46 protein-coding genes (1 of these 46 running past the window's edge) are annotated in these 57,671 nt (G+C 71.1%); 17 read left to right on the top strand and 29 right to left on the bottom strand.

What is annotated here, in order from left to right; translation table 11 throughout:
- The 3 genes from AB0I18_RS26550 to AB0I18_RS26540 form a co-directional block, all read right to left on the bottom strand.
- A protein-coding gene (locus tag AB0I18_RS26550; RefSeq protein ID WP_363108079.1) for a Zn-dependent alcohol dehydrogenase crosses the window boundary here: on the bottom strand, positions 1-692 show its 5' portion. 373 nt of this gene lie to the left of the window's left edge; 692 of the gene's 1,065 nt are visible here — the first part of the coding sequence; it begins with the start codon at positions 690-692; its stop codon lies beyond the left edge, outside the window.
- A 10-nt stretch (positions 693-702) separates the two neighbouring features.
- Complete coding sequence (locus tag AB0I18_RS26545) at positions 703-1,851, bottom strand: acyl-CoA dehydrogenase family protein (protein WP_363108078.1); 1,149 nt, start codon at positions 1,849-1,851, stop codon at positions 703-705.
- Between the two features lie 170 nt (positions 1,852-2,021).
- Positions 2,022-2,930 carry an SDR family oxidoreductase gene (locus AB0I18_RS26540; RefSeq protein ID WP_363108077.1) on the bottom strand — a complete coding sequence of 303 codons (909 nt, stop codon included), beginning with the start codon at positions 2,928-2,930 and terminating at the stop codon, positions 2,022-2,024.
- 96 nt (positions 2,931-3,026) lie between these two features.
- Between AB0I18_RS26540 and AB0I18_RS26535 the strand changes: the two genes are divergently transcribed.
- The gene (locus AB0I18_RS26535) at positions 3,027-3,962 is read left to right on the top strand and encodes a cyclase family protein (RefSeq protein WP_363108076.1); all 936 of its coding nucleotides are present in this window, start codon (positions 3,027-3,029) and stop codon (positions 3,960-3,962) included.
- A gap of 418 nt (positions 3,963-4,380) precedes the next feature.
- Here AB0I18_RS26535 and AB0I18_RS26530 read toward each other — a convergent pair whose 3' ends face one another.
- From AB0I18_RS26530 to AB0I18_RS26515, 4 genes are all read right to left on the bottom strand, one after another.
- On the bottom strand, positions 4,381-4,983 hold the full coding sequence (locus tag AB0I18_RS26530) for an ATP-binding protein (protein WP_363108075.1): 603 nt from the start codon (positions 4,981-4,983) through the stop codon (positions 4,381-4,383).
- Between the two features lie 479 nt (positions 4,984-5,462).
- Positions 5,463-6,362 carry an acyl-CoA dehydrogenase family protein gene (locus AB0I18_RS26525; RefSeq protein WP_363108074.1) on the bottom strand — a complete coding sequence of 300 codons (900 nt, stop codon included), beginning with the start codon at positions 6,360-6,362 and terminating at the stop codon, positions 5,463-5,465.
- Positions 6,363-6,372: 10 nt separating this feature from the next.
- Positions 6,373-7,527: an acyl-CoA dehydrogenase family protein gene (locus tag AB0I18_RS26520; protein WP_363108073.1), complete on the bottom strand. Its 1,155-nt coding sequence runs from the start codon at positions 7,525-7,527 to the stop codon at positions 6,373-6,375.
- Positions 7,528-7,538: 11 nt separating this feature from the next.
- The gene (locus AB0I18_RS26515) at positions 7,539-8,732 is read right to left on the bottom strand and encodes an amidohydrolase family protein (protein ID WP_363108072.1); all 1,194 of its coding nucleotides are present in this window, start codon (positions 8,730-8,732) and stop codon (positions 7,539-7,541) included.
- 276 nt (positions 8,733-9,008) lie between these two features.
- Here AB0I18_RS26515 and AB0I18_RS26510 point away from each other — a divergent pair, with 276 nt between their 5' ends.
- Positions 9,009-10,517: an AMP-binding protein gene (locus tag AB0I18_RS26510; RefSeq protein ID WP_363108071.1), complete on the top strand. Its 1,509-nt coding sequence runs from the start codon at positions 9,009-9,011 to the stop codon at positions 10,515-10,517.
- Here AB0I18_RS26510 and AB0I18_RS26505 read toward each other — a convergent pair.
- Entirely contained in the window at positions 10,496-11,008 is a 513-nt protein-coding gene (locus AB0I18_RS26505; RefSeq protein WP_363108070.1) for an EF-hand domain-containing protein, read from the bottom strand. The genes AB0I18_RS26510 and AB0I18_RS26505 overlap by 22 nt on opposite strands.
- 163 nt (positions 11,009-11,171) lie before the next feature.
- On the bottom strand, positions 11,172-11,546 hold the full coding sequence (locus tag AB0I18_RS26500; RefSeq protein WP_363108069.1) for an STAS domain-containing protein: 375 nt from the start codon (positions 11,544-11,546) through the stop codon (positions 11,172-11,174).
- Between the two features lie 427 nt (positions 11,547-11,973).
- On the opposite strand from AB0I18_RS26500, the gene AB0I18_RS26495 reads away from it, so the two are divergent.
- Positions 11,974-12,552, top strand: a complete 579-nt coding sequence (locus tag AB0I18_RS26495) for a sigma-70 family RNA polymerase sigma factor (protein WP_363108068.1) — start codon at positions 11,974-11,976, stop codon at positions 12,550-12,552.
- Entirely contained in the window at positions 12,549-13,916 is a 1,368-nt protein-coding gene (locus tag AB0I18_RS26490) for a maleylpyruvate isomerase N-terminal domain-containing protein (protein WP_363108067.1), read from the top strand. The genes AB0I18_RS26495 and AB0I18_RS26490 overlap by 4 nt, the downstream gene beginning before the upstream one ends.
- Positions 13,917-14,148: 232 nt before the next feature.
- Here the strand turns inward: AB0I18_RS26490 and purU are convergent, their stop codons facing one another.
- Positions 14,149-15,018 carry a formyltetrahydrofolate deformylase gene (purU, locus tag AB0I18_RS26485; RefSeq protein ID WP_363108066.1) on the bottom strand — a complete coding sequence of 290 codons (870 nt, stop codon included), beginning with the start codon at positions 15,016-15,018 and terminating at the stop codon, positions 14,149-14,151.
- A 106-nt stretch (positions 15,019-15,124) separates the two neighbouring features.
- Entirely contained in the window at positions 15,125-15,625 is a 501-nt protein-coding gene (locus AB0I18_RS26480) for a hypothetical protein (protein ID WP_363108065.1), read from the bottom strand.
- A 117-nt stretch (positions 15,626-15,742) separates the two neighbouring features.
- On the opposite strand from AB0I18_RS26480, the gene AB0I18_RS26475 reads away from it, so the two are divergent.
- Positions 15,743-17,047: an ABC transporter substrate-binding protein gene (locus tag AB0I18_RS26475; RefSeq protein WP_363108064.1), complete on the top strand. Its 1,305-nt coding sequence runs from the start codon at positions 15,743-15,745 to the stop codon at positions 17,045-17,047.
- 91 nt (positions 17,048-17,138) lie between these two features.
- Here the strand turns inward: AB0I18_RS26475 and AB0I18_RS26470 are convergent, their stop codons facing one another.
- Both AB0I18_RS26470 and AB0I18_RS26465 read right to left on the bottom strand, forming a co-directional pair.
- A complete protein-coding gene (locus AB0I18_RS26470) occupies positions 17,139-19,259 on the bottom strand; it encodes a hypothetical protein (protein WP_363108063.1) in 2,121 nt (706 codons plus the stop codon).
- Positions 19,260-19,479: 220 nt separating this feature from the next.
- Positions 19,480-20,865, bottom strand: a complete 1,386-nt coding sequence (locus AB0I18_RS26465) for a transcriptional regulator (protein WP_363108062.1) — start codon at positions 20,863-20,865, stop codon at positions 19,480-19,482.
- A 322-nt stretch (positions 20,866-21,187) separates the two neighbouring features.
- Here AB0I18_RS26465 and AB0I18_RS26460 point away from each other — a divergent pair, with 322 nt between their 5' ends.
- The 3 genes from AB0I18_RS26460 (at position 21,188) to AB0I18_RS26450 (ending at position 24,399) form a co-directional block, all read left to right on the top strand.
- A complete protein-coding gene (locus AB0I18_RS26460; protein ID WP_363108061.1) occupies positions 21,188-21,847 on the top strand; it encodes a bifunctional DNA primase/polymerase in 660 nt (219 codons plus the stop codon).
- Positions 21,848-21,973: 126 nt separating this feature from the next.
- A complete protein-coding gene (locus AB0I18_RS26455; RefSeq protein ID WP_363108060.1) occupies positions 21,974-22,765 on the top strand; it encodes an ABC transporter ATP-binding protein in 792 nt (263 codons plus the stop codon).
- A complete protein-coding gene (locus AB0I18_RS26450) occupies positions 22,762-24,399 on the top strand; it encodes a transporter (RefSeq protein ID WP_363108059.1) in 1,638 nt (545 codons plus the stop codon). Before AB0I18_RS26455 ends, AB0I18_RS26450 begins: the two co-directional genes overlap by 4 nt.
- A 67-nt stretch (positions 24,400-24,466) precedes the next feature.
- Here AB0I18_RS26450 and AB0I18_RS26445 read toward each other — a convergent pair whose 3' ends face one another.
- Together AB0I18_RS26445 and AB0I18_RS26440 are read right to left on the bottom strand one after the other, a co-directional pair.
- Complete coding sequence (locus AB0I18_RS26445) at positions 24,467-25,333, bottom strand: alpha/beta hydrolase (protein ID WP_363108058.1); 867 nt, start codon at positions 25,331-25,333, stop codon at positions 24,467-24,469.
- Between the two features lie 590 nt (positions 25,334-25,923).
- A complete protein-coding gene (locus AB0I18_RS26440) occupies positions 25,924-26,616 on the bottom strand; it encodes a metal-dependent transcriptional regulator (RefSeq protein ID WP_363108057.1) in 693 nt (230 codons plus the stop codon).
- Positions 26,617-26,898: 282 nt separating this feature from the next.
- Between AB0I18_RS26440 and AB0I18_RS26435 the strand changes: the two genes are divergently transcribed.
- On the top strand, positions 26,899-27,654 hold the full coding sequence (locus tag AB0I18_RS26435) for an SIS domain-containing protein (RefSeq protein ID WP_363108056.1): 756 nt from the start codon (positions 26,899-26,901) through the stop codon (positions 27,652-27,654).
- Between the two features lie 121 nt (positions 27,655-27,775).
- Here AB0I18_RS26435 and AB0I18_RS26430 read toward each other — a convergent pair whose 3' ends face one another.
- Positions 27,776-29,170: a PAS domain-containing protein gene (locus AB0I18_RS26430; protein WP_363108055.1), complete on the bottom strand. Its 1,395-nt coding sequence runs from the start codon at positions 29,168-29,170 to the stop codon at positions 27,776-27,778.
- Positions 29,171-29,388: 218 nt separating this feature from the next.
- Positions 29,389-30,210, bottom strand: a complete 822-nt coding sequence (locus AB0I18_RS26425) for an endonuclease/exonuclease/phosphatase family protein (protein ID WP_363108054.1) — start codon at positions 30,208-30,210, stop codon at positions 29,389-29,391.
- A 428-nt stretch (positions 30,211-30,638) separates the two neighbouring features.
- Between AB0I18_RS26425 and iscB the strand changes: the two genes are divergently transcribed.
- Positions 30,639-32,318, top strand: coding sequence for an RNA-guided endonuclease IscB (gene iscB / locus AB0I18_RS26420; protein WP_363108053.1), 1,680 nt, complete (start codon positions 30,639-30,641; stop codon positions 32,316-32,318).
- A 239-nt stretch (positions 32,319-32,557) separates the two neighbouring features.
- On the opposite strand, the gene AB0I18_RS26415 is transcribed toward iscB, so the two are convergent.
- Positions 32,558-33,658, bottom strand: a complete 1,101-nt coding sequence (locus AB0I18_RS26415) for a citrate synthase 2 (protein ID WP_363108052.1) — start codon at positions 33,656-33,658, stop codon at positions 32,558-32,560.
- Positions 33,659-33,979: 321 nt separating this feature from the next.
- On the opposite strand from AB0I18_RS26415, the gene pdxH reads away from it, so the two are divergent.
- Positions 33,980-34,654 carry a pyridoxamine 5'-phosphate oxidase gene (pdxH, locus tag AB0I18_RS26410; RefSeq protein WP_363108051.1) on the top strand — a complete coding sequence of 225 codons (675 nt, stop codon included), beginning with the start codon at positions 33,980-33,982 and terminating at the stop codon, positions 34,652-34,654.
- Between the two features lie 55 nt (positions 34,655-34,709).
- Here the strand turns inward: pdxH and AB0I18_RS26405 are convergent, their stop codons facing one another.
- From AB0I18_RS26405 to AB0I18_RS26370, 8 genes are all read right to left on the bottom strand, one after another.
- Positions 34,710-35,348 (bottom strand): TetR/AcrR family transcriptional regulator, encoded by a 639-nt coding sequence (locus AB0I18_RS26405; protein ID WP_363108050.1) that lies wholly within the window; start codon positions 35,346-35,348, stop codon positions 34,710-34,712.
- Positions 35,336-36,070: an enoyl-CoA hydratase family protein gene (locus AB0I18_RS26400; protein ID WP_363108049.1), complete on the bottom strand. Its 735-nt coding sequence runs from the start codon at positions 36,068-36,070 to the stop codon at positions 35,336-35,338. Before AB0I18_RS26400 ends, AB0I18_RS26405 begins: the two co-directional genes overlap by 13 nt.
- Entirely contained in the window at positions 36,067-37,650 is a 1,584-nt protein-coding gene (locus AB0I18_RS26395; protein WP_363108104.1) for a 4-coumarate--CoA ligase family protein, read from the bottom strand. The genes AB0I18_RS26400 and AB0I18_RS26395 overlap by 4 nt, the downstream gene beginning before the upstream one ends.
- Before the next feature lie 107 nt (positions 37,651-37,757).
- Positions 37,758-38,936 (bottom strand): acyl-CoA dehydrogenase family protein, encoded by a 1,179-nt coding sequence (locus AB0I18_RS26390; protein ID WP_363108048.1) that lies wholly within the window; start codon positions 38,934-38,936, stop codon positions 37,758-37,760.
- Positions 38,937-39,016: 80 nt separating this feature from the next.
- Positions 39,017-40,882 (bottom strand): biotin carboxylase N-terminal domain-containing protein, encoded by a 1,866-nt coding sequence (locus tag AB0I18_RS26385; protein WP_363108103.1) that lies wholly within the window; start codon positions 40,880-40,882, stop codon positions 39,017-39,019.
- A gap of 37 nt (positions 40,883-40,919) precedes the next feature.
- A complete protein-coding gene (locus AB0I18_RS26380) occupies positions 40,920-42,527 on the bottom strand; it encodes a carboxyl transferase domain-containing protein (protein WP_363108047.1) in 1,608 nt (535 codons plus the stop codon).
- The gene (locus AB0I18_RS26375) at positions 42,524-44,293 is read right to left on the bottom strand and encodes an acyclic terpene utilization AtuA family protein (protein ID WP_363108102.1); all 1,770 of its coding nucleotides are present in this window, start codon (positions 44,291-44,293) and stop codon (positions 42,524-42,526) included. Before AB0I18_RS26375 ends, AB0I18_RS26380 begins: the two co-directional genes overlap by 4 nt.
- A 56-nt stretch (positions 44,294-44,349) precedes the next feature.
- Positions 44,350-45,147, bottom strand: coding sequence for a TIGR03084 family metal-binding protein (locus tag AB0I18_RS26370; protein WP_363108046.1), 798 nt, complete (start codon positions 45,145-45,147; stop codon positions 44,350-44,352).
- A 205-nt stretch (positions 45,148-45,352) separates the two neighbouring features.
- Between AB0I18_RS26370 and AB0I18_RS26365 the strand changes: the two genes are divergently transcribed.
- Positions 45,353-46,135, top strand: coding sequence for an NAD(P)H-binding protein (locus tag AB0I18_RS26365; RefSeq protein ID WP_363108045.1), 783 nt, complete (start codon positions 45,353-45,355; stop codon positions 46,133-46,135).
- 274 nt (positions 46,136-46,409) lie between these two features.
- Here AB0I18_RS26365 and AB0I18_RS26360 read toward each other — a convergent pair whose 3' ends face one another.
- Together AB0I18_RS26360 and AB0I18_RS26355 are read right to left on the bottom strand one after the other, a co-directional pair.
- Positions 46,410-47,321: an EamA family transporter gene (locus AB0I18_RS26360; RefSeq protein WP_363108101.1), complete on the bottom strand. Its 912-nt coding sequence runs from the start codon at positions 47,319-47,321 to the stop codon at positions 46,410-46,412.
- Positions 47,322-47,548: 227 nt separating this feature from the next.
- Positions 47,549-50,473 (bottom strand): FAD-binding and (Fe-S)-binding domain-containing protein, encoded by a 2,925-nt coding sequence (locus tag AB0I18_RS26355; protein WP_363108100.1) that lies wholly within the window; start codon positions 50,471-50,473, stop codon positions 47,549-47,551.
- Positions 50,474-50,719: 246 nt separating this feature from the next.
- On the opposite strand from AB0I18_RS26355, the gene AB0I18_RS26350 reads away from it, so the two are divergent.
- The 5 genes from AB0I18_RS26350 (at position 50,720) to serC (ending at position 55,751) form a co-directional block, all read left to right on the top strand.
- A complete protein-coding gene (locus tag AB0I18_RS26350) occupies positions 50,720-52,414 on the top strand; it encodes an ATP-binding protein (protein ID WP_363108044.1) in 1,695 nt (564 codons plus the stop codon).
- Positions 52,411-52,884 (top strand): roadblock/LC7 domain-containing protein, encoded by a 474-nt coding sequence (locus AB0I18_RS26345; protein ID WP_363108043.1) that lies wholly within the window; start codon positions 52,411-52,413, stop codon positions 52,882-52,884. The genes AB0I18_RS26350 and AB0I18_RS26345 overlap by 4 nt, the downstream gene beginning before the upstream one ends.
- Positions 52,881-53,237, top strand: a complete 357-nt coding sequence (locus AB0I18_RS26340; protein WP_363108042.1) for a DUF742 domain-containing protein — start codon at positions 52,881-52,883, stop codon at positions 53,235-53,237. Before AB0I18_RS26345 ends, AB0I18_RS26340 begins: the two co-directional genes overlap by 4 nt.
- A gap of 28 nt (positions 53,238-53,265) precedes the next feature.
- Positions 53,266-54,522 carry a cytochrome P450 gene (locus AB0I18_RS26335; RefSeq protein WP_363108099.1) on the top strand — a complete coding sequence of 419 codons (1,257 nt, stop codon included), beginning with the start codon at positions 53,266-53,268 and terminating at the stop codon, positions 54,520-54,522.
- Positions 54,523-54,632: 110 nt separating this feature from the next.
- Positions 54,633-55,751: a phosphoserine transaminase gene (gene serC, locus AB0I18_RS26330; protein WP_363108041.1), complete on the top strand. Its 1,119-nt coding sequence runs from the start codon at positions 54,633-54,635 to the stop codon at positions 55,749-55,751.
- Positions 55,752-55,830: 79 nt separating this feature from the next.
- Here the strand turns inward: serC and AB0I18_RS26325 are convergent, their stop codons facing one another.
- A complete protein-coding gene (locus AB0I18_RS26325; protein WP_363108040.1) occupies positions 55,831-57,456 on the bottom strand; it encodes an alpha/beta hydrolase in 1,626 nt (541 codons plus the stop codon).
- Between the last annotated feature and the right edge of the window lie 215 nt (positions 57,457-57,671).

Genomic DNA, 57,671 nt, shown 5'->3' with positions numbered 1-57,671 from the left:
GAGGGCAGGAAGTGCGTCGCCCCGAACTGCCGCGCCACCGCCTCCTTCGCCGGATTGGCATCCACCGCGACGATCGTCAGCGCACCGGCGATCCGCGCGCCCTGGATGACGTTGAGCCCGATCCCACCGGTACCGATGACGACCACACTCTCGCCGCGGTCCACGCGCGCGCGGTTGAGCACGGCCCCGACCCCCGTCAGCACCCCGCACCCGATCAGCGCGGCCGACGGCATCGGAATGTCCTTCGGGATACGGACCGCCTGTACGGCCTTCACCAACGTCCGTTCCGCGAAAGCCGAGTTGGATGCGAACTGGTACACCGGCCGGCCGTCCCGCGAGAACGGCTGCCCGGGCCTGCCGATCGCCTTTCGGCACATCGTCGGCCGCCCCCGGTCGCACTGCGCGCACGCACCGCAGTTCGCGAGTGTGGACAGCGAGACGTGATCACCGGGCTGAACGTGGCTGACGCCCGCGCCGACCGCCTCCACCACCCCCGCCCCCTCATGGCCCAGGACCACAGGAACCGGAAAAGGTATGGTCCCGTCCACCACCGACAGGTCGCTGTGGCACAGCCCGGCCGCCGATATCGCGACCAGCACCTCGCCGGGCCCCGGATCCCGTATCTCCAGATCGTCCACAACCTGGGCCTGCTCCCCGTCGAAGACCACCCCTCGGAAGCCCACACCTGGCATCGCGCCCACCTCAGCCCTTCGGTTCCCTGGGAAGGCCGAGCACACGCTCGGCGATGATCGTGCGCTGGATCTCGTCCGAGCCCCCATAAATCGTGTCGGCCCGGCTGAACAGGAACAGGTGCTGCAGTGCGTCCAGTTCGTACGGCGCCGAGGCCGTCCAGTCCATCGGCCCCACCGCCGCGCCCGCGCCCCGCACCTGCATCGCGAGCTCACCGAGCCGCTGGTGCCATCGCCCCCACAGCAGCTTGGCCACACTGGGGGCACCCTGGTCCGTCGAACTCCCCAGCGTCCGCAGGGCGTTCCACCGCATGGCGCGCAGCTCGGCCCACTGGCGTACGAGGCGGTCGCGTACGACGGGATCGTCCACCGCGCCCGTAGCGCGGGCGACGGCCAGCACCCGCCCCAACTCCTCCGCGAAGCCGACTTGTTGGGCCAGGGTGGAGACCCCCCGCTCGAATCCGAGCAGCCCCATCGCCACCCGCCACCCGTTCCCCTCGCCCCCGACGACGTGCTCCACGCGCGCGTGCGCCCCGTCGAAGAAGACCTCGTTGAACTCACTCGTCCCCGTCATCTGGCGGATCGGCCGGACCTCGATCCGCCCCGGCTGGTCCATCGGGACCAGCAGAAAGCTCAGCCCGTGGTGCCGCCGCGACCCGGCCTCCGTACGGGCCAGCACGAAACACCACTCCGACTCATGGGCGAGCGAGGTCCAGATCTTCTGCCCGGTGATCCGGTACGTCCCCGCGTCCCCGTCCCGCACCGCCGCCGTACGCACCCCCGCGAGGTCGGACCCGGCGCCCGGTTCGCTGTACCCCTGGCACCAGAGCTCCTCCCCACGAGCGATCGGGGGCAGAAACCGCTTCTTCTGCTCGTCACTGCCATGGGCGATGAGGGTGGGAGCGAGCAGATTCTCCCCGACATGCCCGGACCGGGCGGGAGCCCGCGACCGGGCATACTCCTCCGCCCACACAACCTGCTGAACAAGCCCAACCCGCCGATTCCCGTACCCCTCCTCCCCCCAGCCCAGCCCGATCCACCCACCACCACCGAGCATCCGTTCCCACGCCCGACGATCCGAGACATCCGAGACATGCTCCGCAAGCCACGCCCGCGCCTCCACACGAAACGCCTCGTCCGACGATGTAAACCCGAACTCCATGCCACCCTCCACCCACCAGTGCCCTGATAGGGGCGCAGCCCCTAAGGGGCGCGAGGAACTGCGCGACCAGCCACAACCAACCCGCAGCCTCAAACCGACCCATTGAGGGGCGCGGGGAACTGCGCGACCAGCCACAGCCGACCCGCACCCACCAACCGCCCGCCCAACCCCTACGTCGCCCCCTTCGCGGAGCGCGCCGCCCGAGCCATCTCCTCCACCCGCTCAAGCAACGGCATCGGATCCACCCCCACCGTCCCCGGCAAAAAGTCCGCGATCCTCTCCGGCGTCCAAGACCCTTCGGCATACCCGGCCCGAAGCTCCCGCGGCTGCGCCCACACCGCGATCTTCGGCCCGGCGATCGTGTAGACCTGCCCGGTGATCCGCTCCTCACGGGCCCGCTCCGACAGCAGATAGACCACCAGCGCCGCAACATCCTCGGGCTCGCCGATCTCCTTCAACTCCATCGGCACGTTCGCGGACATCCGCGTACGGGCAACGGGCGCAACCGCGTTCGCGGTGACCCCGTACTTGTGCAAGCCGAGCGCGGCACTCCGGACGAGCGAGATGATCCCGCCCTTCGCCGCGCTGTAGTTGGCCTGCGAGACGGACCCCTGGTGGTTGCCGCTGGTGAACCCGATCAGCGTCCCGGCCCCCTGCTTGCGCATCACCGCCGAGGCCGCCCGGAAAACCGTGAACGTGCCCTTCAGGTGCGTGGCGACGACCGGGTCCCACTCCTCCTCGGACATGTTGAAGAGCATCCGTTCCCGCAGAATCCCGGCCACGCAGACGACCCCGTCGAGACGGCCGTACGCCGACAACGCCGTGTCGACGACCCGCTGCCCGCCCGCCATCGTCGAGATGTCGTCGGCCACCGCGACCGCGTCCCCGCCGGCCGCCTCGATCTCCTTGACCACGGTGTCGGCCACCGAGCTCGTCGGCTCCGCACCCTCGATCGACACCCCGAAGTCATTGACGACGACACGCGCTCCCTCGGCCGCGGCCGCCAGCGCCACCGCACGCCCGATTCCCCGCCCCGCTCCGGTCACGGCGACGACCTTGCCCGCCAAGAAGTTCCCCACGCCCCGGCCCCTTCCCGCAGTTTCTGACGGTCCGTTAGATTCGACTCAGATTCTACGACCCGTCAGATACCCGGAGACAAGCCCCGCGGAGGACTCATGTCACTGCCGACACTGCATCCGGCGTTCCACGACATCGCCAAGCGCGTGAACAACTGGGGCCGTTGGGGCGCCGACGACGAGATCGGCACGCTGAACCTCATCACCGACGAGGTCGTACGCGAGGCCGCCGCGGCCGTCCGTACGGGCCACCGCGTCCCGCTCGCCCTCGACCTCCGGCAGGACGGCGTCCAGACCGGGATGATCCCGGGCCGGGTCAACCCGCTGCACGCGATGGTGCAGATCAACCAGGAGCTGTTCGGCCCGGGCACGGTGGCGTGCAGCGACGACGCCGTGACGATGGGCCTCCAGGCGGCCACCCACTGGGACGCGCTCACCCATGTCTCACACTCGGGAAAGATCTACAACGGCCGTCCGGCCAGTACCGTCACGGCGCACGCCGGCGCCGAGTTCAGCGGCATCGAGAAGCCCCGGCACGTCGTCTCGCGCGGCATCCTCCTGGACGTGGCCCGCGCCCGCGGCAAGGAGCGCCTCGACGGCGGCCACGTGGTGACCCCGGAAGACCTCGAAGCGGCCGAGGAACTCGCCGGCGCCCGGGTCGGCCCCGGCGACATCGTGCTCGTACGCACCGGTCAGATCCAGCTCTATCTGGCGGGCGACAAACACGCGTACGCGTACCCGTCCCCAGGCCTCTCCGTCCGCACCCCGGAGTGGTTCCACGCGCGCGACGTCGCGGCGGTCGCCAACGACACCATGACCTTTGAGATATTTCCGCCGGAAATAGAGGATTTGTGGCTGCCCGTGCACGCGCTCGACCTGGTCGAGATGGGGATGCTCCAGGGCCAGAACTGGAATCTCGAAGAGTTGTCCACAGCCTGTGGACAAGAAAGCCGCTTCACGTTCCTGCTGTCGGCCATGCCCGAACCGTTCGTCGGCGGCACGGGCACCCCGGTGGCACCGGTCGCGATCCTCTGAGGCAAGGGTCGGCTGGCGGCGCGCCACTGCTCGCCCCGAGCACGGCACCGCGCGCCGCCATCCGGCTCCGGCGCACCCGCTCTACTCCTGACCCCGTAGGAGCCGACGCCGAATCACGATCCACACTCGCCGAGGGCTCCCGTCACCGGAACCCTCGTCGTCCCCTCGCAGCGAATCGTTGTCCACAAGCGTGATCAAACGGACACGCCACGTCAACACCTGTTCGGGGATTCATCGCTTACGCGGCTTTTATGACCAGCACGAACGGAAGCACGGCCCGGCGCACTCGGCAGTAGCGGACGCCCGGAATCCGTACGTGATGCCGCCCGCGCGCCGACCGCACACCATGCGCACACGGCCCTCACCCAGACAGGCCCGCGCGGCGCCGGCCGCGCCGTGCGCCACACGGCACCGTGCGCTACACGGCCTCGTACGCCAGATCCTCGTAGGGCGTCGTGCCGCCGGCGCGGTACGAGGTCGCCACACCGTTCTCGTACGCCGCCGCGCCACTCCCGTACGCGGTCGGAGCCGCGTCGCACGCCACCGAGGCCGCGTTCGTGCCCGAACAGCGGTCCACCTCGCACCAGATGCGCTTTCCGGCACCCTCGGGGCTCCAGCCCCAGCGGTCGGCGAGGCCGTCGACGAGCGCCAGGCCGCGGCCGTTGGTCTCGTCGCCGTCCGCGCATCGCGGGCGCGGCGGGCGGGCGCTGGTGTCGACCACTTCGAGGCGGACGGTGGCGACGGCCGCCACGGACCGCTCTCCCGCCGCCTCCCCGGCCGCGAGCTCCGCCGCGGAGGCCTCCGGCGGCGCACCCGGCAGCGACAGGCGCAGCACGGCGGGGCGGCCGGTGTGCACCACGGCGTTGGTGACCAGTTCGGAGATGAGCAGGATCAGCGTCTCGGCGAGCGGCTCATCGACTCCTATCCCGGATCCGGCGAGCCTCGAACGCGCCCACCTCCGGGCTCGCCCCACCTCCGCGGGGTCGGGCCGGATCTCCAGCTGCACTTGAAGCACCTGCACCGCTCACACCATCCGAACCGGCGGACACATCGCCTCGCGCCTCGCAAGGGCCACGATCGTGGTCAGAAAAGGGCTCACGGAACGTGATCCCCTTACGAGACAGCATGGTTGACGTACAGTCACCCCAACAAGCGCTTCGGGCATATTCCAGCGCGAAGGAGTACGCCTGAGGCATACTGTGCGACGCTCGCCACGGGGAGTCGAACAGGCAGGAACGGTCCTTCGTCCTGCCTTGCGAGAGGCACGCATCGCCGGTCCCGGAGTCGCCTCAACGGCAACTCCGTAATGGATCGGCCTCAGAACCAGTCGCATCCCACAGAAGGTACCGGAGCAGAGCTCTGACTCCAGGCCGTGACGAGTCACACCTAGGACACAACCCGATATCAACGCTCGGTAATTCCGGTATGCCACGTTCCGCGACTTCTGCCCCTTACGGCCTTCTCTGAAGTGCCACGATCGGCGGCAACCGGCCGCCTCTGTCACGTTCCGGGCTCCGCCACCGCGGTCAGCAGGTCCGCCGCGAGCGCCTCCTCGGCCTCGGCCGCGCTCCGGCCGCGCCGGGCGCGCAACCAGGCCCGTTTGAGGTGAAGGTGCACGTCGGACTCCCATGTGAAGCCCATGCCGCCGTGCACCTGGAGGCAGTCGCGGGCGCCGCGCCCGGCCGCCTCGTCGGCGAGCAGCCCGGCCGCCGCGATGTCGAGCGGATCGGCGGTGACGGCGGCCGCGTACACCGCACCACGGGCCACCTCCACGCGCACCAGCATCTCCGAGCACAGGTGTTTCACCGCTTGGAAGGCCCCGATCGGCTGCCCGAACTGCTCACGGGTCCGGGCGTGTTGCACGGCCAGTTCGCAGGTGCGCGCGGCGGAGCCGAGTTGTTCGGCGGCGGTCAGCAGGGCGGCCAGGGGGTCGGCCGGTGCGGCCCGGGGCAGCCGGTGCAGCGGTGTCAGCGGGTCCACCGACCGCAGCGGGACGGCTCCGGTCACGTCGCCGCGTACGACGTCCGCCGCGTCCAGCCACTCCACCAGCGGGCCGTCCGCGGCCGCGACGACGGTCTCGCCCGTGGCGGCTCCGGGCACCTCGCCGGCCGCCAGGTGCGTGGCCACGAGAGGGCCGGGCAGCAGGGCCCGGCCGACCTCCTCGAAGGCCAGGACCGTCTCGGGAAGGCCGAGTCCGACCCCGCCGTCCGCCTCCGGGAGCCGCAGCGCGAAGAACCCCGCCTCGCCCAACTCGCGCCAGAGCGCGCGGTCCAGGACGGGGGCGTTCATGGCCGGCCCGTCCACGGCGGCCCGCAGCTGCTCGCGCCCGAAGCGCCGGTCCAGCAGTTCGCGTACGCCGGCCCGCAAGGCGCGTTGATCATCCGTGAGTTGGAAGTACATGTCCGCGAGGTCACCGTCCCTTCGGCAGGCCCAGGATCCGCTCGGCCACGATGTTCCGCTGGATCTGCGAGGTACCGGCCGCGATGGTGTACGAGAGGGACGACAGCCGGTCCAGGGTCCACTCGGCGTCGAGGTCGAGCCCGTCAGGGCCGAGCACCTCCGCCGCCGTGTCGTACAGCTCCTGCCGCGCGTGCGAGTACCTCAGTTTGAAGACCGAGCCTCCGACGCCCGGCACGCCGCCGGTCCGTTCCGCCTCGCCGACGTTCCACTGCGTCAGCCGCCACAGGGCACGGAACTCGGCGTTCAGCCGGCCGAGCCGGCGCCGCAGCGTGAGGTCGTCCCAGCGCCCGCTCTTGCGTGCCTGTCTGGCGAGTTCGCCCAGCACGCGCCGGCACGCCACCACCTCGCCCACGAAGGCGGTGCCGCGCTCGAACGACAGCGTCACCATGGTCACGCGCCAGCCGTCGTTCTCCTCGCCGACCCGGTTGGCGACCGGCACCCGCACCTCGTCGAGGAAGACCTCCGCGAACTCGGTGGACCCCGCGAGCGTACGCAGCGGCCGCACCGTGATCCCCGGGGCGTCCATCGGCATCGCGAGCCACGAAATCCCCCGGTGCTTCGGCGCTTTCACATCCGTCCGCACCAACAGCTCGCACCAGTCGGCGACTTCCGCGTGGGAGGTCCAGATCTTGGACCCGCTCACCACGTAGTCGTCGCCGTCCCGCCACGCGCGCGTGCGCAGTGCCGCGAGGTCCGACCCTGCGTCCGGCTCGCTGAACCCCTGGCACCACACCTCCTCGCCGCGCAGCACCGGCGGCAGCCAGCGCGCCCGCTGCCCGGGCGTCCCCTCGGCGGCGATCGTCGGCCCGGCGTGCAGCAGTCCGACGAAATTGGCCCCTACGTAGGGTGCGCCCGCCTTTTCCGTCTCCTCCAGGAAGATCAGGTGCTGCGTCGGCGTGGCCCCGCGGCCCCCCGCGTCGGCGGGCCAGTGGAGTCCCGCGTACCCGGCGTCGTACAGCATCCGCTGCCAGCCGAGGTCGTACGCGCGCCGCCCGGGCCAGTCGTCGGGCGAGGGCTTCGGAGGCAACCCTGGGAGCACCTCACCCAGCCACTCCCGCAGCCGCACCCGGAACTCGTCCTCCTCGGGCGTGTACGTGAGATCCATGGCCCGGCCCGCTACTTGTCGAGGTCCAGGTCCAGCATGCGGATCGCGTTGCCCCGCATCAGCTTGTAGACGGTCTCGTCGTCGAGGCCCTTCACATGGTCGAGGGCGACTTCCTTGGTGTGCGGGAAGGTCGAGTCGACGTGCGGGTAGTCGGTCTCGAACGTGGCATTGTCCCGCCCGACCACGTCCAGCGACGCGACGCCGTGCTTGTCGCGGAAGAAGCAGCAGAAGATCTGCCGGTAGTAGTACGTGGACGGAGGTTCGGGAATCAGGTCCCGCACCCCTCCCCAGGCCCGGTGCTCCTCCCACACGTCGTCCGCGCGCTCCAGGGCGTACGGGATCCAGCCCATCTGCCCTTCGGAGTAGGCAAGTTTGAGTTGCGGGAACTTCACCAGGACTCCCGAGAACAGGAAGTCCATCATCGACGCCATCGCGTTGTTGAAGCTCAGGGACGCTTGGACGGCGGGCGGTGCGTCCGGGGAGGCGGCCGGCATCTGGCTGCTGCTGCCGATGTGCATGTTGACGACCGTGCCGGTCTCCTGGCAGACCGCGAAGAACGGGTCCCAGTAGCCGGAGTGGATGGACGGCAGCCCCAGGTGGGTGGGGATCTCGGAGAAGGTCACCGCCTTCACGCCGCGGGCCGCGTTCCGCCTGATCTCGGCGACCGCGAGGTCGATGTCCCAGAGCGGGATGAGACAGAGCGGGATGAGCCGGCCGCCGCTGTCGCCGCACCACTCCTCGACCATCCAGTCGTTGTACGCGCGCACGCAGGCCAGCGCCACCTCCTTGTCGTGCGCCTCGGCGAAGGTCTGGCCGCAGAAGCGCGGGAAGGTCGGGAAGCAGAGCGAGGCCTCCACATGGTTGGCCTCCATGTCCTTGATCCGCTCGACCGGGTCCCAGCAGCCCGGCCGCATCTCCGCGCGCGTGATGCCCTCCAGGGTCATCTCGTCACGGTCGAAGCCGACGGCGGCGATGTTGCGCTTGTACGGGAACTTCAGGTCCTCGTAGATCCACCAGTCGGTCGGCGGCCCGTCCGGGTCCATCGTGATCTGGTACTTCCCGGCCACGTAGGCGAGTTCGCCGATGCCGGCCGTCAGCGGTTTGGGGCCGCGGTCGTGGTACTTCCTCGGCAGCCAGGTCTCGAAGAGGTGCGCGGGCTCGATCACGTGGTCGTCGACGCTGACGATCCGCGGCAGTTCCGTCATGAGTGCCCTCCGCCGAAGAGTGCGTACCGTATCTGATGGTCCGTCAGAAAGCAGGCTAGCCCCGCACCCCTGGACCGACAAGGCGCCGGGGCCTACGCTCTCCTCGAATCTGACAGGCCGTCAGCTACAGGCGAGTGAGCCGAAGGGGCGCGCCTGTGTCGAGAGCCCGAACGCGCGGAGGCCCGACGAATGAGGGTCGAGCACGATCGGGCTCTCGACACAGGCTTCTGCGCCCCGGAGGCGAACCGAGCCTCAAAAAAAAGGGGGAGTACGGGTATGGCCGACACCGCACACACGCTGAGCGCCTCCCGCACCTTCTGGGAGCTCGTCGAGCGCCGGGCCGCGCTCACCCCCGACCGTCCGGTCCTCCTCCAGGACGACCGGACGCTCACCTTCGAGGAGTTGCGCTCTGGCACGGAGAGGGCCGCGGCGGGCCTGTACGGCCTGGGCGTACGCCCAGGGACGGTCGTCGCCTGGCAGTTGCCGACGCGCATCGAGACGGTCCTGCTGGCGATGGCGCTGGCCCGGCTCGGTGCCGTGCAGTCACCGGTGATCCCCTTCTACCGGGATCGTGAAGTCGCCTTCGCGCTGGAGGAGTCGGCGGCCGAGCACTTCGCCGTGCCGGGCGAGTGGCGGGGCTTCGACCACACCGGCATGGCCCGGCACATCGGTGCACGGGGCGTCTTCGAGGCGTACGACTCGCTCCCCGAAGGGGACACCTCCCTGCTGCCCCCGCCGCCCACCAGCGGCACGGACGTGCGCTGGATCTACTGGACCTCGGGGACCACCTCCGCCCCCAAGGGCGTGCTGCACACGGACCGTTCGCTGATCGCCGGCGGCTCGTGCCTCGCCCACGCGCTGCACCTGTCGGCGGACGACGTCGGCTCGATCGCGTTCCCCTTCGCGCACATCGGCGGGCCCGACTACCTGGTCATGCTGCTGCTGTACGGGTTCCCGGCGGTGCTCTTCGAGAAGTTCGCGCTGCCGGACGCCCTGGAGGGCTACCGCAAACACGGGGTGACCGTGGCGGGCGGCTCGACGGCGTTCTACTCGATGTTCCTGGCCGAACAGCGCAAGCAGCCCGACTCGAAGATCATCCCGACTCTGCGCCTCCTGGCGGGCGGTGGGGCGCCGAAGCCGCCCGAGCTGCACCACGCAGTCGTACGCGAGATGGGCGTCCAACTCACCCACGGGTACGGCATGACCGAGGTGCCGATGATCACGATGGGGTCGCCGGACGACACCCCGGAGAACCTAGCCACGACCGAGGGACGGCCTCCCGAGGGCATGGAGATACGGATCGTGGACGGCGAGGTGCGGCTGCGCGGCGAGGCCGTCTGCAAGGGCTATCTCGACCCCGCGCAGACCGCGGAGGCCTTCGACGAGGACGGGTTCCTGATCACCGGGGACCTCGGGCGGCTCACCGAGAGCGGGCATCTCGTGCTGACCGGCCGCCTCAAGGACGTCATCATCCGCAAGGGGGAGAACATCTCGGCCCAGGAGATCGAGGATCTGCTGCACCGGCATCCGGCGGTGGGCGACGCGGCGGTGATCGGGCTGCCGGACGACGAGCGCGGTGAGCGGGTCTGCGCGGTGGTCGAACAGCCGCCGGGGTCACCGGAGTTGACTCTCTCGGCCGTCACCGCCTACCTGCGCGCGGAAGGGCTGTCCGTGCACAAGCTGCCGGAGCAACTGGAGGTGGTGGACGCCCTTCCGCGGGGCGAGACCCTGCGGAAGGTGCTCAAGTACAAGCTCAGGGAGCGTTATTCGGGGACCGTGAAGTAGCGGGCGAAGGCGCTCACGATCTCCGGTTCGCTGATGCGGCCGTCGGCGTCCGTGTCGAGCGTGCCGGCAGCTGCGGTGGCGACGGCCTCGGGCGCGCCGAGGGCCTTGAGGGCCCGCGCGGTCTCGGCCACGGTCGCCGCGCCGTCCGCGTCGGCGTCCGCGACGGCGAGCGCCGCGTGCAGGAAGGGCCCGGCGATCCCGGCGAACCGGTCGGGGTTGTCCCGCAGCCGCTTCACGGCACCGTGCACGAACTCCTCGCGGGTGATCCGCTGGTCGCCGTCCCGGTCCGCTATCCCGGCCATGCCCTGCCAGAAGGCCTCCGCGCCGATGTAGAGGGCCTGGCCCTTGTCGGAGCGGGCCGCCGTACCGAACTCCGCGAGCAACGCCTTGGCCGCCGCGCTGAAGTCCTCGCGGTCGATATAGCCGTTGCCGTCCTGGTCGAAGGTGGCGAACCGGGCGGCGATCTTTCGCTCGTACTCGGTGCTGACCATGTCTGTTCGGGCCGCCTTACATCACGTGGGTGCGTCTGGCACGGAGCGTACGACGACCGGGGCCCTCGGGGAGCCGAAAACGACGCTTGTGCCAAGACCGGAGAAATTCCGCGACAACGGCGTCACGGAGTTCCGGGACGATCATCCCCGCACGTGACGGGAATCACGCGGACAGCGGGCGGGACTCCTCGTCCACGGCGGCGCTGACGTCGGAATACACGTCGAAGAGGCGACGCACACCGAGGGCGCCGAGGACCCGGTTGACGTAGGAACCGTCCACGGCCCCCTGCGCGGGCAGGATCAGACGGAGGCGGCCCTGGCAGGAACGCATCAGGCGACGGCTCGCGATGAGTACGCCCACGCCGCTGGAGTCGCAGAAGAGGACCCCGGAGAGGTCGAGGACGATGTCGTGCCGGCCGTCGGCCACCGCGTCGTGCACCCGTTGGCGCAGCACCGGTGAGGTCACCAGATCCATCTCGCCCGACACCCGGAGCACGGCCCAGCCGCCCTGCTCGCCGTCGGTCACCCTGAGCGTCACGCGCCTGCCTCTCGCTCGACGTTTGCCGGAACCGGGCCGCCCTCCGGACCGCCCGACGCCGTCGGGCCCCGAAATGGAAGCGGAAGCGACTCCTTCGCTTCCCTGGTGCGCGGCTGCCCCGCCCTCGCTCCATGAAACACGGGATGCCGAATCGAAGCGTCCTCCATAAGGACCGTTGGCATCCTCCATAAGGACCGTTTCGGTCGAGAGCGATCGAGTACGGTCGGGCCTGATCAGGCCAAGGCCGGGTATACGCACGCAGAGCGTGACGAGACCACTACCATCCATCGCTCTCCCAGGGGCGCGCATTGCCACAAAGGGGCGTGCGTCCTCAGGGGTGCCGACTACATTCGAGAGGAAACCGGAGAGGAGAATCCGGTGGACACAGGGACAGGCGCCGGGCACGGACAGGGGTGAGGGGGGCCGGATGGCCAAGAAGGACGCGCCGCCCCGCTGGGACCGCAAGATGCAGCAGCGGCTCGCGCGTGGGGAGGCGGCCGCGCTCGGCGAGCTCTACGACCGGTTCGCTTCGCTCGTGCACGGCCTCGCCCACCGTGTGCTCGGAGACGAGCACGCCGCCGACGGCATCACCCGCGAGGTCTTCGCCCATGTCTGGGAGAACCCCGAGTCGTACGACCCCAAGCAGGGCCCCCTGCGCTCCTGGGTCGCCACACTGACCCACCGCCTCGCCGTGCAGCGGCTGCGCGCGACCGAGACCGCCGCACTCGCCGACGGCCGGGGCAGCACCGAGGAACTGGAACGCAAGGTCCGCCGCGCCTCGGTGGCCGCCCGCGCCGACTACATCGTCACGTCCATGCCCACCCCGCTGCGCGCCGCCCTGGAACTCGCCTACTTCCAGCGCCGTGACTACCGCCAGACCGCCACCGACCTCGGCGTCACCGAGGACGAGGCCCGCCGCCGCCTACGCCTCGGCCTGCAGCTCCTGTCCACCGCCCACGACACCGGCCCGTCCGGGACACCGCCCGAGTACGGGGGTGCGCGGTGAACGGCGCCAACCCCTTCGAGCCGTACGACGACACGGACCCGGAGGACGACGACGCCCGCGTGGGCCGGCAGGGCGACGGCGGCTCGGGGCCCGGGAAGCCCGGGAACGGCCCGCGAGGACCGGGCGGCCCCGACAACCCCCGCAGCGGAAACGGCCAGGACCCCGACGAGCCCCCGCGCATACCCATGCCGCGCTCGTCCGTAGAGGACACCGGCCTCCCCCTCCCCCTCCCCGAACCCACCCCCGCGCCCCTCGTCCTCGAACACCGGGTCCTGAAGGCCTTGCTCGGCGCCTGGGCACTGGCGGCCTGCTCCCCCGACGAGACGGCGGCCGTCGAGGACCACCTCGGCGCCTGCGGCTCCTGCGCGGACGAGGCCCTGCGGCTGCGCGAGGCGGTCGGCCTCCTGCACCCGGCGGAGAGCCTCGACCTGGACCCCACCCTCCGCACCCGCGTCCTGGCAGGCTGCCTCGACCGCCGCCCGCCCCGCATCCCGGTCCCCGAATGGGCGACCCCGTACGACGCGGAGACGGCCCGCCTGGACGCCCTCCTCCAGGACATCGCCGACGCGGAGTGGCACGCCCCCGTACGCCTGCGCTGGTTCGAGGGCGACGAGCCGGCCAGCCGCCGCACCACCGTCGCGGGCGTCATCGCCCACCTCATGACCGTGGACGGCCTGGTGGCCCTGGCCCTCGGCCTCGACGACCCGCTCGGCGCGACACCGGCGGACAAGGCCACCCCCTCGGCCCGCACGGAAGCGTTCTGGCGAGCCTCGCACTTCCCGCCCACCCGTTCCGTACGCGTCCCGTGGCGCGAGCAGACCCACAACCTGGTCCGCACGGTGGCCTTCGCCGGCGGCGGCTCCGGCCGCCTCACCGTCTCGTACGGCGACTTCGAACTCCCTCTCCGGGACGCCATGCTGGACCGCGCCTTCGAGTGCTGGGTCCACGCGGGAGACATCGCGGACGCCGTCGACTACCCCTACCAGCCGCCCTCCGCGCGCCACCTGCACGCGATGATCGACCTGGGCGCCCGCATGCTCCCCGCCGCCCTGGCTGCCCGCCGCCAAGCAGGCCTCGCCACCCCCGGCCACGCCCCCCACCTGGTCCCGGCCGGCGCCCCCGGCCGCACCCTCCGCCTGGAGATCGAGGGCCTGGGAGGCGGCGAGTGGCACATCCCCCTAGACTCCCCCGGCGCCCTGGCCTCCCCCGAACACGAGGTGGCCCACGTAGCCCTGGACGGCGTCGAATTCTGCCAACTAGCCGCAGGCCACGTCTCCCCCGAAGAAGCAGCAACAGGCCAACTGGGCGACCGCGAAGCAATCAGAGACGTCCTCTTCGCAGCAGCCTCCCTAAGCCGCATGTAACCCAATCCGCACGCACCCCAGCCCCCACCCACCCGCACCCGGCACTCCGGCGTGAGGGGTCGTGTCGGGGTGTCCGATCGCCGCGGCAACATGCCATGACTGGATATCTCAGAGCGGCGATCGGATACCCCGTCACGGCACCGCCCACCCACATACCCAGGGGCGCGAGGAACTGCGCGACAAGCCCCCACCGAACCCGCAGACAAAACCAGCCCAACCGCCGGAGGCACCGTCAGGCAAAAACGACAGTCCGCCGCCCATTCAACAAAATCCGCCGCTCCGCATGCCACTTCACAGCCCGCGCCAGCGCCTGACACTCCACATCCCGCCCCACCGCAACCAACTGCTCCGGCGTGACCTGATGCCCCACCCGCTCAACCTCCTGCTCGATGATCGGCCCCTCATCGAGATCGGCCGTCACATAGTGAGCAGTGGCACCGATGAGCTTCACCCCACGAACATGCGCCTGGTGATACGGCTTCGCACCCTTGAAGCTCGGCAGGAACGAGTGATGAATATTGATGATCCGCCCACTCAACTGCTTACAGAGATCATCAGAAAGAACCTGCATGTACCGCGCGAGCACGACAAGCTCGACGTCCTTCTCCCGCACCAACTCCAGCACCTGCGCCTCAGCCTGCGCCTTGTTGTCCTTGCTGACCGGAATGTGATGGAACGGCACATCATACGAAGCAACGAGTTCGGCGAAATCAGTGTGATTGGACACCACCGCCGCGATCTCGACGGGCAACGCCCCGATCCGCGCCCGGAACAACAGGTCGTTCAGACAGTGCCCGAACTTGCTGACCATCAGCACGACCCGCATCTTGTCCTCGGCCCGGTTCAGCTGCCAGTCCATCTGGAAGGAGTCACCGATCGCCGCGAAGCTCGCCCGCAGCTTGTCCAGCGTCACCGGCGCCTCCGCCGAGAAGTGCACCCGCATGAAGAACAGCCCCGTGTCGTGATCACCGAACTGCTGGCTGTCCTCGATGTTGCACCCGGTCATGAACAGATAACTCGACACGGCATGCACGATGCCCTGCTTGTCCGGGCAGGAAAGAGTGAGGACGTACTGCTCAGCGACGACGGACTGCTCATTCATGCACGCCAGGGTCCCATATCCGACAGACCCCCCGCCCACACGTCCCACCGGCCGGACGCTCCCCGCCGAACCCAGCGGAGCACCCCCGCCGAACCCAGCGGAGCACCTACGCCGAGCGAGTCATGATCCGCAGCACCTCAAGCGTCCGAGGCGCCGCATCGGGATCCTCCCCGTCACTCACCGCCATCCGCACATGCGCGTCCCGCGCGGCCCGCACGGCATCCGGCCACCCCTGGTGGTCGAGGTACGCGGAGACGGCCGCGTCGGGCCCCACCTGGTGCATGATCCGCAGCACCCGCAGCACGGCGCTGTCGACGAGCGCCGCCTCCTGCGAGTCCCGGAAGATCGTGCCGACGTATTTCTCGGCGGACCAGTTGTCCAGCCAGGTGTCCTCGACGAGGCGGTAGACGGCGTCGGTCACGTCTCCGTACCCGTCGACACCCGCGAGCCAGACCCCCCGCTGGAAGTCGGTGTCGGAAAGCATGTGCAGCGCGGAGCGCACATTGCTGCGCCAGCGCCACCAGGGCATGTCGTTCAGTGGCATGCCGCCCATGGTGGATGAGCGACGGCCGCGACGGGAAGAGTTCTCCGAACCTTGCACGGTCATCGATCGTACGTTCCCGCCCGTTCGACCCGCATTGCACCCCGGTGTTCACCTGCCCGTCACCGAGCGTTGACCAGGGATCACACCGGCCTTAGCGATGTGACGGAATCGTGCATGTCCATGACCGGCAGGCGACGCACCCGCACCTTCCTCCCCGTCCGCTCCCGTCCCGCCGCCAGGCGCAGAGTGCTGGCGGCAGGCGCGCTGGCGGCGTGTGCGTCCATAGCCGTCGGGTGCGGGGTCGTCCCCGGGGTCACGGGGGGCTCCGGGGACGACACCGTCACCGTCATGACGTGGGCACCGGAGAAGACCAAGGCGACCAACAAGCCCGGCATGCCCGCCATGGCACTCGCGTACGCGCGCTGGATCAACGCCAACGGCGGCATCGACGGCCGCAAACTCAAGGTCCTCACCTGCAACGACCACAACGACACGGTGGCCGCCGCCCGGTGCGCCCGGCGCGCGGTCGACGAGAACGTCGTCGCGGTCGTCGGCTCCTACAGCCAGCACGGCCGCTCCTTCCTCTCCCCGCTGGAGGCGGCCGGCATCCCGTACCTCGGCGGGTACGGCGTCACCGACGACGAGTTCACCAGCCCGCTCTCCTACCCCGTCAACGGCGGCCAGCCCTCCCTCCTGGCCGGCCTCGGCCAGCAGCTCGCCAAGGCCTGCGGCCCCGTCACCCTCGTACGCCCCGACACGATCGCCGGCGACGAACTGCCCGTGCTGCTCGACTCCGGCCTGTCCGCGGCCGGGCATCCGGCGGCCGTCGACCAGCGGGCCGCCGAGGACGCCACGGAGTACTCGGGCCACGCCGAACAGGCACTGGAACGGGTCACGTCGGACCCGCTCGCCGAGCAGGGGTGCGTGGTGCCCGCGCTCGGCGACCGCACGGACACCTTCATGGACTCCTTCCGGCGCACCCGCCAGGACTACCCGAAGGTGCGGACGGCGTCCGTGCTCGGCAGCGTCGACCAGTCGGTGCTGGACGCCACGGGCACTGCGTACGAGGGGTCGTACGTCACCGGCTGGTACCCCGTGGCGAGCGACCCGCGCTGGAAGCCGATGCGTGAGGTCATCCGCGAGGAGGCCTTCGGCGACAACCGGATCGACGCGGCGGACCCGGGCGTGCAGACCACCTGGATCGCGTACAACGTCCTGAAGCAGGCCGTCGAGTCGCTCGGCGACGGCGAGGTGTCCTCGCGGACGCTGCGGCGCACGCTCGACGACGGCCTGAAGGTCACCACCGGCGACCTGACACCGACGCTCAGCTGGAGCTTCCAGGACCTGATCGCGGCGACCGGCTTCCCCCGGCTGGTCAACTCCGACGTGACCTTCCAGGTGGTACGCCGAGGTCAACTGGTCACGGCCCGCAAGGGGTTCGTCAACGTGTCGAAGGTGCTGGAGAACACGGACGGCACGTCCTGACCGTGTTTCCGGGCCCGGTCCGGGCCTGATCCGGACTCCCGGGCCTGATCCGGACTCCCGGGCCCGATCCAGGCCCGGGTCCCGATCCCGGTCAGAGCTGGGCGGGCTGACGCTCCGTCAAACCGTAGGTCTGGGCGATGGAGTTCCACAGCTTCGCGGCCTTGGCCTTCTCCGTGGTCGCGGTGCCGCTCTCGCGGTTGCCGGCCTGGGTCTGGCCCGTGGTGCGCGCCTTGCCCTTGGGGCAGCCCTTCTTCCCGGCGACCTGGTCGGCCCAGGCGGCGTAGTGGGTGTCGGCCGAGGCGGAGGCCTTCCAGGCACCGTTGAGCGCGGCGGTCAGCCGCGCGTTGTCCGGCAGCTTGTCGACCGACAGGGCCGCGAGGCGGGTGACCAGGCCGTTGCGCTGCTCGGCCGCGTTGCGCAGGTCGGCGGCGGCCCGGCCGAGGTTCGTGCACGTCCGTACGTCGGTGACGGCCTTGACCACCGCGTCGCGGCTGTTGTTGCTGTCCGCCAGGAGCTTGTCCAGTGCCACGGCCTGCTCCTTGGCCGGGTCGGCGGCCGCGGACGCGGAACCGTCCGTGGCGGGGGCGGTCGCCGCCACCGTCTTGTTCTTGTCGCTCTGGCCGTCGTCTCCGCCACCGCCACCGCTGAGCAGGGCGCCGGCGCCTATGCCCAGCACGGCGATGCCCACACCGACGGCCGCGATGAGGGGCAGGCGTGAACGGCTGCGGCCGCCACGGCCGTCGTCCCCGTCCGCCGCACCGCGGCGTGCGCCGCGCCCGGCGGGACCGTCGGGAGAGCCGGAGCCGGGGAAGCCCGGAACGCCCGGCGCACCGGGGTGGCCCGGGGTGCCGAAGCCGGGTGCGCCGCCCTGGTTCGCCCGCGGTTGTTCGAACCGGGGCAACTGCTGGGTGGAGCCGGCGGCGTCGGACCTGAAGAGGTTGTCGAACTCGGCCGGCGGCTGCTGCCGGTCCTCGGGCCCGCCCGGACGTATCCCGTAGGGCGCCGCGCCGGGCTGGGCGGGCACCGGCGCGATCAGCTGCGTGGCCTGGGCGTCGGGGTCCGCGACCGGGGGCATGGGCCCGGCACCGCGCGCGCCGGGCACCGGCCCGTCCTGCCGGACCCGGCCGAGGTACTGCGTGGCCTCGGCGGGCCTCGCCTCAGACGGCATCGCTCCGGTGGGCATCGCTCCGGAAGGCATCTCGGGCGGCAGCGCACCGGGACCCACCGGGGGGATGTACTGCGTGGCGCCCTCGTCCATGGGTGCCGCCGCGGCGACGGGCGGCAGGTACTGGGTCGCGCCCTCGTCCATGGGGGCGGCACCGTGCCGCGGGCCCGCACCGGCGTCCATCGGCGGCAGCGGCGCCGCCCGGCCACCGGGGGCCTGCGAAGGGTCGTACGCGCCGGACGGGAGCTGTCCCGCGCCGGCCTGCCGGCCTTCGTAACCGCCCTGGCCCTGCGCCTGTCCCTGTCCTTGGCCCTGCGGCTGGGCCTGCCCCTGCCCCTGCGGCTGGGCCTGCCCGGCGGCGGGCGGCAGCGGTGCCTGCCCGGCCGGGGCGTGCGAGGCCTGCGAAGGCTGCTGGGCCGCGTACGGGCCCGGCGTCTGGGGCGCGCCGTACCCGTTCGTCGTCATGCCCTCGTGCGGAAGGGGCGTACGGCCGTCGGACTGCTGCGGGGGCAACTGGCCGCCGCCGTTCGGCGTCTGCGGGCCGCCCCACTGAGGGCTCGCGCCCTGCGCCCCGTACTGGGGCGCCTGCTCTCCGTACTGCCCACCGGGCTGACCGCCGTACTGCTGGCCGTGCTGCTGACCGTGTTGTTGTCCATGCTGCTCGCCGTGCTGCTGTCCGTACTGCGCCGACGGCCCGGCGGCGCCCCAGGCGGGCGCGCCCTCGGCGGAGCCGCCCGGCGCGCTCTGCCTCGAAGCCGACCCGTCGTCCCAGCCCGGAGCCTGCGTGCCGGGGTCCGGAGCCTGCGCGTCCGGCCCCGAAACCGCATTACCCCATTCACCGGGGGCCGTCCAGCCCTGCCCCGGCTCCGGAGGAGCCTGCGCGGCGGGTCCAGGGCCCCACGGCTGGTCCCAGGCCTGACCGCCCGCCGGGAGCGCCCGGTCGCCCGTCTGGCCCGGCAGGAGGGGCTCGCCGCCGTCGGACGGCAGCACGATGCCTTCGTGCGCGGGGCGCGCCGAGGGCTCGTCGCCCTGTCCGTTGTGCGTCACCGGGACTCCTACGAATGGGGGACCTTCGGAATCGTCGGTTCACGCTACCGGGTCCCCACAACCCAGTGCCACGCAGCACAGGACGTGACTCCCGCCACCAGGGGCAGCGGGTGACAAACCGTCCCTCGGAACGCTGCTCAGGCCACTTTCCGTACCCCTTCCGTGACGTACGCCCCATTTCCCGGGCGCCCCATTTCCCGTGCGTCCGCGCCGAGTACGTCTAGGCCGCCGCCTGCAACTCCATCCGCGCCCCGAACTCCCGCACCACCGGCTCGTCGCGGTACGGCTCCAGCCGCTGCTGGAAGTCGTCCAGGTACTCGGCCCCGCGGTTCGACCGCAGGGTTCCGAGCAGCTCGACCGCGCGCAGTCCCGTGTGACAGGCCTGCTCCACCTCGCGCTGCTGCACCTGCGCGGTGGCCAGCAGGACGTACCCGATCGCCCGCCGCCGGGCGCGCGACTCGGGGTGCCCGGCGAGGGACTCCTGCGCGCGCCGCGCCGCCGCCTCCGCCTGGCCCAGGTCCCGGTGGCAGTGCGCCAACTCGTCGGCCAGATACGCCTCGTCGAAGTGGGCGATCCACCGCGGGTCGTCCCCGGACTCCGGATCGGCCTGCTCCAGCGCCGCCACGGCCCGCCCGGACGCCACCTGCGCAGAGCGCGCGTCACCCATCAACGCATGCCCCCGCGCCTCCGCGGCGTGGAACATCGACTCCGCGCGCGGTGTGACCCGCCCGCGCGCCCCCTCCTGCGCCGCCCGCGCCAACTGTGCGATCTCCCGCGGATTCCCGAGCTGCACGGCCAGGTGGCTCATGGACGCGGCCAGTACGTACCCGCCGTACCCACGGTCTCCGGCAGCCTGCGCGAGCCGCAGCGCCTGGATGTAGTACCGCTGCGCGAGCCCGGGCTGACCGGTGTCGACCGCCATGTAGCCGGCCAGCTCCGTCAACCGCGCGACGGCCGCGAAGAGTTCACGCCCGACGGCTTCCCGGTACGAGCCCGCCAGCAGCCCGGAGACCACACTGTTCAGGTAGTGCACGACGACGGGCCGTACATGCCCGCTGCCGTACTGGTGGTCGAGATCCACCAGCGCCTGGGTCATCGCCCGCACCGCCGCCACATCGGCCAGGCCGACCCGCGGCCCGGCCGAGCGCGACACCTGCGCGTCCGGCGCGGAGATCAGCCAGTCCCGGCTCGGCTCGACGAGCGCGGAGGCGGCGACCGACGAACCGGACAGGAAGTCCCGCCGCCCAACGTCGCTGCGCCACAGCTCGCAGACCTGCTCGATCGCCCCGAGAACGGTGGGCGAGAACTGCAGGCCCACCCCGGAGGCGAGGTTCTTGCCGTTCGCCATGCCGATCTCGTCGATCGTGACGGTCCGGCCCAGCTTGCGGCCCAGGGCCTCGGCGATGATCGCGGGCGCCCTGCCGCGCGGCTGCTGACCGCGCAGCCAGCGCGCCACGGACGTCTTGTCGTAGCGCAGATCGAGACCGTGTTCCGCGCCGCACATGTTGACCCGGCGAGCCAGCCCGGCGTTCGAACAGCCCGCTTCCTGGATGAGCGCCTGCAGCCGTTCGTTCGGCTGCCGCGCGACGAGAGGCCTTGCGGCCATGGCGTACCCCCTGTGGCTGCGGTGCCTGCCCACGCACCGAGTTGACGTGCCCTCAGTGACCGTGACCCCCGCGCCCGTGAAGGGAGCGAAAGATCCGGCCTTGAAGATCAATGCCCCGCAGACACAGTGAAAATGCGAGACATGTGAGGATTGCCGGGGTAAGGGCTGCTGCCCGCCCCTCCCCTGGCTACCCAGCCCCCGCTGTCGTTGCCCGTGCGCGCCCCCACACATGCATCCATGCGCCCCACGTGTGGAATCGATGCTCCTCCCCCGCGCGCGCGTGAGCCCGTAACCCGAGGTGGGTGCGGGAGTTGAGTTGAGCGTGGAAGAGACGATCGCAGGCACCGAGACCGCCCAGATCCCGAAGCAGCGCGGCGAGTCGCTGCAGGACATCGCCGTGCGCTATGCCGAGGAACGCCATTGGGACGTGTTCCCCGGCACCTGGCTGGAAGCCGCCGACGGGGTGCAGCGCTGCTCGTGCGGCGAGGCCTCGTGCGCCGTGCCCGGGGCGCATCCCGCGCGGGAGGACTGGGCGACGCAGGCCACGGGTAGTGCGACGGTGGCGCGCCGGCTGTGGTCCAAGCAGCAGTCGGCGTCGATCCTGCTGCCCACGGGGCGGACGTTCGACGCGATCGACGTTCCTGAGACCTCGGGGTTTCTGGCGCTCGCGCGGATGACGCGGATGGAGCTGACGCTCGGGCCCGTCACCTGTACGCCGGATCGGCGGATGCAGTTCTTTGTGCTTCCGGGGGCTGGTGCGAAGGTGCCGGATCTTGTGCGGAAGTTGGGGTGGCCGCTGGCGTCGCTCGATCTGAACGTGCTCGGTGAGGGGGCGTATGTGGCTGCGCCGCCCACTCGGTTCGGGGCTCGGGGGGCTGTGCAGTGGGCCTGCCGGCCTACGCCTGCGAATCGGTGGTTGCCGGATGCCGAGGAGCTGATCTCGCCCTTGGCTTACGCCTGCGGGCGGGACGCGCGACGTTAGCGCTCCGCGCGGGTCCGGTGGGGATCTGCGGGTCGCCTTGGGCTGAGCGCGCAGTTCCCCGCGCCCCTAAGGGGCGCCCCTGACCAGGCGCTCCAAAAAGGTCGGTGCCCCCGTATCGTGCTTCGCATGACCGAAGGAGTGCGGGTAGGGGCCGTTGCCGTGCGGGTTCGGGGGCTTTGGAAGCGGTTTGGGGAGCAGGTTGCTGTTGCCGGGATCGATCTGGAGTTGCCGGCGGGGCAGTTCATCGGGCTGGTCGGGCCGAACGGGGCGGGGAAGACCACCACGTTGTCGATGGCGACCGGACTGCTCCGGCCCGATCAGGGCACCGTGGAGGTCGTCGGGCACGACGTGTGGCGCGATCCGACGGAGGTCAAGGCCCGGATCGGTGTGCTGCCCGAGGGGCTGCGGCTCTTCGAGCGGCTCTCGGGGCGCGAACTCCTCGCGTACACCGGGCGGTTGCGCGGACTGCCCGGCGCCGAGGTCGACAAGCGGGCCACCCAGCTCCTCGACGTGCTCGACCTGGCCGGCGCCCAGCACAAGCTCGTCGTCGACTACTCGACCGGCATGCGCAAGAAGATCGGTCTCGCCGCGGCCCTGCTCCACAACCCCGAAGTGCTGTTCCTGGACGAACCGTTCGAGGGCGTCGACCCGGTCTCCGCGCAGACCATCCGCGGCGTCCTGGAGCGCTACACCGCCTCCGGCGCGACCGTCGTCTTCTCCTCCCATGTGATGGAGCTCGTCGAGTCGCTGTGCGACTGGGTCGCCGTCATGGCCGCGGGACGCATCCGCGCCCACGGTCCGCTCGCCGACGTACGCGGCGACGCACCCTCCCTCCAGCAGGCCTTCCTCGAACTCGTCGGAGCGAACGGCCGCGACACCGGCTCCGACCTCGACTGGCTGGGCGGCGGCGCCCGATGACCGCCGGGACCACCGGGACGGCGGGGACCGGTACGGCTGTCTCGCCCGCTTCCGTCACTCCCGTCGTCGTACGCCTCAAGCTGTCCCTCCTGCGCAACGGCCTGCGGCAGTCGGCCGGGCGGCGGGCCGCCTACGTGGCCTCGCTCGTCGTCGTCCTGCTCTTCGCCGCGCTCCAGCTGATCGGCCTGATCGCACTGCGCGGCAACACGCACGCGGCGTCCCTCACCGTGCTGCTCACCGCCGTACTGGCGCTCGGCTGGGCCGTGATGCCCCTCTTCTTCCCCGGCGGCGACGAAACCCTCGACCCGACCCGCCTGGTGATGCTGCCGCTGCGCCCGCGCCCGCTCGTACGCGCCCTGCTGGTGGCCTCGCTGGTCGGCATAGGGCCGCTGTTCACGCTGTGCCTGTTCGTCGGCTCGGTCGTCGCGATGGCGCACGGCGCGGCGGCGTACGTCACCGGGGTCGTCGCGGTCGTCCTCGCGCTCCTGGTCTGCGTGGCCCTCGCGCGCGCCGTCGCGGCCGCCAACATCCGCCTGCTGACCAGCCGCAAGGGCCGCGACCTGGCCGTACTCAGCGGTCTGGTGATCGCGGTGGGCGCGCAGGTCGTCAACTTCGGGGCGCAGAAGCTCGGTTCGTCGGGCCTGTCCACGCTGGACCCGGCGGCCGACGTGCTGCGCTGGATGCCGCCCGCGTCGGCGCTCGGCGCGGTGGACTCCGTGAGCGAGGGTTCGTACGCCGTCGGGGTCGTCCAGATCGCCCTGAGCGGCGCGGCGTTGGTGGCACTGCTGGCCTACTGGCAGCGGAGTCTGACCCGGCTGATGACCTCGCCGGACGGCTCGACCCTCCAGGCGGCCGGGGCCTCGCGGGACAAGGCGGGCCGCTCTTCAGGGCTGGGGCGGCTGCTGCCCGCGGGGCGCACGGGCACGGTCATGGAACGCAGTCTGCGGTACATGTGGCGTGATCCGAAGACGAAGGCCGCGTGGGTGACGTCGCTCGCGATCGGCCTGATCGTGCCGGTGTTCAACGCCTTGCAGGGCACCGGCTCGATCTATTTCTCGTGCTTCGCCGCGGGGATGCTCGGCATCCTGATGTACAACCAGTTCGGGCAGGACACCTCCGCGTTCTGGATGGTCGCGATGACCATCTCGTCCACCCGGGACGCGTATGTCGAGCTGCGGGCGCGGGCGTTGGCGCTGCTGGTGATCACCCTCCCGTACGCGACTCTGGTGACCGTCCTGACGACGGCCATGCTCGGCGACTGGCCCGCCCTGCCCGAGGTGCTCGGCCTGTCCTTCGCGCTGCTCGGCGCGATGCTGGCGACCGGGACGTTGTCCTCGGTCCACTTCCCGTACTCGATCCCGCAGGAGGGCTACAAGAACGTGGCTCCCGGGCAGGCGGGCCTGGCCTGGATCTCGATCTTCGGTGGCATGGTCGCGGCGGCGCTGCTGTGCGCGCCCGTCATCGCCCTCACGATCTGGCTGAACGCCTCGGCGGGCAGGGACGACTGGACGTGGGCGCTGCTGCCGCTGGGGGCCGCGTACGGCACGCTGATCACCTTGGCGGGGCTGCGGTTCGCCGCGCCGCGGACGGCGCGGCGGCTGCCGGAGATCCTGGCGGCGGTCAGCAAGGGGTGAGGGCTGGGGCTCTAGGGCCCTGAGCGGCGGGCCGCGCTTCCGGGGCCGCTTCCGGTGCGGGCGCCGGTCACGGGTCGATCAGGCTGTCGATGAACGGCTCGACCGCCGCACGCCATGCCTCCGGCTGGTCGTAGTGCACCAGGTGACCGGCCTCGGCGACTTCCGCGTACTGGCCGTTGGGCAGGACGCGGACCATCTCCTGGGACTCGGCCCGGCCGAGCTCGCCGTCGAGGCCGCGGACCACGAGGGTGGGGCAGCGGACCTGCGCCAGCTCCTCCCAGTGCGCGTCGTACACCCAGGTCTCGCGGGACTTGAGCATCTGCTCGGGCTCGAAGACCGGACGCCAGCCGTCGGCGGACTCGGCCATCACCTCGGCGTAGAACTCACCGCGCGACGGGTTCGGGCGCTCCACCCAGGGGTCGTCCTCGCCGAACCACTTCCGTACGTCGGCGAGCGTGGCGAAGGGAACGGGCCAGGCCTTGAACCATTCCTCCCATTCGCGCTGCGAGGCGGCCCCCAGCGCCGAGGCCCGCATGTCGCAGATGACCAGGCCGCTCACCAGGTCGGGGCGCTTGGCGGCGAGCTGCCAGGCGGTCAGGGCTCCCATGGCGTGCCCGATGACGACGGCCGGGGCGAGGCCGAGCTGTTCGAGGGCCGCCTCGGCGTCCTCCACGTACGCCCCGCGGGTGTACTCCGTCTCCTGCGGTTTGTCGCTCTGGCCGTGGCCCCGCTGGTCGAGCGCGACGGCGCGGTGCCGCTCGGAGAGCCAGCGGGCGGTGGACGCCCAGTGCGAGGCGCGGCCCATGAGGCCGTGCAGTAACAGCACGCCGGGCGCACGCTCGGTCTCCCCGGTCCTGGTCTTGGGAGGATCCGCGAACTCCCAGGCGGCCAGGCGTGCACCGCCCGCACCGGTCACGTCGATGCGCCGCACCATAGGCTGGCACCCCCCTTTGATCCGCTCGGCCGGCCCGTCCCGCACGGGCCGGCCGGTCCACTGGTACCTCTGGTCGCACCGTGCGCCTGCTGGTTGTCCCTGCGTAATCCGTGGTGGTTCCGTCACTCACACGTTATCGAATGCGCATTCGAAAGTGGGGTCCTCGGCGATAACACCCCTCATTCGAGTGACCGCGCTCAAGGATTGACCGCCGCCGCCGAGGGGAGATCTTCAACGGGGAGCGGGCCGCTCGGGGAAAACGGTCCGAAGGGGATGACCCTGGGAGCTCGGGGCTCCGGGTCAGCACAGGGGAGGACAGGCCCCGGCGCCACCAGGCGCCGGGGCCCTCCACACGTCTGCGGCACATCCTCCCCGCCCCCTCCCCGACCGCACGCCGGCGCCGCTGCCGTCACGGTCAAGAGCTCTCAGGTCATATGCCTCTCGCGACAGCCTCGCACGCAAACGGCCCGGCCGCTGCGATTCCGCACACTGAATCTTCGTTTCTACGGGAACGACGAGGTGGCGCAACTGGGGTGAGAGTTACGGGAGTTGAGGGCGAGTTCAAGCCACCGGCACGGGCCCGCGGCGCGCTACCTCTTGGCCACGAACACGTGCGACGCCACGTCCGACTCCAGCTCCGCGGCCTCCCCACCACTGCCCACGAGCACCCCGCCCGCCGACTCCGTCACACTGACGACCGAGCCGGGCTGCACGCCGGCCCGCCGCAGCGTGTACATCAGCTGCGCGTCCGTCTGGATGGGCTCACCGATGCGGCGCACGACCACGGTCTTGCCGTCGAGGCCCGGGTCGAGATCGGCCAGCGAGACCATGCCCTCGTCCAGGAACGGGTCGGCGCCGTCCTTCTCGCCCAGCTCCTCCAGGCCCGGGATCGGGTTCCCGTACGGCGACTCGGTCGGGTGGCGCAGCAGTTCGAGCACACGGCGCTCGACCGCCTCGCTCATCACGTGCTCCCAGCGGCACGCCTCGGCGTGCACCTGCTCCCACTCAAGGCCGATCACGTCGACGAGCAGGCACTCCGCGAGCCGGTGCTTGCGCATCACGCGCGTGGCCAGCCGGCGGCCCTCCTCCGTGAGCTCCAGATGACGGTCGCTGGCGACCGCCACCAGACCGTCGCGCTCCATCCGCGCCACAGTCTGGCTGACGGTGGGCCCGCTCTGATCGAGCCGCTCGGCGATACGGGCGCGCATGGGGACCACACCTTCCTCCTCCAGCTCGAGGATGGTGCGGAGATACATCTCCGTGGTGTCGATCAGTCCGGACATACGTGCCCCTCGATTAGCTCTGCCGGAGGCTGAGTGGCTCACCGGCGTGTGCGCTGGCCCTGGCACCAATTCTGACTCATCCCACTGACAACCGTGCCGCACCGCCGAAACCATCCGGTTTCGAGTGCCTGCCGCCCGGTGCGTACGGGCCGCGTGGGCCGTATTGACAGCGCACTGGTCCAGACCGCAACGTGATCCGCGACACGACGGGAGTACGCCCGTACCGAGGCCCCCGTCCACTCTGCCACCGACCCGGGGCCGACGACTTCGAAGGGTTCACCGATGAGCGACCGCAAGCCGGCCGGACAGTTCTTCGACGCCGCGATCGGCCTGCTGCAACGGGTGCGGGACGAGGAGGCCGACGCCGTCGAGGCCGCCGGAACACTGATCGCGGACACGGTCGCCGCCGACGGACGGCTCTTCGCCTTCGGCGCCGGACACTCCTCGCTGGCCGCCCAGGACCTCGTCTACCGGGCGGGCGGGCTCGCCCTGATGAACCTGCTCGCCGTACCGGGCACCGTCGGCGTGGACGTCATGCCGGCCACCCTCGGCTCCGCGCTGGAACGGGTCGACGGCCTGGCGAGCGCCGTCCTGGACGCCGGCCCCACCCGCGCCGGCGACCTCCTCGTCGTCATCTCCCTCTCCGGACGCAACGCCCTCCCCGTGGAGATGGCGATGCACGCCCGCGCCCTCGGCCTCAAGGTCATCGGCGTCACCTCGGTCGCGTACGCCTCCGAGACGGAGTCCCGGCACACCTCGGGCACGTACCTGAAGGACCACTGCGACGTCGTCCTCGACTCGAAGATCGCGATCGGCGACGCGGAACTCACCCTCGACACCATCCCGGCCCCCTTCGCCCCCGCCTCCACCGTCGTCACCACGGCCCTCCTCCAGGCGGTCATGGCCACCGCGGCGGGCGCCCTGGCCGACCGCGGCATCGAGCCCCCGCTCCTGCGCTCGGGAAACGTGGACGGCGGCCTCGACTGGAACAGCCGCGTCTTCGAGCGGTACGCGGACCGGATCTTCTACCGCCGCTGAGACCGCGCGTACGGCGTGCCTGGTGTGCCCGGGGGGGGTCCGGCGTGCCCGGCTATCGGCGCCGAGACCCCGTACCGGCACGGAGGCCGTGCGTGACGCCGCGCGTGGCGCCACGGGAGGGTCACTCCCGCCGACCCTCCTCCAGCACCCCCGCCAGATCCAGCGCCGCCGCGATCCGTGCGGCGACATCCTCCGCGTACATGGCGTCGGCCCGCTCGAACTGCGTACGGCTCGCGCCCCGCACGAACGTCACCACGCCCAGAGTGCGCCCCCGGCTGCGCAGGACCGCGCACAAGGCGTGCACCGAGTCCGGCGGCCACTGGCGGGAGACGGCCCACTCGCGGGCCCGCTCCGGAGCGGACACCCCCGCACTGGCCCGTACGGAACCGATCCGCTCGACGCACTGGAGCGCGGGATGCCCCTCGGCGTACCGCACGGGCAGGCCCGCACGGCCCGCGGGCAGGCTCGGGCCCGGAGCGCCGGAGGGCGTGGCGGCGGCCCGTACGAGCCGTACAGGACCCTCGCCGTCGGGCACGGCGCCGCCCGCCACAAGGTCGATCAGCGCGTGATCCGCGAAGCCGGCCAGGGCGAAGTCCAGATGGACGCTCGCCGCCTCCGCCGGGTTCTCGCACTCGGCCGCCGCGCGCGCGGCACGGTGCAACTGGTTGGTCCGGAACCGCAGCAGAGACGCCTCCTGCTCGGTCTGCTTGCTCTCGGTCACATCCTGGAAGAGCCACCCGACACCGAGCGGAACGGGTTCCTCCGCGAGCGGCGAGGCAAGCCGCAGGAAACCACTGCGCCAGCACCGCCGCTGCTGCTCGCCCTCGGCCGTCCGCACGGCCACCCACATCTCGGCCGGCGCCGGCGGCGCGCCCTCCGCGAGCACATGCGTGAGCGCGCTCTCCAACTCCTCCACACCCTGCGCGAGCAACTCCCCCAGGGGACGGCCCAGTACCGCCGTACGCCCGATACCGAACGCCCGCGCCGCATGCGCGTTGACGACAGCCGGCCGCAGATCGGCATCGACCAGCACCACACCCCACGACGCGTCGTCGAACAACGCCTCGCTCAGGGCGATCGACCGCTCCAGATCGATCTGCGTGTGCACCTCACTGAAGGCGCAGTACACCCCGGCCGGTTTCCCGTCAGGCCCCGGCACGGCGGCCGACTGGGTCCGTACGAGCACCCGGCCGCCCTCCTTGGTGACCAGCGCGAACTCGTGCACCTGCCGCCCCGGAGAACGCATCGCGGACAGCAGCCGCTCCTCGATCTCCTCGGCGTCCGCGGGCCGAACGGCCCATCCGGCGAACCCCTGCCGCCCGACCGCCTCCTCGGCGGTCCACCCGAGAATGCGCTCCGCCTCCCGGTTCCAGTGCGTCACCACTCCGTCGGCGTCGAACGCGCACAGCGCCGCGTCCATCCCGTCGAGCAGCGCGGCGAGCAGATCCGCCCCGTCCCGCTCGGGCTCCTGCGGCCCGAGCTCGTCCGTGGTCCCACTACGCCGGGAAGCACTCACCTGGCACCCCCTGCAGGCCGTGTCGGCGTGTCCTGCGCGGTGAGCCCGCGCGTCTGTCCACTCACTACGAATCACTCACTAGCAATCATTCAACTCGAACGTGACGCAGCCCACATCTGGTTCCCACAAGATTGAGGAAATCGTTGTGTGCGCGGAGCCGCGACACGGCACCGTGAAGACGCCGTGAAGTGGGCCCACCAGTCCAGTGTCGGTCAGCGTCAGGCAAGAGGAAGATCCAGATCCGCCACGACGGCCGCGTGATCCGACGGCCACACACCATCGACCGGACCATCACCCGCCCGGCGCACCGCACGCACCCGCCCCAGACCACCCGGACCCACCGGCCCCACATGGATGTAGTCGCACCGAACACTCGGATCAGAATCGGCGACATACGGATTGGCCGCGTCCCAGGTAACCGCCGGAGCCTCCGGCTCCGCGTACTCCCACGCATCGAACAACACCTGCCCCGGAACCGCGGGCGCCGCCCGATACCCCCCGAACAACCGCATCTCGTCCGAGTCGGGCCACGCATTGAAGTCACCAGCGACGACAGAAGGAAACACGGTCTCGCCGCGCCGCTCCGCGACGAACCGCGCCAACGCCCTGACCTGCCCACACCGCACAGCCGACTCAGCAAGCCCGGAATTCAGATGCGCGGAGAAGAACGGCACCTGCACCCCAGGCGCATCCAGCCGCGCATACAACGCCAACCGCTCGGCATCCCCGCCCTCGACCACCGGCAACGGCAACACGGCCTGATCCACCACCGGCCACCGACTGAGCACCGCATTGCCGATATCGACCGCCGGATCCCCAAACCTCCGCCGCCACCGCTCGGGCGCGGGCGACGGGCCCCAAGCCCAATACAGCCCCAACTCACCCGCAAGCCACTCCGCGAGATTCTCCCCGCCCCGCGCCCACACCTCCTGCAGCCCGACGACATCCGGCCGCAGCTCCCGCAACGCCCCGAGCAGCGCCTTCCGCCGCTCCTCCCAGGGCCCGAACCGGCCCCACACGTTCCAGGTCACCACTCGCATCGGCGCGCCGCCCTTCCGGAGATCACAGGCGCTCCTGCGGAGCCCTGGCCCAGATCAACTTCTCCTGCTCCTGACTTCCTACCCGTCCAGGGGATCAAGCTGCGCTCCGCCCACTCCTGTCTGGTCAAGGAGCTCGCGGCCGAGGACGTACGTGGGCACGGCGTCGGCCGACATCGGGCGAGGCGAGCGTGTCTGATCCTGCGCTAGCAGCGGTGCCGGTTGCGTGTTCGGGAAATGGCGATGATTCGCACGGATGGGCGCTTTCGGGGGAGATCGGCTTTCCAAGAACACTTGATCGCTAGCGTCGTCTGCACACATGAAGGGAGGTCACTCGCTCCTCGGCCGCAGGCCGATTCCTGTTCCGCGTGACGGACAGGCCGAGTGACCAGCCCAAGTCATCACGATCGAAGATCAGGGAGGTGCCCTCGATGACTACGTTTCCCGCAGGCGAGCAGACCCACCAGGCTGTGCTTCCTCAGCAGCCTGCTCTGGAATCCGTGGGAGCAGACACCCCTGGGAGCAGGGACGAAACGGCTCACGGACACCCCGCCACCGCGCGGGGCACCGGCAGGGAACATGGGCGAGGGGAGACCGACGGGCACGGCACCAAACCCCGTCGGCGTCACACCGAAACCGGCGCTTCGGCGGCGGAGACGGCAGAGAACGGGAGCGGTGACGCTCTCCCGCACAACCAGGAGTACACGGGTGGCATCGGCGCCAGCAGGGTGTTCGTCCTCTCCAAGGACGGGCAGCCACTCATGCCCTGCCACCCCGCCCGCGCACGTGAACTCCTCGGCAAAGGGCGGGCCGTGGTCGCCCGACAGGTCCCCTTCACCATCCGGCTCAAGGACCGCACACTCGCCGAATCCGAGGTCGACGGCGTGCAGTTACGCATCGACCCCGGATCGAAAGGCACCGGTCTCGCCCTCACCGACGAGAAGAAGGAGACCGGCGAAGACGGCGCCATCGTCACCGTCCGGCGCGGGTTGGTTTCCGTCGAACTCCAGCACCGCGGCGATCAGATCCATCTGTGCATGCAACAGCGCGCCGGCTATCGCCACAGACGCCGATCGGCCAACTGCCGCTACCGAGCACCCCGTTCGAACAATAGAACCCACCCCGACGGTTGGCTGCCGCCGTCAGTACGCCATCGCGTCGACACCACCCTCTCCCAGGCAAAACGCATGTGTCGATACGCGCCCGTCACCGAGATCCACATAGAACGCGTCGCCTTCGACACCCACTCCATGAGCGCAGGCCGACCCCTCACCGGGACCGAGCACCAGCAGGGCACGCTCGCCGGAACCGAAGCCCGCGCTCATCTCCACGCCAAATGGAACCGCGCCTGCGCCTACTGCGACGCCACCGGCGTACCGCTGAACATCGACCATCTTCGGCCCCGGAGTCGCGGAGGCTCCGGCCGCATCTCGAACCTCGTCCTGGCCTGCGCTCCCTGCAACCAGGCCAAAGGCAGCACTCCCGTCGATGTCTTCCTGACGCATCGACCCGACCGCCTGGCGGAGATCCTTCAGCAGGTCAGAACCCCGCTCCACGACGCCGCCGCCATGAACGCGACCCGCTGGCGGCTCGCAGAGGCCTTGGAAACCCTGAGGAGACCGGTCCACGCATGGTCGGGCGGCCGCACCAAGTGGAATCGCACAGCCGCGGGGCTGAGCAAGACTCACCCCTTGGACGCCCTGTGCGTCGGGGGCCTGGATCACGAGGACGGCGACGCGATCGTCCGGATTCCGGGGCAGGTCCTCATCGTCAAGGCCACCGGGCGCGGCTCGTACGCCCGCACCACTCCGGACCGGTTCGGGTTCCCTCGCCTGCGGCGTGGCCGGGTGAAGCAGCACTTCGGATACGTCACTGGAGATCTCGTACGTGCCACCGTGCCCAGCGGCAAGTGGGCGGGCACCTGGGCGGGACGCATCTCCGTACGCGCCAGAGGACAGCACAGCCTCACGACACCGGCGGGCCGCTTCAACGTGTCCTACTGGAACCTGAGGCTCGTACAGCGGGGCGATGGTTACGGGTACTCCACACGACGAGAGCCCGTTCCGTCACCCTCTCGAAAATCGGTTGATGGATGCGGATCCGGTTCTTAGTGTGTGACGCACGCCGAAAGGAGGTGATCGGGTACATGTATGAAACCCGGACTCGCGAGGTGGCTGCGGGCTAGCGGCCCGTCACCACATCCAGTGCGGTGCCGGACCAGCGTGTGAGTTGAGCGCGCAGCCGGCCCAATCTCAAGCAGTCACCCGACCCGCAGGCTCGCCGGTATGTCCGGCCGGCTCCGCCGCCGCAAGGTGGAGGGACCAGAGCCTGCGGGTCGTCTGCGTCTGTCTCAGTGGGCGATGTCCTCGTAGCCCTCGATCTCCCGCGGATTGCGGGTGCCCGGGCCCACGTAGCGGGCGGACGGGCGGACGAGTCGGCTCGTGCGCTTCTGTTCGAGGATGTGGGCGGACCAGCCTGCCGTGCGGGCGCAGGTGAACATCGAGGTGAACATGTGGGCCGGGACCTCGGCGAAGTCGAGGACGATGGCGGCCCAGAACTCGACGTTGGTGGCGAGTACGCGGTCCGGGCGGCGGGCGTGCAGTTCCGCCAGGGCCGCCTTCTCCAGGGCCTCGGCGACCTCGAAGCGGGGGGCGCCGAGTTCGCGGGCGGTGCGGCGGAGTACTCGGGCGCGGGGGTCCTCGGCGCGGTAGACGCGGTGGCCGAAGCCCATGAGGCGTTCGCCCTTGTCGAGGGCGTGGCGGACGTAGGCCTCGGCGTCGCCGGTGCGTTCGATCTCCTCGATCATGCCGAGGACGCGGGAGGGGGCGCCGCCGTGGAGGGGTCCTGACATCGCGCCTACGGCTCCGGAGAGCGCCGCTGCCACGTCCGCGCCCGTCGAGGCGATGACGCGCGCGGTGAAGGTGGACGCGTTCATGCCGTGTTCGGCCGCCGAAGTCCAGTAGGCGTCCACGGCCGCGACGTGTTTGGGGTCGGGTTCGCCGCGCCAGCGGATCATGAAGCGTTCTACGACGGACTGGGCCTTGTCGATCTCGCGCTGCGGGACCATGGGCAGGCCTTGGCCGCGGGCGGACTGGGCGACGTACGAGAGGGCCATGACGGCGGCGCGGGCGAGGTCGGCGCGGGCCTGCTCCTCGTCGATGTCGAGGAGGGGCTTGAGGCCCCAGACGGGGGCGAGCATGGCGAGCGCGGACTGGACGTCGACGCGGATGTCGCCGGAGTGGACGGGGATCGGGAACGGTTCGGCGGGCGGCAGGCCGGGGTTGAAGGCTCCGTCGACGAGCAGTCCCCAGACGTTGCCGAAGGAGACGTGGCCGACCAGATCCTCGATGTCGACGCCCCGGTACCGCAGGGCGCCGCCCTCCTTGTCCGGTTCGGCGATCTCCGTCTCGAAAGCGACGACTCCTTCGAGTCCGGGTACGAAGTCGGACATCAGGCGGCTCCTCATGATGTGGACGACAGATGGTTCGTGGGATTTGAGAGGTGCTTTTGAGAGGTGCTTGTGACCATATGTCTGTGTGGGTGGTGGTCGTCCGGTTCCGCGGTCGCCTCGTGGACTCGCGGTCCGTACGCCGGTACGTCTTCCCGGTGATGCCCCGTGCGGTCGGCGGTCACCCAACCGTTTCGGCAGCAGGACGATATCTGTTGGTGTCACCTTTGGGGAGAGGACGCGGCACTCAGTGCCACGCAGTGATGAAGCGCACGCCCGCCGCCCGCGCCTCGGAATGCGGCGGGAATACGGCAGGATGACCGCGTGACCGACCGTGACCCTGTCCTCGACCCGGCGTTGATGCGCAAGCAGTACCGGGCCGAGGGACTCGACGAGACCGAGCTTGCCGACGATCCGATGGAGCAGTTCGCGCGCTGGTTCGCGCAGGCCACGCGGGCCGCGGTGGAGGGTGCCGTCTACGAGCCCAACGCGATGGTCGTCTCGACGGCGGACGCCGAGGGCCGGCCGAGTTCGCGGACGGTGCTCCTGAAGCAGTACGACGAGCAGGGGTTCGTCTTCTACACCAATTACGAGTCCCGCAAGGCTCGCGACCTCGCCGGGAATCCGTATGTCTCGCTGCTCTTCCCGTGGCATCCGATGGCCCGGCAGGTCCTCGTCACCGGTGTCGCGCGGCGTACGGGGCGGGACGAGACGGCCGCGTACTTCCGTACCCGTCCGCACGGTTCGCAGTTGGGGGCGTGGGCCAGTGCCCAGTCCTCGGTGATCTTCTCCCGGGCCGAACTCGACGCGTCATACGCCGAGTTGGCCGCCCGCTATCCCGAGGGGGAGCAGGTTCCGGTTCCTCCGAACTGGGGTGGTTTCCGGGTCGCTCCGCAGTCGGTGGAGTTCTGGCAGGGCCGGGAGAACCGGTTGCACGACCGCTTGCGGTATGTGGCGGAGGCGGACGGGTCGTGGCGGGTGGAGCGGCTGAGCCCTTGAGGCGCCTTCCGCTCTTGAGGTGCCTTCAGTAACTCTTGAAACTCTTGCGGCGCCGTCAGTCCAGCGTGCCGTCCAGGATGTCCGCCCACTGGGCGACGACGCGTTCCCGGCGTCCCGCGTCGTCCGTGAGGAGGTTCGCCAGGCCCAGGCCGCGGGCCATGTCGAGGAGGCCCTGGACGGTTTCGCGGACGCCGGGGCGGGATTCGTCGGCGTTGAGCAGGTCCACGGCGATGTGATGGGTCTCGCGGCCGACACGGGCTTCGAGTTCCGTGACGCGGGGGCGCAGCTGTTCCTCGTTGGAGGCGGCGACCCAGAGGTGGAGGGCGGCGCGGAACAGTGGTCCGGTGTAGAGGTCGACGAGGGCGGCGACCACCGCGCGGCGGTCCGCGGCGCCTTCGGGGAAGAGGGCGCGCAGGGCGGTGGAGCGTTCTTCGGCGACGTATTCGACGGCTGCGGTGAAGAGGTCCTCGCGGGTCGGGAAGTGGTGCTGGGCGGCGCCGCGGGAGACGCCGGCACGTTCGGCGACGACGGAGACGGTGGAGCCCGCCCAGCCGTGTTCGGCGAGGCAGGCGACGGCGGCTTCGAGGAGGCGTTGCCGGGTGGCGCGGCTGCGGTCCTGTTTGGGTACGCGTTCGACGGCCGGCGCGCCGTTCACCACGGCACTGTTCACCGCACCACTGTTCACAGCAGCCATGAGGGGTCCCGTCGTTCGAGGAAGGCCGTCATCCCTTCGCGGGCCTGTGCGGAGGAGAACAGCTGGGCCGAGAGCGCGGTCAGGGCGGCCGCGTCTTGGTCGAAGGTGTCCAGCACCTTAGCCGTGAGCAGCCGTTTCGTCTCGGCGAGCGCGTGTGGGGAGGCTCGGCGGAATCCGTCGAGGATGGGTGCGAGTACGTCGTCGGCGTCGTCGCCCGCCGCTGTGATGAGGCCGATGCGGGCGGCTTCGGTGGCGTCGAGGCGTTCGCCGGTGAGGTAGTAGCGGGCGGCGGCGCGCGGGTCGAGGCGGGGCAGCAGGGGCAGTGAGATGACGGCGGGGGCGACTCCGATGCGTACTTCCGTGAAGGCGAAGGTGGCCTGCGTGGAGGCGGCCGCGATGTCGCAGGCGCCGAGGAGTCCGAGGCCGCCCGCGCGGACGTGGCCGGTGACGCGGGCGGCGACGGGTTTGGGCAGTTCGACGATCTGTCGCAGGAGGGCGACCAGGAGGTCCGGGTGCGGCGGGTCGCGCAGGTCGGCGCCCGCGCTGAAGGTGTTTCCGGTGTGGGTCAGGACGACGGCGCGTACGTCGCCGTCCTTGCCGCACTCGGTGAGCGCGTCCGCGAGCTCCCCGACGAGTCGGGCGGAGAGGGCGTTGCGCCGCTCGGGCGCGTCGAGCGCGAGGGTGGTGATGCCGCGCTCGTGCGACCGCCGCACCAGGGTCATGCGCGCTCCCCCAGTTGCCGCTGTTCCCGCAGTTGCCTCCGGAGGATCTTCCCGGAGGCCGCCCTGGGCACGCCGTCGATGAAGGTCACGTGCCGGACCTTCTTGTACGGGGCGACGTGGGCGGCGACGTACTCCATCACCTCACCTTCGGTGAGGTCGGTCGCCGACGGCTGGCGGACCACGTATGCCTGGGGGACTTCGTTGTTGTCCTCGTCGTAGACGCCGATGACGGCGGCGTCGGCGATGCCCGGGTGGGTGAGGAGGAGGGCTTCGAGTTCGGCCGGGGCCACTTGGAAGCCCTTGTACTTGATGAGTTCCTTGACGCGGTCGACGACGTACAGCCAGCCGTCGGCGTCGACGTGTCCGACGTCTCCGGTGTGTACCCAGCCGTCGGCGTCGATCAGCGCGGCGGTGGCTTCGGGGTGGCCCAGGTAGCCCTTCATGACCTGCGGTCCGCGGATGGCGATCTCACCGCGTTCGCCGGCGCCGGCGTCCTTGTCGGGGTCGTCGAGGGAGAGGATGCGCATCTCCGTGCCGGCGATGAGTTTTCCGACTGTTCCGGGGGGTGGGTTTTCGACGTCCAGGGGGACGACGTGGGTGCCGGGCGAGAGTTCCGTCATGCCGTACGCCTGGGCGATGGGCGGCAGGCCGAGCCTGCGTGAACAGGCGGCCGCGAGCTCGGCGTCCAGGGGTGCTGCCGAGCTGACGATGTACTGCAGGGACGACAGGTCGTAGCCCTCGACGGCCGGGTGCTTGGCGAGGGCGAGGACGATCGGCGGGGCCACGTACAGGCCGGTGATGCGGTGTTTCTCGATGGCGGCGAGGAACGTGTCGAGGTCGAAGCGGGGCAGGACGACGACGGTGGCGCCCTGCCGCAGGGGCGCGTTCATGAGGGCGGTGAGCCCGTAGATGTGGAAGAACGGGAGGACGGCGAGGATGCGGTCGCCGGGGCCCATGCGCAGGGTGGGTGCCAGTTGGGCCAGGTTGGTGGCGATGGACCGGTGGGTGAGCATCACGCCCTTGGGGATGCCGGTCGTTCCGGAGGAGTACGGGAGGGCCGCCACGTCCTCCACCGGGTCGATGTCGATCTCCGGTTCGGGGGCCGTGGAGCCCAGCATGTCGAGCAGTGAGCGGTGTCCGGGTGCCTGGTCGCAGACGAAGATCTCCCGTACGCCGCCGGCGAGTTCGGCCGCCGCGCGGGCGGTGTCCAGGAGGGGTGACACGGTGACGATCCACTCGGCGGCGCAGTCCCGCAGCTGTTTGGCGAACTCCTCGGGTGTGGCGAGCGGGTGGACGGTGGTGACCGACGCTCCCGCGCGCGTGGCGGCGAAGAACGCGACGGGGAAGGCGACGGTGTTGGGGCTGTGCAGGGCGAGCACGTCGCCCTTGCGGACGCCGAGGTGGGCCAGCTCGGCCGCTATGCGCCGGTGGAACGTGTCCAGTTGGGCGTAGGTGAGGGTCATGCCGTTCACGCCGTCGATGAGGGCGGGTGTGTCGCCCCGGGAGGCGGCGCGGCCCAGCACCGCCTCGTGGATGGGCTCTTCGACGGCGGGGACGTCTTCGTACTCACTACGGAACACCATGGCGGGCCCTCTCCAGAAGTCACAAAGTCGAACCGGAAGCCGGAAATCGGAGGCCGGAGCCCGGAAGCCGGTCCGGCAGCCGGAAAGCTGTACGAGAGATAGTGCTAGTAGGACTTCGGCAGGCCCAGGGTCTGGTGCGACACATAGTTGAGGATCATTTCCCGGCTGACGGGTGCGATGCGGGCGACCCGGGACGCGGTGATGAGCGAGGCGAGGCCGAACTCGCTGGTCAGGCCGTTGCCTCCGAGGGTGTGTACGGACTGGTCGACGGCTTTCACGCAGGCTTCGGCGGCCGCGTACTTGGCCATGTTGGCGGCCTCTCCGGCTCCGGCGTCGTCCCCGGAGTCGTACAGGAACGCCGCCTTCTGCATCATCAGGCGGGCCAGTTCGAGGTCGATGTGCGCCTGCGCGAGGGGGTGGGCGATGGCCTGGTGGGCGCCGATGGGCTCCCGCCAGACGGTGCGTTCGCGCGCGTAGGAGACGGCCCTGGAGAGCGCGTACCGGCCCATGCCGATCGCGAACGCGGCCGTCATGATGCGCTCGGGGTTGAGGCCGGCGAAGAGTTGGAGCAGGCCCGCGTCCTCGTCTCCGACGAGTGCGTCGGCGGGCAGCCGCACGTCGTCGAGGGTGAGCTCGAACTGCTTCTCCGCGCCGTGCAGTTCCATGTCGATCTGCCGCCGCTCGAAGCCGGGTGCTTCGCGCGGGACGATGAAGAGGCAGGGCTTGAGTTTTCCCGTACGGGCGTCTGCTGTGCGACCGACGATGAGGGTGGCGTCGGCGATGTCGACGCCGGAGATGAACACCTTGCGGCCTGTGAGGATCCAGTCGGCGTTGGCGTCGGTGCCGTTGCCGTCCCGGCGGGCGGTGGTGGTGATGCGGTGGCTGTTGGAGCCGGCGTCGGGTTCGGTGATGCCGAAGGCCATGGTTCGGGTGCCGTCGGCGAGGCCGGGGAGCCACTGTTGCTTTTGGGCGTCTGTGCCGAAGCGGGCGATCACCGTGCCGCAGATGGCCGGTGAGACGACCATCATCAGGAGGGGGCAGCCTGCGGCGCCCAGCTCCTCCAGGACGATGGAGAGCTCGGCTATGCCGCCGCCTCCGCCGCCGTACTCCTCCGGGAGGTTGACGCCCAGGTAGCCGAGTTTGGCTGCCTCGGACCAGAGTTCGTCGGGGTGGGCTCCGGTTGCGATGACCTTGGTGAGGTAGTCGCGGCCGTAGCGGTTGCCCAGGGCGGATACGGCGGATCGGAGGGCCTTGTGTTCGTCTGTTTCGAGGACGGTGGTCATGGGGCTCCTCAGGGGGAGGGCGGTGATGCCGTCTGGAGGGTGCGGGTTGTTCGTGGCTTGTCGCGCAGTTCCCCGCGCCCCTAACGGGGCACGACCACTGCCAGCAGTGCGCCCAGCTCGACCTGTTGGCCAGGAGCCGCGTGCAGAGCCGTGAGCGTGCCTGTGGTGGGTGCTGAGATCTTGTGTTCCATCTTCATTGCCTCCAGCCAGATGAGGGGCTCTCCGGCCCGTACGGAGGCTCCGGCGGTGAGGCCCTCGGCGACTCGGACGACCGTGCCGGGCATGGGGGCGAGAAGTGAGCCGGGGGCGCGGTCGGCCTCGGGGGCGGGGAAGCGGGGCAGGGCTGTGAGCACGGTGGTGTTCACGTGCACGTGGTCGCCGTAGCGGGCCACCTCGAACTTGCGCTGTACGCCGTCCACTTCGAGTACGACCAGGTCGGCGCCGGCGCTCACCACGCGCACCCCGTCCGCGGTCAGGCCCTCCCGGGTGTGCCGGTAGCGGGCCTCGTGTTCGTCGCCGTTCATCAGGTAGCGCTTCGTCTGCGGTTGTGAGGGCAGGTTGCGCCAGGCGCCGAAGCGGGAGCGGCCGTGGGCGTCCGCGAGGGCGGCGGCCAAGGGGGCGTACGGGTCGGGGGCCGGCTCGGTCAGTCCGGGAAGGTGGCGTTCGTAGAAGCCGGTGTCCATGCGGGCCGTGGTGAACTCCTCGTGGCGCAGGGAGCGTACGAGGAGGTCGCGGTTGGTGACCGGGCCGTGGATGGTGGCGCGCTCCAGGGAGCCGGCGAGTTTCCGGACGGCCTCCGCGCGGGTGGGGGCGTGGGCGACGGCCTTGGCGAGCATGGCGTCGTAGTGGACGCCGATCTCGTCGCCGTCGGTGTAGCCGGTGTCCAGGCGGGCCTCGGGGACGGTGAGGCGGTGCAGGGTGCCGGTCTGCGGGGTCCAGCCGGTCGCCGGGTTCTCGGCGTACAGGCGGGCCTCGACGGCGTGGCCCCGCGCGCGTGGGGGGTCGTTTTCGAGGGGCTGTCCTTCGGCGATCCGGATCTGGAGTGCCACCAGGTCCACGCCGAACACCTCCTCGGTGACGGGGTGTTCGACCTGGAGGCGGGTGTTCATCTCCAGGAAGTGGGCCTTCGGTCCGCGTGTGGGATCGGTCGCCGGGGCGTCGGCCACGAGGAACTCGACCGTGCCCGCGCCTATGTAGTCGACCGCGCGGGCGGCGCGTACGGCCATCGCGTACAAGGAGTCGGTCAGTTCGGAGGTCAGACCCGGGGCCGGGGCCTCCTCGATCACCTTCTGGTGGCGGCGCTGGAGGGAGCAGTCGCGGGTGCCGAGCGGCCACACCGTGCCGTGCGTGTCGGCGAGGATCTGTACCTCGACGTGCCGGCCGCCTTCTACGTAGGGCTCGACGAAGACCTCGCCGTCGCCGAAGGCGCTGAGGGCCTCGGCGCGGGCGGCCGCCAACTCGGCGTCCAGATCGTCCAGTTCCCGTACGACCCGCATGCCGCGTCCGCCGCCGCCCGCGGCCGCCTTCACCAGCACCGGGAGGTCGTCCGCGGTGACGTCTTTCAGGGGCTCAAGGCCCATCAGTTCCTTCGCCCGGGTCTTGGAGGCCATCGCCTCGATCGCCTCGGGCGGCGGGCCGATCCAGGCGAGGCCCGCGTCGAGGACGGCCCGGGCGAAGTCGGCGTTCTCGGACAGGAAGCCGTACCCGGGGTGCACGGCGTCCGCGCCCGCCGCGACGGCGGCCTTCACGATCAGGTCGCCGCGCAGGTATGTCTCGGCGGGCGTCGCGCCCGGGAGGCGTACCGCCGTGTCGGCCACGCGCGCGTGGAGGGCGTTCTCGTCGGCGTCGGAGTGCACGGCGACGGTTCGGATGCCCAGCTCGCGGCAGGTGCGGAAGACGCGGCAGGCGATCTCGCCCCGGTTGGCGACGAGGAGGGACGTGATCACGCGGGGGGACGTGCGGGGGAACGTCATGGAGGACCTCTCACATCCGGAAGACGCCGAAGCCGCCGCGCACGCCCTCGTAGGGGGCCGTGTGGATGGCGGACAGGCACAGGCCGAGGACGGTTCGGGTGTCGCGCGGGTCGATGACCCCGTCGTCGTACAGCCGGCCGGACAGGAACATCGGCAGGGACTCGGACTCGATCTGCTGCTCGACCATGGCGCGCAGGGCGGCGTCGGCGTCCTCGTCGTACGGCTGCCCCTTCGCGGCGGCGGACTGCCTGGCGACGATCGACAGGACGCCTGCGAGCTGCTGGGGGCCCATGACGGCGGACTTGGCGCTGGGCCAGGCGAACAGGAAGCGCGGGTCGTAGGCGCGGCCGCACATGCCGTAGTGGCCCGCTCCGTAGGAGGCGCCCATGAGGACGGACAGGTGCGGGACCTTCGAGTTGGACACCGCGTTGATCATCATCGCGCCGTGTTTGATGATGCCGCCCTGCTCGTACTCCTTGCCGACCATGTAGCCGGTGGTGTTGTGCAGGAAGAGCAGCGGGATGTCGCGCTGGTTGGCCAGCTGGATGAACTGGGCGGCCTTCTGGGACTCCTCGCTGAAGAGCACGCCCTGGGCGTTGGCCAGGATGCCGACCGGGTAGCCGTGGAGGGTCGCCCAGCCGGTGGTGAGGCTCGTCCCGTAGAGGGGCTTGAACTCGTCGAAGTCGGAGGCGTCGACGATGCGGGCGATGACCTCGCGCGGGTCGAAGGGGGTGCGCAGATCCCCCGGGACGATGCCCAGGAGTTCGTCCTCGTCGTACTTGGGCGGGGCGACCGGGCCCGGATCGGCGTACGCCTTGCGGTGGTTGAGGCGGGCGACCACCCGCCGCGCCTGCCTGAGGGCGTCCCGCTCGTCGACGGCGAAGTGGTCGGCGAGGCCCGACACGCGCGCGTGCATCTCGGCGCCGCCCAGGGACTCGTCGTCGCTCTCCTCGCCGGTGGCCATCTTCACCAGCGGCGGACCGCCGAGGAAGACCTTCGCCCGCTCCTTGACCATGATCACGTGGTCGGACATGCCGGGGATGTACGCGCCGCCCGCGGTGGAGTTCCCGAAGACGACGGCGACGGTCGGGATTCCGGCGGCGGACAGCCGGGTGAGGTCGCGGAAAATCGCTCCCCCAGGGATGAAGATTTCCTTCTGGGAGGGCAGATCGGCGCCGCCCGACTCGACGAGGCTGATGCAGGGCAGCCGGTTGGCGAGGGCGATGTCGTTCGCCCTCAGTGCCTTCTTCAGGCTCCAGGGGTTGCTGGCGCCGCCGCGTACGGTCGGGTCGTTCGCGGTGATCAGGCACTCCACGCCCTCGACGACGCCGATGCCGGTGACGAGGGACGCGCCCACCGCGTACTCCGGGGAGGCACTCCCCCAGGCGGCGAGCGGCGACAGCTCCAGGAACGGTGTGTCGGGGTCCAGGAGCAGCTCGATGCGCTCACGGGCGAGGAGTTTGCCTCGCGCCCGGTGCCGGGCCACGTACTTCTCGCCGCCGCCCGCGAGGGCCTTCGCGTGCTCGGCGTCGAGTTCGGCAAGCTTGCCGAGCATGGCCTCGCGGTGGGCGGCGTACTCGGGGCTCCTCGTGTCGAGCGCCGAGGGGAGGACGGTCACAGCAGGGCCTCCGGTATGTCCAGGTGGCGGGAGCGCAGCCATTCGCCGAGGGCCTTGGCCTGCGGGTCGAAGCGGTGCTGGGCGGCGACACCCTCGCCGAGGATGCCTTCGACGACGAAGTTCAGGGCGCGCAGGTTCGGCAGGACGTGGCGTACGACGGTCAGGTCGGCGGTCTCCGGGAGGAGTTCGCGGAAGCGGTCGACGGTGAGGGTGTGCGCCAGCCACCGCCAGGCGTCGTCCGTGCGGGCCCAGACGCCGACGTTCGCGTTACCGCCCTTGTCGCCGCTGCGGGCCCCGGCGACGAGGCCGAGGGGGGCGCGTCGGGTGGGTGCGCCGACGGTGGTCGAGGGCTCGGGCAGTGCCTCAGGCAGGGGCTCGGGCAGAGGCTCGGGCAGGGGTGGTTCCGGTGGTGTCTCCAGTGCGCGGGTGTCCTGGGGCGGGGTGACATGGATCCGGCGCCCGTCGTGGAGGACCGCCACATGGTCCACCTCCACATGGGGGACGTACACATCCTCGAACACCCCATAAGGAGCACCCTTTCCCGGTGGTGCCATCACATGGAACCCGGGGTAGCTGCCGAGCGCGAGTTCGACGGCGGCTCCGCTGAGGGTCCGGCCCACCGCGTCCTGGTCGGCGTCCCGCACGACGAGCCGGAGCAGGGCGCTCGCGGTCTCCTCGGTGGGGGCGTCGGGGTGGTCGGTGCGGGCGAGTTCCCAACGGATGTGCGCGGGCCGGGACTTGGCTGCGGCGAGCGCGGCCTCCATCTGGTCCCGTACGAGAGCCGCCTTCTTCTCGATGTCTAGCCCCGTCAGCACGAAGACGACCTCGTTGCGGAACCCGCCGAGCGAGTTGAGCCCGACCTTGAGGGTGGGCGGCGGGGCCTCACCGCGCACGCCGTCGCCGCGTACACCGTCGATACGTACGCGGTCGGGGCCGTCCTGGGTGAGCCGGACGGTGTCGAGACGGGCGGTGACGTCGGGTCCCGCGTACCGCCCGCCGCCCGTCTCGTACAGCAGCTGCGCGGTGACCGTGCCGACGTCCACGACTCCGCCGGTGCCGTCGTGTTTGGTGATGACGCTCGACCCGTCCTCGTGGATCTCGGCGAGCGGGAAGCCGGGGCGGCGGAGCGTTTCGGGGGCGTGGTCGGTGAAGAAGGCGTAGTTGCCGCCGGTGGCCTGGGTGCCGCACTCCAGGACGTGCCCGGCGACGACGGCGCCCGCGAGTCGGTCGTACGCGTCCGCTGCCCAGCCGAAGTGCGCGGCGGCCGGTCCTGTGACCAGCGCGGCGTCGGTGACGCGGCCGGTGACGACGATGTCCGCGCCCGCGCGCAGACAGGCCGCGATGCCCCCGCCGCCGAGATAGGCGTGCGCGGTGACGTGCTGCGGGTATCTCCGTTTGAGGTCGTCGCCCTCGACGTGCGCGACGCGCGCGGGGATGCCGAGCCGGTCGGCCAACTCCCGTACCGCGTCGGCGAGTCCGGCCGGATTGAGGCCGCCGGCGTTGGCGACGATGCGTACGCCTCTCTCGCGCGCGAGGCCGAGGCACTCCTCCAGCTGGCGCAGGAAGGTGCGCGCGTAGCCGCTCGCGGGGTTCTTCAGCCGGTCCCGTCCCAGGATGAGCATGGTCAGTTCGGCGAGGTAGTCGCCGGTCAGGACGTCCAGGGGGCCGCCGGTGAGCATCTCGCGCATCGCGTCGAAGCGGTCGCCGTAGAAGCCGGAGGCGTTGCCGATGCGCAGGGGCGCGACGCTCGGAGGGCCGACGCTCAGAGGGCCGGTCTCCGGACCGGTCTCCGGACCGGTCTCCGGACCGGGCACAGGGGCCGTCACTCCCCGGCCTCCTTCGGGGCGCGGCCCGTGCCGGGCGGCCCCGCGAAGGCCTGTGCGATGTCCAGCCAGCGGTCGGCGTCAGGGCCTTCGGCGCGTACGGCGAGGTCGGCGCGGTTGGCCCGCCGGGTGACGAGGAGGCAGAAGTCGAGGGCGGGTCCGCTGACGCGCTGGGCGGCGCCCTCAGGACCGTACGTCCACAACTCCCCTGACGGTCCGGCGAGTTCGACGCGGAACTCCTCCCCGGGCGCGGTGAGCCCGCGTACCCCGAAGGCGTAGTCCCGGGCCCGCACCCCGATCCGCACCACATGCCGGAGGCGGTCCGTGGGTGCCCGCATCACACCCAGCGTGTCCGCCACGTCCTGACCGTGGGCCCAGGTCTCCATAAGACGCGCGGTAGCCATGGAGGCGACCGACATGGGCGGTCCGTACCAGGGAATGCGCGTCCCTGTGGGTGCCGTGCGCAGGGTCCGCTCCAGCGCCTCCCGACCGGCCCGCCACTCGGCGAGCAGCCGGGCGGGCGGCAGCGCGGCCCGCTCCTCCGCCCCCTCGTCCACGAAGCCGTCCGGCGAGACCAGCGCCTTCTCGACCTCCTTGGCGAAGGCGTCGGCGTCCGCCGCGGCGAGCAGGGCGGCGCGGTCGGTCCAGGCCAGATGCGCGATCTGGTGGGCGACGGTCCACCCCGGGGCGGGGGTGTCGAGCGCCCAGCGCTCCTCCCCCAACTCCCCCACCAGCAGGTCGAGTTCTTCGCTCTCCTGATGCAGATCGTCGATCACGAACGACGACGGATCAGCCACGATGCGCTCCCCTCGGGGCACGACGGTGTGCGGGGCGGTGTGTCCCGGAGCATGGCAGCCTCCTCAGAAACAAGCAAGCGTGCTTGCATTTCACCTCCTGCGTTCTTTCGTTTTTTCGTTCTTCCGTTCCTCGTCACATGTGTGCGTCGGGCTACGTCATAGCGGTGACGGAGCGATTCGCAGAACTCGCAGAGGGAGAAGGATCATGGACGCAGGCACGGGCACGGGCAAGAAGATCGCGGTGGCCGGGGCGACCGGACGAGTCGGGCGCCATGTCGTGGACGTACTGAAGGAGCGCGGGCACGACGTCGTCGCGATGTCGCGGTCCGAGGGTGTGGACGTCGTCACCGGGAAGGGGCTGGTGGAGGCCCTGGCGGGGGTGGAGGTCGTCATCGACGCGGCGAGTACACCCTCTCCGGACCAACAGGAGGCGACCGAGTTCTTCACGGCGGCGGCCCGGAACCTGCACGACGCCGGGTCGAAGGCCGGTGTCGAGCGGCTGGTCGTGGTCTCGATCATCGGTATCGACGGCTCGACCTCGGGCTACAACGCGGCGAAGCTCGCCCACGAGCGGGCGGCGCTCGCGGGCCCGCTCCCGGCACGGGTCCTGCGCGCGGCCCAGTTCCACGAGTTCGTCGAGGTGCTGATGCAGTGGGGGCGGCAGGGCGACGTCGTGTACGTACCGAAGATGCGTACGCAGCTGGTCGCCGCCCGGACCGTCGCCGAGGCGCTCGCCGACCTGGCCCTCGCCCCCGGGGCCGACTCCGACGGGACGACGTTCCCGGAGGTCGCGGGACCGCGCGAGGAGAGCCTGGAGTCGGCGGCGCGTCTGGTCGCGGCCCGCCGCGGGGACCAGGTCGAGATCGTGGCCGTCAGCGACCCGGCCAATCCGGACCGCGAACTCTTCGAGAACGGCGGACTGCTGCCGGGCGCGCACGCACGGTTGGCGGGGCCGTCGTTCGAGGAGTGGATCGACGTCCCGTCGTGAGGGAACCGACTACCGGCCGGCGGCCCCGAAACCACGGGAACCGCCGTCGGGCACCCGCGGACCCGGTCGAGCGACGGGCACCAGGACCAGGACCAGGCCGGATCACCGATGCGCCGGTAGTCGGCCCCCGGTGTCGCCGGTGCCGCCGGTGCCGCCGGTGCCGCCGGTGCCGCCGGTGCCGCCGGTGCCGCCGGGAAGCTTCGGCCGGTCAGGCTCTGTCGGTGCGAGACCGGAACCGACGGGACGACGCCCCGCCGCTGCCCCGCCGCTCACCTCACCCCACGTTCTTCGCCCTGCCCCGCCCCACCTGGGTCCGTACGGCCCCCATGCTCGCCACGATGACCAGCGCGATCGCCAGGGCCTCGAGCGCGGACAGTGTCTGGCTCAGGACCAGGAAACCGGCGGCCGCGGCGACGGCCGGTTCGAGGCTCATCATGATCGCGAAGGTGGAGGCGGGGAGACGGCGGAGGGCGAGGAGTTCCAGGGTGTACGGGAGGACGGAGGAGAGGACGGCCACGGCGGCGCCCAGCGCGATCACGGTCGGGTCCAGGAGCTTCGTACCGGACTCGACGACACCCAGCGGCAGGAACAGCACGGCCGCGACCGCCATGGCGAGCGCCAGCCCGTCGGCCTGCGGGAAGCGTCGCCCCGTACGGGCGCTGAAGACGATGTACGTGGCCCACATCGCGCCCGCCGACAGGGCGAAGGCGACACCGACCGGGTCGAGGCTGCTGAAGCCCCCGCCGCCCAGGAGGAAGACGCCGCCGAGGGCCAGTCCGGCCCAGACGAGGTTGACGGCGCGGCGGGAGGCCAGGACGGACAGCACGAGAGGGCCGAGCACCTCAAGGGTGACGGCGGGGCCGAGCGGGATGCGGGCGACCGACTGATAGAAGAGCCCGTTCATCGCGGCCATCGTGACGCCGAAGACGACGACGGTGCCCCAGTCGGCGCGCGAGTGCCCGCGCAGCGCAGGGCGGCAGATCACCAGCAGCACGATCGCGGCGACCGCGAGCCGCAGCGCCACGACCCCGAGCGCCCCGGTCCGCGGCATGAGCGTCACCGCGAGCGCGCCCCCGAACTGAACGGAGACGCCTCCGGCGAGTACGAGGCCCACGGGCCCTAGGGAGCCCCGCCGCCGGGCCGGACCCGGGCCGCCGAGCGTGCCTGCGCCCGCGCCTGCGTCCACGCCGACCGACGGGGCCCGCTCTACGCGGGAAAGTCTCACGAGGGCCACCCAAGAAGCTTGAACCTGTACACCATGCTGCACTACAAAGTACAGAGTAATGAACCAGGCAAGGACTGTAAACCCCCGAAGCACCTTACAATCCCCACCAGCCCCCCACGCATACCAAGGTGATTGGAAGGTTTGGGACAGTCCAGGCTGCTCCCGGGTGTCCCAAACCTTCCAATCGCTTACCGTTCCGTCAGGGCCTCCGCCAGTACTTCTGCCAGATGGCGGCCCCGGGTCTCCCCCAGCTGCTCCAGCTGCGTTCGGCAGGAGAAGCCGTCCGCCAGTACCACCGTCCCCTCCGCCGCTGCGCGCACCGCCGGGAGCAGCTGTTCCTCCGCGCAGGCGACGGACACCTCGTAGTGGCCCTTCTCGAAGCCGAAGTTTCCTGCGAGGCCGCAACAGCCGCCGGAGAGTTCGCCGTCCAGGCCCGCCGCCGTGCGCAGGCGGCGGTCGGCCGCGTCGCCGAGTACCGCGTGCTGGTGGCAGTGGGTCTGGCCGACGGCCGGGCGGTCGAGGCGGGGCGGGGTCCAGTTCGGTGCCTGCCGTTCCAGGGCCTCGGCGAACGTCACCACCGAGTCGGCGAGGCGGCGGGCGCGCGGGTCGTCGTGGAGGAGTTCGGGGAGGTCCGTACGGAAGGCGGCGGCGCAGCTCGGCTCCAGAACGACGAGCGGCTCGACCTCGCCCGCGACCTCACCCTCGCTCCCGCTCCCGCCCAAGAGGGGTTCCATGCGGTCCAGCGTGCGCCTCATCACCGTGCGGGCGCGGTCGAGTTGGCCCGTGGAGACGTACGTCAGGCCGCAGCACACCCCGGGCGGCGGCAGGACCACCCGACGGCCCGCGTCCTCCAGGACCCGTACGGCCGCCCGGCCCACCTCGGGCGAGAGGTGGTTCGTGAAGGTGTCGGGGAGGAGGAGGGTGGTGGGCGCGGCTCCCTCGTCACCCGGGTCCGGCACCGACCCAGCCCCGCCGTCACCGCCGCCACCGCCGTCACCACCGACACCACCGACACCACCGACACCGCCATCATCGGCCCCGCGTCGCTCGAACCACCGCCGGAACGTCTCCTCCGCCAGCCGGGGGATCGCACGCTCGGGCGCGATCCCGCCCAGCCGCTTCGCCACGCCGCCCAACACCCCTACCGAGGCGAGGAAGTTGGCCGGGCGAGCCGCTCGCAGCCGCGAGACCGTCCGCAGCCACAGTGGCAACCGGCCCATCGAGTAGTGCGCGGCCGGGCGTCGGCGGCCCTCGTAGTGGTGGTGCAGGAACTCCGCCTTGTACGTGGCCATGTCGACGCCGACCGGGCAGTCGGAGCGGCAGCCCTTGCAGGACAGGCACAGGTCCAGCGCGTCGCGGACCTCCGTGGAGGCCCAGCCGTCGGTCACCACCTCGCCCGCCAGCATCTCGTGCAGCAGCCGCGCCCGGCCGCGCGTGGAGTGCTCCTCCTCGCCGGTCGCGCGGAAGGAGGGGCACATGACGGTGGACGAGCCCGGACCGGTCGTCTCCGTGCGGCACTTGGCCACGCCCACGCACCTGCGTACCGCCGCCGAGAAGTCCCCGCCGTCGTGCGGGTAGCCGAAGGCCACGTCCACCGGTTCGCGCGGGAGGACGGCGAACCGGAGGTTCGAGTCCAGGGGCGCGGGCCGCACCAGCATTCCGGGGTTCAGCAGGTCGTCCGGGTCCCAGACCGCCTTCGCGCGCTCGAAGAGGCCGACCATCTCCTCGCCGTACATCTTCGGGAGCAGTTCGGCCCGCGCCTGCCCGTCCCCGTGCTCCCCGGAGAGTGAGCCCCCGTGGGAGACCACCAGTTCCGCCAGTTCCTCGGAGAAGGTGCGGAAGCGGGCGATGCCTTCGCGGGAGAGGAGGTCGAAGTCGATGCGTACGTGGATGCAGCCGTCGCCGAAGTGGCCGTACGGGGTTCCGCGCAGCCCGTGGGAGGTCAGCAACGCCCTGAAGTCCCTGAGGTACTCCCCCAGTCGGGGCGGCGGCACCGCGCAGTCCTCCCAGCCGGGCCATGCCTCGGTGCCGTCGAGCATGCGGGTCGCCGTGCCGCTCGCGTCCTCGCGGATGCGCCACAGGGTGCGCTGTGCGGCCGGGTCGGTGACCACGAGGGAGTCGACGACGTCCGCGGCGCGCACGATCGCGTCCGCACGCGCGCGTGCCTCCGCCGCCGTCGTGCCGCCCGTCTCCACGAACAGCCAGGCCCCGCCCTTGGGCAGCCCCGCGTCCGGCGGTACGAGATCGGCGGCCATGCCCTCCACCGTCAGCGGTCCGTACGGCAGGAGGCCCGCCGCGGCCGAGGCGGCCGCGCTCTCGTCCGCGTACGCCAGCACGGCCAGCGCACGCGCGCGCGGGGACTCCACCAGCCGTACGACCGCCTCCGTGAGCACGCCCAGGGTGCCCTCGGAGCCGCAGAAGGAGCGGGCGACGTCGGCGCCCTTCTCGGGGAGCAGCGCGTCCAGCGCGTACCCCGAAATGCGGCGTGGGAGGTCCGGGAAGCCGGTGCGCAGGCGCCCCAACTCCGCGTCCACCAAGGTCCGCAGCCCCTCCGGAGCACCTGTCCAGGACTGGCCGAGCGTCAGGGACTCGCCCCTGGCCGTCACCACGGAGAGTCCGCTCACGCTGTCGGCCGTCGTGCCCCAGGCCACCGAGTGGGAGCCGCACGAGTTGTTGCCGATCATTCCGCCGAGGGTGCACCGGCTGTGGGTGGAGGGGTCGGGGCCGAACCGCAGGCCGTGCGGGGCGGCCGCCTCCTGGAGGCGGTCGAGTACGGCTCCCGGCTGGACCACCGCCGTTCGCGCCGCCGCGTCCAGGGACACGATCCGGTTCATGTGGCGGGTGAAGTCCAGGACCACACCGGTGCCCGTCGCCTGGCCCGCGATCGACGTGCCCCCGCCGCGCGCGACGACCGGCACGCCGAGCCGCGCGCACACGGACAGTGCCGCCGCCACGTCGTCGGCGTCTCTGGGCGCGACCACCCCCAGCGGTACACGCCGGTAGTTGGACGCGTCCATGGTCGTCAGCGCCCGTGCGGTCGCGTCGAAGGCGACCTCTCCGCGCACGGCCTTCTGCAGACCGGCCCGCAGCTCCGCTAGGTCCGATTCCGTCATGCCGTGCGCCCTGCCCTGTGTCGTGCCGTCCGCCATGCCATCCCTCATGTCTCCAAGGATGCCTCCCGTCACTGACAGTCACTCGCGGCGATCAAAAGTGATCAAAAGTGAGTCGTCTCGAATCACGGACGAATTGTGAGCGCCGTTCCGAAACCCACCCGTTCCGATCACGAACTCCCATATAGTGACCGCCAGTTGAGCACCAGGTGTCGCATCCCGCCCAGGACACGACCGAGGACACGATTCATGACCGCGCCCACCCCGCAAGCGCGTCCCACCCCAGATCGGACGTCCCTCACGCGCCCCGGAGACGAACGGCCTCGTCTTCGTGCCGTCGTGCCCGCCCCGCTCCTCACCGCCGTACCGGCCGCGCTCGCCGTCGGCGCCGCGCTCGCCCTGGCCCCCGCGTCGGTGCGCGCGCCCCTCGCGTGGAGCGCGGGCGCCGCCGCGGTCCTGCTGTGCGCGGCCGTCGCCGTGGCGAGCCACGCCGTGCAGAAGTCGCGCCTGCTGCGCCGCCGCCTCGAAGCGGCCGCCCAGGACGCCGGCCGGCTGCTCCGGGAACGGGCCCGCGTCACCGAGGAGGCCGCCCTCGAACGCGCCCGGCTCACCGACGAGTTCGACCGGCAGCGCGCACGGATGGCCGAGCAGAACGCCCACCAGAAGGTCCGCCTGGCCGCCGAACTCGACCGGGAGCGCACCCGCCTGAGCGCGGACCACGCGCGCGTGAGCGACGAACTGCGGCAGGCGAGGACCGACTGCGCCGCCGCGATCTCCGCGGCCGCCAACACCGCGGGCCGGCTGCAGGCCCTGGCCACCAGCATGCTCGCCGACCTGCGCGCGATGGAGGAGCGGCACTCCGACGAGGACGTACTCGCCGACCTCCTCCACCTCGACCACCGCACCGCGCAGGCGGGCCGCCTCGCCGACTCCGTCGCCGTGCTCACGGGCGCCCGCTCGGGCCGCCGCTGGGCGCGGCCGATCGTCATGGAGTCGATCCTGCGCGGCGCGATGGGCCGCATCAGCGGCTACCGGCGCATCCGCGTCCACTCGGCCAGCGAGGCCGCCGTGGCCGGGCACGCCGCCGAGGGCGTGATGCACGCACTCGCCGAAATCCTCGACAACGCCGCGAACTTCTCCCCGCCGACGGCCGAAGTGCACGTCTACGTAGAGGAGGTTCCGGCCGGGGTCATCGTCTCCGTGGAGGACAGCGGCCTGGTCATGGGCGAGGTGCAGTTACGCCGCGCCGAGCGCGCCGTCTCCGGTGAGGAGGCGGAGCTCGGCGGCCTCACCGGCACCCGCCTCGGCCTCACGGTCGTCGGCCGTCTCGCCCGCAAGTACGGCCTGAAGATCTCCTTCCGCCCCTCCGCGCGCGGCGGCACGGGCGTCCTGGTCCTCATCCCGCAGGACATCCTCGCGAACCCGGGCCAGACCCGGACTCGGACCCCCACCCCGGCTCCGGCACCGACCGCCCACGAGCCCGCGGCGCCCTTCCCGCCGCCCCGGCCCCGACCCCGGTCCCAACCCCAGGAGTCGTACGCCGCCGCCCGCGCCGTCTCCGACCTGGACCCCGATCCCGTCCCGACCCACGAGTCGCCCGTCCGGCCCGCCGCCGACCACACCGGCAGCCTCCCCAAGCGCCGCCGCGGCAGCACCCTCGCCGAGTCGGAGGCCGACGCCGAGGCCGAGGCCCGGACCCGACAGGCGCAAGCGCAGGCACAGGCACAGGCACAGACGCAGGCCGATCGCTCCGGCACCCAGTACCCGGCCGCACCCGGCGCCCCCGGCGCCCCTCGCTCCGCCCCCGACGACGTGATGGCCCGCGCCGCCCGCTTCAGCAGCTTCCGCCAGGCCGTCCGGGGCAGGGCCGCTGTCGAGCCCGTACAAGCTCAAGCCCGTACGAACCCTGCCACCTCCCACCCGGAAGGCGACCCCACTTCATGACCGGCCCCACCGGCCCCATAGGCATCACCGGCACCACCGGCGTCACGGGCGTCAACGGCGGCCCCGGCGTCACCTCGACCGCCGACGAGCGGCTCGCCTGGCTCGTCGAGGGTCTGCTGGCGCGCACCCCGGGTGCCCGGCACGCGCTCGTGCTCTCCAGGGACGGCCTGAAGCTGTGCCGTACGCCGGAGCTCTCCGTCGACCAGGCCGACCAGCTCGCCGCGATCGCCGCCGGGATCCAGTCGCTGTCCCACGGCGCGTCCGCGGAGTTCGGGGACGGCAGCGGGGGCGTGCGGACGGCGATGGCCGAGTTCTACGGCGGGGTCCTGTTCATCGTGGAGGCGGGCCAGGGCGCCCATCTGGCCGTGATCACGACCGAGGAGGCCGACGCCGGGCTCGTCGGGCACAACATGGGCGAGCTCGTGGAGCAGCTCGGCGGACATCTGAGCGCGCAGCCACGTACGTCATGAGCCGGCCGGGCAGGGACGACGCGCCCGACCGGCTCTACACCGTCACCGGAGGACGCAGCCGGTCCGCGCCCCACACCCCGTTCGACCTGGTGACGCTGATCGTCGCCGAGTGCGGTCCGGCCCCGGGCATGCAGTCGGAGCACTCGGCGATCCTGCGCCTCACCGAACGGCCCACCGCGGTCGCGGAGGTCGCCGCCGAGCTGGGGCTGCCGCTGACCATCACGAAGATCCTGCTCTGCGACCTCCTCGCCGGGGGCCGCGTCAGCGCCCGCCATCCGCGCAGGGTCGTACTCGCCGGTCTTCCCGATCACGACATCCTGGAGCAGGTGCTCGTTGGACTCCGCAACCTCTGACACTCGTACCTCCGACACTCGTACGCCGCTGGGGGCGACCGTTCCCGTGCCCCTGAACGGGCCCCGGTTCCAGGCCGAACCCGCCGAGCTCTACCGGGAGTTGCGGCGCGAGTACGGGCCCGTGGTGCCGGTGCTGCTCGACGGCGGAGTACCGGCGTGGCTCGTCATCGGCTACCGCGAGCTGCACCAGGTCACAGGCGATCCCGTGCTGTTCAGCCGCGACTCGGAGCTGTGGAACCAGTGGGACCGCGTCCCCGACGACTGGCCGCTGCTGCCGGTGATCGGCCGCGGGCGGTCCTCCGTCCTGCACACCGTCGGCGAACGGCACCACGAGCGTGCCGCGTTGATCAGTGACGCCCTCGAAGCCGTCGACCCCTTCGAACTGCGCGCCCTCGCCGAGCGGTCGGCCGACGAGCTGATCGACGCGGTGTGCGCCAAGGGCGCGGCGGACCTCGTCGCGGACTACGCGGCGCTGCTGCCCGTGCGCGTCCTCGCCACCCTCTTCGGCCTCGCCGACAGCCAGGGCCCGGGGCTGGTCGGCGCCCTGAACGACATGCTCGACGGGCGGCAGAACGCCATCGCCGGGCAGCTGCACGTGGCCGCCGCCATGGCCCGGCTGGTCGCGGACCGGGCGGCCCGGCCGGCGGACGACGTGGTCGGCCGCATGCTCGCGACAGCGGCACGTTCAGGGCATCTCCATGGCGGTCCGGGCGGCTTCACGAACGAGGAGATCACCCAGGACCTCATCGTCATGATGGCCGCGGGCCACCAGCCGACCGCCGACTGGATCGGCAACTCGCTGCGGCTGATGCTGACGGACGACCGTTTCGCGGCCTCGCTGTTCGGCGGCCGGCACAGCGTCCCCGAGGCCATGAACGAGGTCCTGTGGGAGGACACCCCCGCCCAGAACGCGGCCGGCCGCTGGGCCTCCCGCGACACCCGGCTCGGCGGCCGTCCCGTCCGCGCCGGCGACCTGCTGCTGCTCGGCCTCCAGGGCGCCAACCACGACCCGCAGGTCCGCACCCACGGCTCCGCCCTCACCGGCGGCAACAGCGCACACTTCTCCTTCGGCCACGGCGAGCACCGGTGCCCGTTCCCGGCGCAGGAGATCGCCGAGGTCATCGCGCGTACGGCCATCGAGGTCGTACTGGACCGCCTGCCGGACATCGATCTCGCCGTACCCGCCGGGTCGTTGACGCGCCGCCCCTCCCCGTGGCTGCGCGGACTCACGGAACTGCCCGTGCGTTTCACGCCTACTCCGGCTCTTGGGGGCGGGCCCGGATGACGGATGACGACCGGGACCGCCCACTGAATCGGCCTCGCGCCCGTGGACACCTCGTCTCACCGGCCGGACCGCGTTTCCACCAGGTTTCACGAAACGGATAGGCTCCCACCGTGGCTGATATCCAGATCCCCGCTGACATCAAGCCCGCCGACGGACGTTTCGGCGCGGGCCCCTCCAAGGTGCGTACGGAGTCGCTGGCCGCGCTCGCCGCCACCGGCACGTCGCTGATGGGCACGTCCCACCGGCAGGCACCCGTCAAGAACCTGGTCGGCAAGGTCCGCGAGGGCGTGAGCAGCCTCTTCTCCCTCCCCGAGGGCTACGAGGTCGTGCTCGGCAACGGCGGCTCGACCGCGTTCTGGGACGTGGCGACGCACGGCCTGATCGAGAACAGGTCGCAGCACCTCACGTTCGGCGAGTTCTCGTCGAAGTTCGCGAAGGCGGCCAAGCTGGCTCCCTGGCTGGCCGAGCCCGACGTCATCACCTCCAACCCGGGCACGCACCCGGAGCCGGTGGCCGAGGCGGGCGTGGACGTCTACGCCCTCACCCACAACGAGACCTCCACCGGTGTCGCCGCTCCCATCAAGCGGATCGCGGGCGCCGACGAGGGCTCCCTCGTCGTGGTGGACGCCACCTCCGGCGCGGGCGGCCTGCCGGTCGACATCGCCGAGACGGACGTCTACTACTTCGCCCCGCAGAAGTCGTTCGCCGCGGACGGCGGCCTGTGGATCGCGATCTTCTCGCCGGCCGCGATCGAGCGCGCCGAGCGCGTCCACGCGTCCGGCCGCCACATTCCGGAGTTCTTCTCGCTGCCGACGGCGATCGACAACTCCCGCAAGAACCAGACGTACAACACCCCGGCCCTCGCCACCCTGTTCCTGCTGAACGACCAGTTGGAGTGGCTGAACGGCCAGGGCGGCCTGGACTGGTCGGTCCGCCGCACGGCGACCTCCTCGCGCACGCTCTACGGCTGGGCCGAGGACGTCAAGTACGCGAACCCGTTCGTCACCGACCCGGCCAAGCGCTCGCAGGTCATCGGCACGATCGACTTCTCGGACGAGGTCGACGCGGCCGCCGTCGCCAAGGTCCTGCGCGCCAACGGCATCGTCGACACCGAGCCCTACCGCAAGCTCGGCCGCAACCAGCTCCGCGTCGCGATGTTCCCGGCGGTCGACCCGGCGGACGTCGAGGCACTCACGAAGTGCGTCGACTACGTGATCGAGAAGCTCTGACCTTCCCCCGCACACGGACAAGGGCGCCCCGCGTTTGCGGGGCGCCCTTCTCTCATGTCCGCTCAGCTCTCATGTCCGCTCAGCGACCGTGGCCGAGAACCCCGGACAAGGTGCGGGCGACCGTGTCGACGGCCGGCTGTACCGCGCCCGACACCTTCGCCGCCGTCGTCGGCGGCTTCGGGTCGGGCAGCTTCTCGCAGACCGCGTCGGCGACGCCGCTGCCGTGCGGCAGCTTGCCGTTGGTGAGGTACGTCGCCAGGTGCTTGTCGAGGCAGGCGTTGCCGCTCAGCGTGATGCCGTGGTTGCCGCCGCCCTCCTCCACCACCAGGCTGGAGCCGCGCAGCAGCCGGGACATGGTGACACCGCCCTGGTACGGGGTGGCCGCGTCGTCCGTCGCCTGGAACAGCAGGGCCGGCGGCAGCTTGGAGTTGGCGACGTTCACCGGCTTCTGCGACTTCGTCGGCCAGAACGCGCACGGCGCGTTGTACCAGGCGTTGTTCCAGGCCATGAACGGGGCCTTCTCGTACACGGCCCAGTTGTCCTTGCGCCACTGGTTCCAGTCGCGCGGCCAGGACGCGTCACTGCACTGCACGGAGGTGTAGATGCTGTAGCCGTTGTCGCCGGAGGCGTCGATGGCGGCGATGTTGTCGTACGCCGTGACCAGCGCGGCGGTGTCGTGGTCGTTGGCGTAGGCCGCGAACGTCTTGGCGAGGGTGGGCCAGTAGGCGTTGTTGTAACCGCCGGGTATGAAGATGTCCTCCAGCTCGGAGGCGCCCACCTTGCCGCCCGCCGGCTTCTTGGCGAGGTCCGCCCGCATGGCGTACCACTTGGCCTCGACCTTCGCCGGGTCGGTGCCGAGCTTGTACGTGGAGTCGTACTTGGCGATCCACGCCATGAGTGCCTTGTGGCGCTTGTCGAAGGCGTAGTCCTGCTGGATGTTGGAGTCGTACCAGACCCCGGTCGGGTCGACGATCGAGTCCAGCACCAGGCGCCGCACCCGCTCGGGGTACAGCTTGGCGTAGACCGCGCCGAGGTAGGTGCCGTACGAGTAGCCGAAGTAGTTGATCTTCTTCGCGCCGAGGGCCTTGCGGATCGAGTCCATGTCCCGCACGGCACTGAGTGTGTTGATGTACGGCAGGAGGTCCGCGTACTTCTTGCCGCATGCCTGGGCGAAGGCCTTGGCGCGGGAGAGGTTGGCCGTCTCGATCGCGGACGTGCTCGGTACGGAGTCCGGGCGCACCGGGTCGAAGTGACCCGGCTTGCAGTCCAGGGCGGGCGTGCTCTCGCCCACGCCACGCGGGTCGAAGCCGATGACGTCGTACTGGGCCGCGACCTCCTTGGGCAGGGAGGAGGCGACGAAGCCGGCCATGCCCAGACCGCTGCCGCCGGGGCCGCCCGGGTTGGCCAGCAGCGGGCCCTGGTACGTCTTCGAGGTGTGCGGTACGCGGGTCAGCGCCAGGGTGATCTTCCTGCCCTGCGGCTTCGCGTGGTCGAGCGGCACCTTCAGCGACGCGCACTGGAGCGTCGGGGTGTCGTCCGTACCGCACGCCTTCCAACCGACCTTCGCGGTCTGGGCGGTCCGGGCGGCCTGAGCCGACCGGGCGGTGTTCGCGGTGTTCGACGCACTGGCGTTGGCGGGGGCGGCGGTGAGTGTCCCGGCCAGCACAACGGTGGCGCCGCACAGTACGGCTGCGGTTCTTCTCATGGAGCTCTCTCAGAACGGTGAGGGGGGTCAGGACCGCGCGTCACGCGGTCCGTGCCGCATCGTTCCGGAAGAGCACGCCATGCACGTACGTATTCGAGCAAGACTTGACCGAACTGAATCATCGCGAGGTCTCAAAAGCCCCCAGAAAAGGGATAGTTGCGTCGTTTACGGAGGCGTCGGTCGGTCGGCGGGAGTGCCCGGTGCGCACCGGGCAC

The sequence above is a fragment of the Streptomyces sp. NPDC050704 genome (assembly GCF_040654355.1).
Classification (GTDB): domain Bacteria; phylum Actinomycetota; class Actinomycetes; order Streptomycetales; family Streptomycetaceae; genus Streptomyces.
Note: the sequence above shows the minus strand (reverse complement) of the source record. Positions and strands in the feature narration are given on the sequence as shown.

Coding starts and splice junctions, on each gene's coding strand:
- AB0I18_RS26400 (WP_363108049.1), bottom strand. CDS start 36,070: ATGACCCTGGTGCGGCGGTCGCACGAGCGCGGCATCACCACCCTCGCG.
- AB0I18_RS26505 (WP_363108070.1), bottom strand. CDS start 11,008: ATGGTCAGCACCGAGTACGAGCGAAAGATCGCCGCCCGGTTCGCCACC.
- AB0I18_RS26445 (WP_363108058.1), bottom strand. CDS start 25,333: ATGGTGCGGCGCATCGACGTGACCGGTGCGGGCGGTGCACGCCTGGCC.
- AB0I18_RS26480 (WP_363108065.1), bottom strand. CDS start 15,625: ATGACCGTGCAAGGTTCGGAGAACTCTTCCCGTCGCGGCCGTCGCTCA.
- AB0I18_RS26340 (WP_363108042.1), top strand. CDS start 52,881: ATGAGCCGGCCGGGCAGGGACGACGCGCCCGACCGGCTCTACACCGTC.
- iscB (WP_363108053.1), top strand. CDS start 30,639: ATGACTACGTTTCCCGCAGGCGAGCAGACCCACCAGGCTGTGCTTCCT.
- AB0I18_RS26425 (WP_363108054.1), bottom strand. CDS start 30,210: ATGCGAGTGGTGACCTGGAACGTGTGGGGCCGGTTCGGGCCCTGGGAG.
- AB0I18_RS26405 (WP_363108050.1), bottom strand. CDS start 35,348: ATGGCTGCTGTGAACAGTGGTGCGGTGAACAGTGCCGTGGTGAACGGC.
- AB0I18_RS26350 (WP_363108044.1), top strand. CDS start 50,720: ATGACCGCGCCCACCCCGCAAGCGCGTCCCACCCCAGATCGGACGTCC.
- AB0I18_RS26440 (WP_363108057.1), bottom strand. CDS start 26,616: ATGTCCGGACTGATCGACACCACGGAGATGTATCTCCGCACCATCCTC.
- AB0I18_RS26455 (WP_363108060.1), top strand. CDS start 21,974: ATGACCGAAGGAGTGCGGGTAGGGGCCGTTGCCGTGCGGGTTCGGGGG.
- AB0I18_RS26390 (WP_363108048.1), bottom strand. CDS start 38,936: ATGACCACCGTCCTCGAAACAGACGAACACAAGGCCCTCCGATCCGCC.
- AB0I18_RS26450 (WP_363108059.1), top strand. CDS start 22,762: ATGACCGCCGGGACCACCGGGACGGCGGGGACCGGTACGGCTGTCTCG.
- purU (WP_363108066.1), bottom strand. CDS start 15,018: ATGAATGAGCAGTCCGTCGTCGCTGAGCAGTACGTCCTCACTCTTTCC.
- AB0I18_RS26415 (WP_363108052.1), bottom strand. CDS start 33,658: ATGTCCGACTTCGTACCCGGACTCGAAGGAGTCGTCGCTTTCGAGACG.
- AB0I18_RS26365 (WP_363108045.1), top strand. CDS start 45,353: ATGGACGCAGGCACGGGCACGGGCAAGAAGATCGCGGTGGCCGGGGCG.
- AB0I18_RS26355 (WP_363108100.1), bottom strand. CDS start 50,473: ATGACGGAATCGGACCTAGCGGAGCTGCGGGCCGGTCTGCAGAAGGCC.
- AB0I18_RS26475 (WP_363108064.1), top strand. CDS start 15,743: ATGACCGGCAGGCGACGCACCCGCACCTTCCTCCCCGTCCGCTCCCGT.
- AB0I18_RS26510 (WP_363108071.1), top strand. CDS start 9,009: ATGGCCGACACCGCACACACGCTGAGCGCCTCCCGCACCTTCTGGGAG.
- AB0I18_RS26345 (WP_363108043.1), top strand. CDS start 52,411: ATGACCGGCCCCACCGGCCCCATAGGCATCACCGGCACCACCGGCGTC.
- AB0I18_RS26545 (WP_363108078.1), bottom strand. CDS start 1,851: ATGGAGTTCGGGTTTACATCGTCGGACGAGGCGTTTCGTGTGGAGGCG.
- AB0I18_RS26520 (WP_363108073.1), bottom strand. CDS start 7,527: ATGGATCTCACGTACACGCCCGAGGAGGACGAGTTCCGGGTGCGGCTG.
- AB0I18_RS26515 (WP_363108072.1), bottom strand. CDS start 8,732: ATGACGGAACTGCCGCGGATCGTCAGCGTCGACGACCACGTGATCGAG.
- AB0I18_RS26435 (WP_363108056.1), top strand. CDS start 26,899: ATGAGCGACCGCAAGCCGGCCGGACAGTTCTTCGACGCCGCGATCGGC.
- AB0I18_RS26525 (WP_363108074.1), bottom strand. CDS start 6,362: ATGTACTTCCAACTCACGGATGATCAACGCGCCTTGCGGGCCGGCGTA.
- AB0I18_RS26465 (WP_363108062.1), bottom strand. CDS start 20,865: ATGGCCGCAAGGCCTCTCGTCGCGCGGCAGCCGAACGAACGGCTGCAG.
- AB0I18_RS26325 (WP_363108040.1), bottom strand. CDS start 57,456: ATGAGAAGAACCGCAGCCGTACTGTGCGGCGCCACCGTTGTGCTGGCC.
- AB0I18_RS26535 (WP_363108076.1), top strand. CDS start 3,027: ATGTCACTGCCGACACTGCATCCGGCGTTCCACGACATCGCCAAGCGC.
- AB0I18_RS26495 (WP_363108068.1), top strand. CDS start 11,974: ATGGCCAAGAAGGACGCGCCGCCCCGCTGGGACCGCAAGATGCAGCAG.